The sequence below is a fragment of the Thermoflavimicrobium dichotomicum genome, from assembly GCF_900114055.1.
GTDB lineage: Bacteria > Bacillota > Bacilli > Thermoactinomycetales > Thermoactinomycetaceae > Thermoflavimicrobium > Thermoflavimicrobium dichotomicum.
In genome coordinates this window covers 115118-157875 of sequence record NZ_FORR01000007.1, presented here as the reverse complement: position 1 = coordinate 157875, position 42758 = coordinate 115118, and the positions used below count along the sequence as shown (strand labels likewise).

34 protein-coding genes, 2 pseudogenes and 1 riboswitch (1 of these 37 cut by a window edge) are annotated in these 42758 nt (G+C 43.1%); of the genes and pseudogenes, 25 read left to right on the top strand and 11 right to left on the bottom strand.

What is annotated here, in order from left to right; all coding sequences use genetic code 11:
- Positions 1-273: 273 nt before the first annotated feature.
- The 4 genes from BMZ78_RS09285 (at position 274) to BMZ78_RS09270 (ending at position 6032) form a co-directional block, all read left to right on the top strand.
- Positions 274-2628 carry a right-handed parallel beta-helix repeat-containing protein gene (locus BMZ78_RS09285; protein ID WP_175482382.1) on the top strand — a complete coding sequence of 785 codons (2355 nt, stop codon included), beginning with the start codon at positions 274-276 and terminating at the stop codon, positions 2626-2628.
- Positions 2629-2690: 62 nt separating this feature from the next.
- Positions 2691-3848, top strand: coding sequence for a homogentisate 1,2-dioxygenase (locus tag BMZ78_RS09280; protein ID WP_093229770.1), 1158 nt, complete (start codon positions 2691-2693; stop codon positions 3846-3848).
- A gap of 19 nt (positions 3849-3867) precedes the next feature.
- Positions 3868-4503: a flavin reductase family protein gene (locus BMZ78_RS09275; protein ID WP_093229769.1), complete on the top strand. Its 636-nt coding sequence runs from the start codon at positions 3868-3870 to the stop codon at positions 4501-4503.
- Between the two features lie 332 nt (positions 4504-4835).
- Positions 4836-6032, top strand: a complete 1197-nt coding sequence (locus BMZ78_RS09270) for an ATP-grasp domain-containing protein (RefSeq protein WP_093229767.1) — start codon at positions 4836-4838, stop codon at positions 6030-6032.
- 36 nt (positions 6033-6068) lie between these two features.
- On the opposite strand, the gene typA is transcribed toward BMZ78_RS09270, so the two are convergent.
- Entirely contained in the window at positions 6069-7904 is a 1836-nt protein-coding gene (gene typA, locus BMZ78_RS09265) for a translational GTPase TypA (protein WP_093229765.1), read from the bottom strand.
- A gap of 237 nt (positions 7905-8141) precedes the next feature.
- A complete protein-coding gene (locus tag BMZ78_RS09260; RefSeq protein ID WP_093229764.1) occupies positions 8142-9398 on the bottom strand; it encodes an amino acid permease in 1257 nt (418 codons plus the stop codon).
- Between the two features lie 287 nt (positions 9399-9685).
- Between BMZ78_RS09260 and BMZ78_RS09255 the strand changes: the two genes are divergently transcribed.
- From BMZ78_RS09255 to BMZ78_RS09205, 11 genes are all read left to right on the top strand, one after another.
- Entirely contained in the window at positions 9686-10591 is a 906-nt protein-coding gene (locus BMZ78_RS09255; RefSeq protein WP_093229762.1) for a LysR family transcriptional regulator, read from the top strand.
- A 341-nt stretch (positions 10592-10932) separates the two neighbouring features.
- Positions 10933-12159 carry a Tm-1-like ATP-binding domain-containing protein gene (locus tag BMZ78_RS09250; protein ID WP_093229761.1) on the top strand — a complete coding sequence of 409 codons (1227 nt, stop codon included), beginning with the start codon at positions 10933-10935 and terminating at the stop codon, positions 12157-12159.
- Between the two features lie 239 nt (positions 12160-12398).
- Positions 12399-13616, top strand: coding sequence for a Tm-1-like ATP-binding domain-containing protein (locus BMZ78_RS09245; RefSeq protein ID WP_093229759.1), 1218 nt, complete (start codon positions 12399-12401; stop codon positions 13614-13616).
- An 18-nt stretch (positions 13617-13634) separates the two neighbouring features.
- Positions 13635-14468: a phosphoenolpyruvate hydrolase family protein gene (locus BMZ78_RS09240; RefSeq protein ID WP_093229758.1), complete on the top strand. Its 834-nt coding sequence runs from the start codon at positions 13635-13637 to the stop codon at positions 14466-14468.
- A gap of 76 nt (positions 14469-14544) precedes the next feature.
- Positions 14545-15114 carry a hypothetical protein gene (locus BMZ78_RS09235; protein ID WP_093229756.1) on the top strand — a complete coding sequence of 190 codons (570 nt, stop codon included), beginning with the start codon at positions 14545-14547 and terminating at the stop codon, positions 15112-15114.
- 843 nt (positions 15115-15957) lie between these two features.
- Positions 15958-17709, top strand: a complete 1752-nt coding sequence (locus BMZ78_RS09230; protein WP_093229792.1) for an ABC transporter ATP-binding protein — start codon at positions 15958-15960, stop codon at positions 17707-17709.
- Positions 17710-17729: 20 nt separating this feature from the next.
- The gene (locus tag BMZ78_RS09225; RefSeq protein ID WP_245739803.1) at positions 17730-19523 is read left to right on the top strand and encodes an ABC transporter ATP-binding protein; all 1794 of its coding nucleotides are present in this window, start codon (positions 17730-17732) and stop codon (positions 19521-19523) included.
- 54 nt (positions 19524-19577) lie between these two features.
- Entirely contained in the window at positions 19578-20897 is a 1320-nt protein-coding gene (locus BMZ78_RS09220) for an anti-phage deoxyguanosine triphosphatase (protein ID WP_093229753.1), read from the top strand.
- A gap of 274 nt (positions 20898-21171) precedes the next feature.
- Complete coding sequence (locus BMZ78_RS09215) at positions 21172-21969, top strand: transporter substrate-binding domain-containing protein (RefSeq protein WP_093229751.1); 798 nt, start codon at positions 21172-21174, stop codon at positions 21967-21969.
- 183 nt (positions 21970-22152) lie between these two features.
- Positions 22153-22866: an amino acid ABC transporter permease gene (locus BMZ78_RS09210; protein ID WP_093229790.1), complete on the top strand. Its 714-nt coding sequence runs from the start codon at positions 22153-22155 to the stop codon at positions 22864-22866.
- Positions 22867-22877: 11 nt separating this feature from the next.
- Positions 22878-23621 (top strand): amino acid ABC transporter ATP-binding protein, encoded by a 744-nt coding sequence (locus tag BMZ78_RS09205; RefSeq protein ID WP_093229749.1) that lies wholly within the window; start codon positions 22878-22880, stop codon positions 23619-23621.
- 62 nt (positions 23622-23683) lie between these two features.
- On the opposite strand, the gene BMZ78_RS09200 is transcribed toward BMZ78_RS09205, so the two are convergent.
- Positions 23684-24529, bottom strand: coding sequence for a YtnP family quorum-quenching lactonase (locus BMZ78_RS09200; RefSeq protein ID WP_093229747.1), 846 nt, complete (start codon positions 24527-24529; stop codon positions 23684-23686).
- Positions 24530-24653: 124 nt separating this feature from the next.
- On the opposite strand from BMZ78_RS09200, the gene BMZ78_RS09195 reads away from it, so the two are divergent.
- Positions 24654-25115: a GNAT family N-acetyltransferase gene (locus tag BMZ78_RS09195; RefSeq protein ID WP_093229745.1), complete on the top strand. Its 462-nt coding sequence runs from the start codon at positions 24654-24656 to the stop codon at positions 25113-25115.
- A gap of 117 nt (positions 25116-25232) precedes the next feature.
- On the opposite strand, the gene BMZ78_RS09190 is transcribed toward BMZ78_RS09195, so the two are convergent.
- Entirely contained in the window at positions 25233-26081 is an 849-nt protein-coding gene (locus BMZ78_RS09190) for a YqhG family protein (RefSeq protein WP_093229744.1), read from the bottom strand.
- On the bottom strand, positions 26062-27783 hold the full coding sequence (locus BMZ78_RS09185; protein WP_093229742.1) for a DEAD/DEAH box helicase: 1722 nt from the start codon (positions 27781-27783) through the stop codon (positions 26062-26064). The genes BMZ78_RS09190 and BMZ78_RS09185 overlap by 20 nt, the downstream gene beginning before the upstream one ends.
- 109 nt (positions 27784-27892) lie before the next feature.
- Positions 27893-27985, top strand: a riboswitch (glycine riboswitch).
- 153 nt (positions 27986-28138) lie between these two features.
- Here BMZ78_RS09185 and gcvT point away from each other — a divergent pair.
- The 6 genes from gcvT (at position 28139) to BMZ78_RS09155 (ending at position 34785) form a co-directional block, all read left to right on the top strand.
- Complete coding sequence (gene gcvT / locus BMZ78_RS09180; protein WP_093229741.1) at positions 28139-29236, top strand: glycine cleavage system aminomethyltransferase GcvT; 1098 nt, start codon at positions 28139-28141, stop codon at positions 29234-29236.
- A 22-nt stretch (positions 29237-29258) separates the two neighbouring features.
- Positions 29259-30605: an aminomethyl-transferring glycine dehydrogenase subunit GcvPA gene (gene gcvPA, locus BMZ78_RS09175; protein ID WP_093229739.1), complete on the top strand. Its 1347-nt coding sequence runs from the start codon at positions 29259-29261 to the stop codon at positions 30603-30605.
- Entirely contained in the window at positions 30602-32053 is a 1452-nt protein-coding gene (gene gcvPB, locus BMZ78_RS09170) for an aminomethyl-transferring glycine dehydrogenase subunit GcvPB (RefSeq protein WP_093229737.1), read from the top strand. The genes gcvPA and gcvPB overlap by 4 nt, the downstream gene beginning before the upstream one ends.
- Before the next feature lie 88 nt (positions 32054-32141).
- Positions 32142-32621: an NUDIX hydrolase gene (locus BMZ78_RS09165; protein WP_093229735.1), complete on the top strand. Its 480-nt coding sequence runs from the start codon at positions 32142-32144 to the stop codon at positions 32619-32621.
- 469 nt (positions 32622-33090) lie between these two features.
- A complete protein-coding gene (gene fadH / locus BMZ78_RS09160; RefSeq protein ID WP_093229733.1) occupies positions 33091-33858 on the top strand; it encodes a 2,4-dienoyl-CoA reductase in 768 nt (255 codons plus the stop codon).
- 114 nt (positions 33859-33972) lie between these two features.
- Complete coding sequence (locus BMZ78_RS09155; RefSeq protein WP_175482384.1) at positions 33973-34785, top strand: lipoate--protein ligase family protein; 813 nt, start codon at positions 33973-33975, stop codon at positions 34783-34785.
- Positions 34786-34807: 22 nt separating this feature from the next.
- Here the strand turns inward: BMZ78_RS09155 and BMZ78_RS09150 are convergent, their stop codons facing one another.
- On the bottom strand, positions 34808-35269 hold the full coding sequence (locus tag BMZ78_RS09150; protein WP_093229731.1) for a hypothetical protein: 462 nt from the start codon (positions 35267-35269) through the stop codon (positions 34808-34810).
- Positions 35270-35616: 347 nt separating this feature from the next.
- Between BMZ78_RS09150 and tnpA the strand changes: the two are divergent.
- A pseudogene (gene tnpA / locus BMZ78_RS09145) lies at positions 35617-36011 on the top strand (IS200/IS605 family transposase); the annotation flags it as partial.
- Between the two features lie 6 nt (positions 36012-36017).
- A pseudogene (locus BMZ78_RS09140) lies at positions 36018-37072 on the top strand (RNA-guided endonuclease TnpB family protein).
- Between the two features lie 166 nt (positions 37073-37238).
- Here the strand turns inward: BMZ78_RS09140 and dat are convergent.
- From dat to BMZ78_RS09110, 5 genes are all read right to left on the bottom strand, one after another.
- Entirely contained in the window at positions 37239-38072 is an 834-nt protein-coding gene (gene dat / locus BMZ78_RS09135; RefSeq protein WP_245739800.1) for a D-amino-acid transaminase, read from the bottom strand.
- Positions 38073-38496: 424 nt separating this feature from the next.
- Positions 38497-39354: a metal ABC transporter permease gene (locus tag BMZ78_RS09125; RefSeq protein WP_093229728.1), complete on the bottom strand. Its 858-nt coding sequence runs from the start codon at positions 39352-39354 to the stop codon at positions 38497-38499.
- A complete protein-coding gene (locus tag BMZ78_RS09120; RefSeq protein WP_093229727.1) occupies positions 39351-40631 on the bottom strand; it encodes a metal ABC transporter permease in 1281 nt (426 codons plus the stop codon). The genes BMZ78_RS09125 and BMZ78_RS09120 overlap by 4 nt, the downstream gene beginning before the upstream one ends.
- A gap of 6 nt (positions 40632-40637) precedes the next feature.
- Positions 40638-41390: a metal ABC transporter ATP-binding protein gene (locus tag BMZ78_RS09115; protein ID WP_093229725.1), complete on the bottom strand. Its 753-nt coding sequence runs from the start codon at positions 41388-41390 to the stop codon at positions 40638-40640.
- Between the two features lie 15 nt (positions 41391-41405).
- The gene (locus BMZ78_RS09110; protein WP_425263924.1) at positions 41406-42332 is read right to left on the bottom strand and encodes a metal ABC transporter solute-binding protein, Zn/Mn family; all 927 of its coding nucleotides are present in this window, start codon (positions 42330-42332) and stop codon (positions 41406-41408) included.
- A gap of 239 nt (positions 42333-42571) precedes the next feature.
- Here BMZ78_RS09110 and BMZ78_RS09105 point away from each other — a divergent pair, with 239 nt between their 5' ends.
- Positions 42572-42758 carry the 5' portion of a metallophosphoesterase gene (locus BMZ78_RS09105; protein WP_175482381.1) on the top strand. 554 nt of this gene lie beyond the right edge of the window, so the window shows 187 of its 741 coding nt (coding positions 1-187); it begins with the start codon at positions 42572-42574; the stop codon falls past the right edge of the window.

The window sequence follows — 42758 nt, the reverse complement described above, 5'->3', positions numbered from 1 at the left end:
ATGAGGGAGAACCTCATGTCCGGTTTGATGAGGGGGAGCTGAAATGAGTAGGCGACCCAAAGGGGTCGCTGCAAAATTTCAGTTCTCTACTCTACAAAAATCAGATTTATGATTACTTTAGAAAAGAATAGAAGAATAAAAACGAATATTAGTATTTTTATAACAAAGCCGAATGTGAAAGTATGTTATATAATATATTAGAACAGGCAAGTTAAGAGTTAACACTCCTACAAAGGTTGAACAATACAACCAGAAAAGTTTAGGGTGATGGAATTGAGTAGCGATAAAACTTCATTTAAGGTTTCAAGAAAGCTTTTTTCTAAGAATAGAAGCATACAAAAAGCGATTGATGAAGCACCTGTTGGCAGTACGATTGAGATTGAACCAGGAGTGTATCGAGAAGATCTGGTGATTGATAAATATATTGAGCTCGTGGGTGTGGGTGATCGGGAACAGATTGTCATTCAAGGAATAAAAAGCAGTTCGATCACCATGAAAAATGGGTATGCTGTGATCCGAAATGTGACCATTAAGCAACCAAAAGAATTAGGATTTGATAAAGGAATGGATACAGTATACATAGAAAATGGCACCCTTTTGCTTGAATCCTGTAAAGTCATTTCAGATAAAGGACCCGCTATATCGATTGATGGAGAAACAGCCGAACCCATTATTCGTTACTGTGAAATTATAAGCACAAAAAATTCTGCTGTATTAAACAAAGGAACAGGCAACATTATTTTTGAGCGTTGCCACTTTGCTTCTCAATCCAAGGAGAATCCGGTCATTCACATTTTGGATGGCAATCCCCAATTTAAAAAATGCAAGATTGTGGGGACAGAAAGCAAAAGTTGCGGTATTTATGTGGAAGGAAAAGGAAAAGGGCGCTTTGAAGAATGTAATATTTATGGATTTGACCATGAAGCGGCCATTTATATCAAACAGGCCAGCCCTTCTTTTTATCGCTGCAAAATTCATGATGGCAAGCATTGTGGCATTGTCATTCGAAAAGGAAAAGGTGTTTTCAAGAAGTGTTCCATTTTCAGCTTTGAAAAAGATGCGCCTGCTATTCGCATCTCTGATGGTTCTTCTCCGTTTTTTCAAGAGAGTAGCATTCGCAACTGCAAAGGCGGAGGGATCATCTTTGAAGAGGATAGTGGTGGACTTATCGATAAATGTGATTTGTTTGGTTTTATTTATCAGCCTGCCATTCGGATTTTTGAAGGGGCTAACCCCATGATTCTTCACACGAAAATTCATGATGGGAATGTGGAAGGGGTTGTCTCCACCTCTAATGGAAAAGGAGCATTACGAGACTGTGAACTGTTCAGTTTTAACTCCAACATTATATCTGTTACCAATGGCGGACAGCTGGATGTCTTGAATTGCAAAGTGTATAAAGGAAACAAACACGGCATCTATTATTCGCAAAAAACGAAAGGAATTGTTCAGGATACCCAAATCTCCCAGTTTTCGCAAGCGGCTGCCATTCATGTATCCAAAGCAGCTGACCCATCTTTTATCCAATGCCAGGTATTCGATAGTGAAAAAGGCGTTCAGGTTCACGAACATGGTCGTGGCAAGTTTGAGCGGTGCGTATTTTGGGATATTGAAGCAGAAGTATGGGAAGTACAGGATAGTGATCCGGCCATTTATCTGTGCAAGGAAATGAATAAAGAAAATGGAAGTTACCAGATGAGTGATTCCGAATATAGTGATCCGCTGCTGATTTCAAATCCACGTGTCAATGAGTTGTTTGAGCAAGTGGAAAAACAAATCGGACAGTGGAAAGTAAAAGCGAAAATGAAAGAAGTGATTCACTACCTGGATTATCTACAGGATCGTAAACGCCTGGGAATCAAAACCATGGAAGAACTAACGATTCATGGACTGTTTTTAGGGCCATCCGATACAGGAAAGGAGAAAATGGCGGATTTATATGCACAAATGCTCAAAGAAATCGGATTGGTTTCAGAAGGCCATCTGGTCACAGTGACGCCTGATCAATTAGCCAATCCCGATCCATTCATCATGCAGCAAGTACTGCAACAACGGATCGAAGAAGCATTGGGTGGAGTCCTGTATCTGGATCAAATTCACCTCTTTACCCAGGAGTTGACATCCCAGACATTGCTGCCGGGATTACAACAGATTTTTAATCATTTGGTTCCTGAAACAGCCGTCATCATTTCTGGTCCGGAAGAGCAAGTACGTGCATGGCTTGAAACATGGCCTGACCTTAAAAAGTTCTTTACCCATGAATATTTCTTTGAAGAATATTCACCGGAAGATATGGTATCGATCTTTTTGCAAATAGCCAAAGAAGAAGACTATCAAGTACACGAAACCTGCATGTCTCTCCTGTTAAAAGAGATGCATCAATTATGGAGTCAGGATGATCAGAAAAGCTGTGTCGAGCGGGTCAGAGAATATTTTAAAATGGTCCAAGTGGTACAGAGTCGCCGATGTGCCAAGTTACCCAAATCCCAAAGAACCAAAGAAGCTCTCACCACCATTATGCCCGAAGACTTGACCTGGAAAGGCGAAAAGGATATTCAGCCAGGCGATAAGGAATGGATGCAGGAATTGGAAAAATATTATATCAAGAAGGATGAATCGGGGGAATAAAACACAAATTCTGATAAAATAGAAATGGATACTTTTTTATCGAAACGACAGGAGGAGAGAGTATGCCATTCTATTATCGTCTCGGTCAAATTCCACCGAAACGGCATATCCAATTCAGACAGCCGGATGGAAGTTTGTACAGAGAGCAGGTAATGGGGACCAAGGGTTTTTCGGGGATTCAATCGATCCTGTATCACATTCATCCTCCTACTCAAATCAGTGAGGCGAAAAAAATCCGGGATTGGAGTATTCCTGCTGAAGAAGAAGGGGCCAATCGTCATCGCCACTTTTTGACGTTTGAGGCCGAAGAGGGCGGCGATCCGATTGATGGACGACTGCATTTGCTGGCCAATGAAGATGTTGTGATTGCTACAGTAAAACCGACCGAACCGATGAACTATTTCTTTCGCAATGGCGATGGAGACGAGATTATTTTTGTCCATGAAGGGGAAGGTGTTCTTGAAACGGTCTTCGGTGAATTGCCATATCGACCTGGAGATTATTTAGTCATTCCTGTTGGGACTACGTATCGCCTGGAAATGAAAACGAAAGAGCAGCGTTTTTTGGTGATCGAATCATTTGGCGAGATTACAACCCCAAAAAGATACCGGAATGAGCATGGGCAGTTGATGGAACACAGCCCATTTTGTGAACGGGATATTCGGGTTCCTGAGAAGCTCCAGACTTACCAGGAGACGGGAAAGTTTGAAGTGCGGGTCAAAGTGAGAAATCAACTACATGCCTATGTTTATGACTTCCACCCATTTGATGTCGTGGGATGGGATGGATATTTGTATCCATGGGCCTTTAATATTGACGATTTTGAACCCATTACGGGTTCCATTCACCAACCGCCTCCTGTTCACCAAACCTTTGCCGGGCCCAATTTTGTTGTCTGCTCCTTTGTACCACGTATGTATGATTATCACCCGGAAGCCATTCCAGCTCCTTACTATCATAGCAATGTCAATAGCGATGAAGTGTTATATTATGTCAAAGGCAACTTTATGAGCAGGAAAGGGATTAATGAAGGATCGCTGACCTTGCATCCCAGTGGCTTGCCTCATGGTCCACATCCTGGAAAAGTTGAAGCCAGCATTGGCAAGGATCGGACTGAAGAGTTGGCCGTGATGATCGATACTTTCCGACCTCTTAAAGTAACGAAGCAGGCTTTGGCATTGGAAGATCCGAATTATATGTATAGCTGGCTGCCGGAATGAGTATGAGAGGATGAGTTGGATGCAGATTGATCCCAGGAAGCAACCCAGACAAGCAAATTATAAATTGCTTATTGGTAGTGTTCTGCCACGCCCGATTGCGTTTGTTTCCTCGTTAAATGAAGCCGGAAAAGTAAATGCAGCGCCATTTAGCTTTTTCACTGTCGTTTCGACTGAACCTCCCCTGATCAGTGTGACCTGCATGCGAAAGCCGGATGGACAAATGAAAGATACAGCACGCAATATTTCTCAGCAAAAAGAGTTTGTTGTGCATGTCGTTGATAGTGAAAATGTCAAGTTGGTCAATGATACAGCTACCGATTTTCCTCCTGAAATCAGCGAAGTGGATGAAGTAGGTTTTGAGCTGTTGCCAAGTGTAGAGATCAAAACACCACGCATTGCACAATCCAAAGTGCAGATGGAGTGTGTTTTGCACCAAATGATTCCGATGGGAGGAAACCAGTTTCCCAATGCGGATCTGATCATAGGAGAAGTAGTCCAATTCCACATTGCCGATGAGTTGTATCATGATGGAAAAATTGATACTTTAAAGCTGGATCCTGTTGGGAGATTGGCTGGCACCATGTATGGGACAGTAGGAGAAACATTTTCGATGCCCCGTTTAACCTGGAATGAATGGCAAGAGAAAGAAAGATGAAATAAAAAGCAGTGAAAACCTGGCCCCTCGAAGTGGAGGCCAGGTTTTTGGTGTGAGAGGAGTTTATGAGGTGAACATAAAAGGTGAACTGAAGCCAAGATGATGTTTGCTACTGATCATTTTATAACAGAATGGCCTTCTGGTTTCGTTCCAATTTTTGTTAATAGAAACAGTGTAAAAACTATAAATTTATCAAGAAGGAAATTCTTAATGGTGAAACATATGAAAAGTATTGTAATGATATTGTATAATATTTTAAAAGAGATTGATATTTAATACTTGTTGAAATATAATTTTATTGAACGCTACTGCATCATATTGGAGGTCAATGGATGAAAATTCTGATTCTTAACAACTCTCCTCATGAAAATAACCCTTATGAGGAGTGGCTCTCTGATATTTCGGATGAGTTGATTATACTAACCTCTGACCAATACGAGAAAGATTTTGATCATTATCTGTACAAAGAATCATTTCCTCACTATGAAACAAACAGTCTGGTTGAGTTAAGGGCGATTGAACTATATGAAAAATACCAATATGAACAAGTCATTGCTCTAAATGAATGGGATGTATTGCGTGCAGGGCAATTAAGGGAACGATTAGGGTTAAAAGGGCAACGATATGAAAGTGCTGTTGTTTTTAGAAATAAGGAAATAATGAAAAAATACGCACGAAAAAGTGGCGTGTTCATTCCGAAATATAAAGTGATAAATCATGCATTTGACGTATTGGATTTTCTGGATGAAGCAGGTTATCCGATTGTAGTTAAACCGATTGCTGGAGCAGGTTCAAGAAATACAGTCAAAATTGATAATCATGATGATTTGGAACGCTTTTTAAATGAGAGCCTCTATTTTCCATTATTGGCTGAAGAGTTTATCGATGGAGATATGTATCATATTGATGGTTTGGTATTAAATGGTGAGATTGTTTTTGTTTGGCCTTCCAAATATATCAATGGATGTTTGGCATACCAGGACAGCAAATATTTGGGGAGTTATTTGTTGGACCCTGACAATCCGATGACAGCACGGTTACAAGAAGCTGTTCGTGAATTAATCAGGCAGTTTCCAACACCAGAACATACCACGTTTCATGCTGAACTGTTTCATACCGCTGATGACCAGCTTTATTTTTGTGAAGTAGCAAGTCGGACAGGCGGTGTAAAAGTCAACGATTCCATCCAACATGCATTTGGTATCAATATTTCCAAAATATGGGCCCGATCCCTTTGTGGACGATTACCTGATCTCCAGGATTTTCGTCAACTGTCTAAAAAAAGAACGTCTGGGTTTGTGCTGATTCCTCCCAAGAAAGGTACCTTGGTGCAAATGAATACATCCGCTCCTTTTGATTGGGTGATCAAACAGGAGTATCATGCACAAGTGGGTGAAACGTTTAGCGGTGCAAAGCGGAGTGTCGATTGTGTTGCTCTTTTTGTGGTGGATGGCAAGTCTGAGCACGAAGTTGTTCAGCGCATCAATGAGGTGGCACGCTGGTTTGAAAGCCAAACGGTCTATAAATAAATATCTGAGAAAAGCGGTCCGAATACTCGGACCGCTTTATTCTGTTTTTTGGTATTTCTTTTGCTTGGCTTGGCGCGCACGCTCATTTTTGGATAAATATTTTTTTCGGAGTCGGAACGTTTTCGGTGTTACTTCTAATAGTTCGTCTTCTTTGAGCAATTCAATGGCATCATCCAAAGTTAATTGTCGAGGTGTATCCAGGCGAAGTGCTTCTTCGGCTGTGGCGCGACGAATACTGGTCAGATGTTTTTTCTTGCATACGTTTACTTCCAGGTCGTTTTCACGTATATGCTGGCCAACGACCATTCCTTCGTAAACTTCTGTGCCTGATGTGATAAATAATTGCCCGCGTTCTTGAGCGGAATGTAAAGCATATGTAGTGGCTGTTCCAGATTCCCAGGCGATCAGAGAACCATGGTCATGGGTTTCGATTTCGCCAAAATACGGTTCATATCCGGCGAACAGGGTGTTCATAATTGCTTCGCCACGTGTAGCAGTCAGAAGTTGTTGGCGAAAACCGAGCAAGCCGCGGGAAGGAACCAAATATATGAAACGAACCGTTCCGTTTTCCTGAATCTGCATGTCTTGCAATTGACCCTTCCGTTTGCCTAACAGTTCGACGACAACCCCTTGATAGTCGTTGCTTACTTCGATTTCGACAGTTTCAACAGGTTCGGATTTTTGTCCATCGATTTCTTTGAAAATAACTTCAGGCTTACTTACTTGAAATTCATATCCTTCTCGGCGCATATTTTCAATCAAAATGCTCAGATGGAGCTCACCACGACCGGAAACCAGGAAATTATCGGCTGAATCCGTATCTTCTACCCGTAGAGCTACATCGCGCTCAGCTTCACGATAGAGTCGTTCACGGATTTTTCGTGAGGTAAGATAAGTCCCGTCTTGTCCGGCAAAAGGACTGGTATTCACGCCGATGGTCATGCGCAAAGTGGGTTCTTCCACTTTGATGGGTGGAAGCGCTTCGGGATGTTCGGGATCTGTAATTGTATCTCCAATGCGAACATTGCTGATCCCGGTCACAGCGATAATATCTCCAGCGGTCGCTTCGTCAATTTCCTGGCGGTTTAATCCTTGATGGGTAAAAACCTGTCCGATTTTTACCGGACGACTGTTTCCATCCGATGAAAGAAGTAACAGAGTTTGATTGCGCCGGATTTTTCCCCGTTGTAAGCGTCCAATCACGATTTGTCCCTTGTAATCATCATATCCCAGTAGCGTTGCCTGCATTTGTGTTGGACCTGCCACATCGACTTGGGGATGAGGAATGTAGTGGATGATTTCCTCAAAAAGCGGTTCCAGTGAAGGGGTAAGCTGGTCTGGAGAATGGCCGGAAGAGCCAGTTAATCCGCTGGCATAAATAACAGGAAATTCGCACTGCTCATCAGTTGCCCCCAAATCTACAAAAAGATCAAAAGTCGTATTGACCACATGTTCGGGTTGGGCATTGGGACGGTCTATTTTATTGACTACAACAATGATTTTGTGTCCTCTTTCAATGGCTTGGCGTAAAACGAACTTCGTTTGTGGCATGGGTCCTTCGACAGCATCAACCAATAGGAGAACTCCATCCACCATATTCATGACCCGTTCCACTTCACCCCCAAAGTCGGCATGACCAGGGGTATCCACTATATTGATTTTCATCCCTTTATATTGGATCGCTGTGTTTTTGGACAGAATGGTAATTCCCCGTTCTCTTTCCAGATCATTTGAATCCAGGATCCGTTCACTGACTTGCTGGTTTTCGCGAAAAATCCGACTTTGTTTGAGCATGGCGTCGACAAGGGTGGTTTTTCCATGGTCTACGTGAGCGATAATAGCGATGTTGCGAATGTTTTCCGGTTTTAGCATAGATTGGACAGGGCCTCAGGCCCTCTCCCTCCCTTTCTCATTCTTGTTGTTTATTCACATTCGCAATCGTACCATACAAATCTTTGTCATGCTAGAGAAAGGAACCGCTTGCTGACAAAGTTTCCGTTATATGCCGGTTTTCCTTTTCCGTTTCACTCCCGCTCAATCCAAACGGGCAGGAAGTTGTTCAACTGGAAAAGGAAAACCAGGTTTGTCAACAATCTCGAACTCTCTGTGTTAATTCGTATTGTTTTGGGATAATATCTGGCCCATCCAAATGATCAGCGAAATGAAAACCGGATAGATGATTCCCCATCCTGCAAAAGGAAGAGCGAGTGCCGTTAGGATCAAAGAGAGCCAGCTCATTTGTCGTCCCCACTTGAAATGTTGAAGCAAACGAATGCCAGCGGCGCATCCAGCCAAATAGGTCAGGATAAATGTCGCGTTAGGAAATAAAATGAGTGTCGATAAAGAAATATTTCCAAAAGCATAAAGGAAAAGAATGAGTGTAAAACAGCCAGCCAAAAAACATAAACCTCCAACAGGTGTCTGATGTTTGCGCGATAGGCGTGCCATTGGCCGAGGAGCATGTCCTTCACGGGCCAAGGCAAAAGCAAGTCGGGAAGCAGCGCCCACATAGGTAATGACCGTGGCGGTACATATTAAAAAGGAGGTTCCTCCAATCACTACACTCCCGCTCGGGCCAAAGTTTTGTTTCATGATCCAGATTAATGCTGTATCAGCTTGGGATCCCAGGTAGCTTCGGGTACCAACGGTAGTGAAAGCAGTCAAAAAATATAATAAGCCGACAATCAATGCTGCAATACTGACGGCTTTTACGGTATCTCGTTTGGGATCGACAAATTCCTCAGAGAGATGAGAGACAGCCTCCCAACCGATAAAGCACCAAAATAAGATAGAGATTGTTTGACCAATACTCATCCAACCATGTGGCATCCAGGGAGTGAAATTTTCTTTTTTTACAAAAGGGAAAGAGTAGGAAATGGATAAGATCAGCACGGTAATAATTCCGATCACGATCATGACCTGGATTTGCCCACTCAGTTTCATACCCCGATAATTAATGGTTAATGCGATTAACAGAATGGATACAGCTATCCAGACGGTTGCGGTTCGGTTCAAACCCAAGGCAGCAGCCAGATAGCCTGCGCCAGTAAGCGAGGCGATCGGAGCACCCATGACAACGGACATGAGAAAGTACCAACCTATATGCATACTGGCTGTTTTTCCAAATGCTTTTGAAACAAAATAAGCGACTCCACCCGCATGGGGATAGGATGAAGATAACCATCCCATTACGAGAGCCATGGGTAATACCAGGAGAACCATTACACCCCAGGCAATCAGAGAAGCAGGACCTGAGATCTGTGCAGCCAAACCAGGGGTAAGTAAAATTCCTGATCCAAGTACAGCGCCAATATAAAGGGCAATGGCTTGCGGAAGACGAATGGTTTGTTTCAATGTTTGTTCCATAAAAGTCTCTCCTTTTTCATTTAGAGTAACAGGAAGCAATATGGATATGAGCCCGTTGACAAACCTGCATATTACAGGGAATTTATCTATAAGTTGAATATTTTTGTATTATCTGATATAAAGATGCCTAAAGTTCGCAGGAAGTTAGCTCACCTCTTTTATAATGGACGTTGTTCATGACAGACAAATAACAAACTCTATGTTTAGCTTACATGACGATAACAAATCAGTAAAATAGATAAATAAGTTTATTTCTATCATTTTTTTCGATGAAAGGGGAGTGTACCATGGAATTGCGACAGCTTCACACCTTTAAGGTCGTAGCAGAACTTGGTGGTTTTACAAGAGCTGCTGAAAAATTGGGTTATGCTCAGTCGAGTGTAACCGCACAAATTCAAGCATTGGAAGAAGAATTGGGAGCGCCTTTGTTTGATCGGTTAGGGAAAAAGATTGTGTTGACCGAGGCAGGAAAACGATTATTACCCTATGCCATTGCCTTGTTACAGACCCATGATGAAGCCAAAAAAGCAGTGCAAGGTGGGCAGGAACCCAGTGGGATGTTAGTGATTGGTGCACCAGAATCACTGGCATCATTTCGGTTGCCAGAAGTCATTCAAAAATATAAGCGATTGTTTCCACAAGTAAAGATCATTTTAAAGCCAGGCGTATGTTGGGAAATGAGAAACATGCTGCGGCGGGGTGAACTGGATGTGGCCTTCTTGCTAGAACCTGAAATGAAGGATGAAGACTTGAAGATTGAACCACTCGTCGTTGAAAAAATGGCTTTGATTGTTTCTGCTGACCATCCGCTTGCCTCATTGGACCATGTAGAAGCAGAGGATTTAAGAGGAGAAACTTTTTTACATACAGAAGCAGGCTGCAGTTATCGAGCTATTTTTGAGCAATATTTACGCAAACATGCGATCGAAACCGATCCTGATCTGGAATTTTGGAGTATTGAAGCGATCAAGAGCTGTATTTATGCAGGATTAGGTATTGGATATCTTCCCTTGATTACCTGTCGAAAGGAAGTGGAAGAAGGGCGGCTTGCGATTTTAAATTGGGAAGATCCAAATCCATCTGTCGTAACCCAATTGGCCTATCATAAGAAAAAGTGGCTAACACCCGCTTTGAGAGAGTGGATCCATTTGGTCAGGGAATATGCCAAAGAGTGGCGTGAAAATCAAGGATAGTTGTCTCATATGGATATGACTTGCTTTTTAGATAATTTTTATTAAAAATGTTTTTATACATACAATATATAAAAACAATTGTAAATCATATTAGTCCATGAATATTATAATATTAGATCCAAATGAAGGGGGGATTCATACATATAAGAGTAGTAATAGGAAGATTTACCATGTATATATGATTTTTTTGGTGTATAAAGTATAATACTCTATCTATAAGTATGGAATTTTGATTGGTTTAGTAGTGGATAAGGGGGATATACGGATAGAGGGAAGGAAGTGAACCCTATGAGTCATGATTTATTCAATCTTTCTAAAAAAAGGAAGAAAAGGTGAGAGTGATGCCAAAATCAAGAAGGACGATTGCAGTTATTGGCGCATTGGATACGAAAGGGAATGATTTTTTATATATAAAAAAGGAAATTGAAAAGTCGGGACATCAGCCCTTGTTAATCGATGTAGGTGTCTTGGGTGAACCCCTGATCCAACCGGATATCTCATCGGACAAAGTGGCTCTTGCAGGCGGTTCCACTTTATTGGAATTAAGGCAAAAAAGGGATAAATCCTTTGCCATGGAAGTGATGACCCGGGGCATTTCCATTGTGATGCGAGATTTGTATCAGATGGGGCTAATTGATGCCGGTATTTCCATGGGAGGATCAAATGGTACGATGATTGGTACCTCTGGGTTACGGGCTCTTCCTTTAGGCATTCCCAAAGTCATGGTAAGTACGGTTGCTTCTGGAGATACACAACCATATGTAGGAATTAGCGATGTGGTGATGATCCCTTCCATTCTGGACGTATCAGGCGTCAATCGGATCAGTGCGCAAATATACGCCAAAGCTGTAGGAGCATTGGTGGGAATGTTAGAGGCGGAAGTGACTCAGCCGCAAAACAAGCCAGTGATTGCAGCATCGATGTTTGGCAATACAACGAGATTGATCAACCGCTGTAAGGAAGTCATTGAACAGAATAATTATGAAGTCCTTGTCTTCCATGCCACAGGTACAGGTGGACAGACGATGGAAGCTTTGATCGAAAGAGGAGATATTGTTGGTGTGCTTGACGTAACTACAACAGAGCTCGCCGATGAATTGGCTGGTGGTGTACTTTCTGCAGGCCCCTCACGTTTGGATGCCGCAGCAAAATGGGGAGTTCCCCAAGTGGTAGCCCCAGGCTGTCTGGATATGGTGAATTTCTGGGGAATGAATACCGTACCTGAAAAATACAAAGATCGTTTGCTTTATGCCTGGAACCCGAATGTGACTTTAATGCGGACAACCCCAGAGGAAAATGAGATACTGGGGCGGACTCTGGCTGAGAAACTGAATCAGGCAACGGGCCCAGTTGCTGTTTTTCTTCCATTGAAGGGAATATCTGAACTGGATTCGCCCGGGAATTTATTTTGGTGGCCGGAAGCCAATCAAGCCTTGTTTGATGCAATTAAATATCATCTTCGCAAGGATATCGAAGTGGTTGAACTGGATTGTAACATTAATGACGAGGAGTTTGCGCAAGCGATTACCAACAAATTGCTAGAATTTATAAATGAAAATAGCCAGTGAACTTTCGTGAACCAAGATGATTGTTTACAAAGAAACTGGCTCTATCGTGTATTTTTAATAGAATGGATAAAACGTTTCTTTTCGCACTCGAGATAAAATAGACAAGGAACAGGGAATATTTTGAGGAAAATCTATCGAATAAAAAAATTGAATGTTATCATATACCTGTCGATTTATTTTTATTTAAGTATGGAATATTTTTGGCACTTCTCAGATTGAACAAGAAAAAAGGTGAGAGCATGCCGAAAACGATCGCAGTTATAGGGGCGTTGGATACGAAGGGGAACGATTTTATTTTTGTCAAAACAGAGTTTGAGAAAAGAGGACATCAAACCCTGTTGATTGATGTAGGAGTACTGGGGGATCCATTGATCCAGCCAGATGTGAGTGCGGATCAAGTTGCACGGGCTGGTGGCTCTTCCCTGGATGAACTTAGGAAAACAAAAGATAAATCTTTAGCAATGGCTGTTATGACCAAAGGGATTACTTCTGTGGTAAAAGAGTTGTATGAACAAGGGAGAATCCAGGCTGCTTTTTCGATGGGGGGTTCCAACGGGACTGTCATCGGAACGGCCGGACTAAGAGCATTACCGATCGGCGTTCCGAAAGTCATGGTAAGTACTGTCGCTTCTGGAGATACACAGCCTTATGTGGGAACAAGTGATATCGTCATGTTTCCTTCCATTCTGGACGTATCCGGCGTGAATCAAATTAGTGCCCAAATTTATGCCAATGCCGTTGGAGCCATTGTGGGTATGGCAGAAACGGCGGTTCCTCAAGTAGAAAGCAAGCCACTCATAGCCGCATCCATGTTTGGAAACACGACCAAACTGGTAAATCGATGCAAAGAAATCATCGAACGGGATCATTATGAAGTTCTTGTTTTCCATGCTACAGGGACGGGCGGCCAAATGATGGAGTCGCTCATTGCTAAAGGATACATATCAGGAGTGCTTGAAGTGACAACCACAGAACTGGCAGATGAATTGGCAGGAGGCGTGATGTCAGCTGGCCCTTCCCGCCTGGAAGCTGCTGGAAAACTGGGGATTCCTCAAGTCATTGCTCCTGGCTGTCTGGATATGGTGAATTTTTGGGGGATGGACACCGTTCCAGAAAAGTATAAAGATCGCTTGCTATATGCCTGGAACCCGAATGTGACTTTAATGCGGACAACCCCAGAGGAAAATGAGGTTTTAGGACGCATGCTGGCTGAAAAAGCAAATCGCTCTCTAGGACCTGTAGCTTTCTTTTTACCGCTAAAAGGATTGTCAGAACTGGATGCACCTGGAGAAGAGTTTTGGTGGCCAGAAGCCAATCAGGCCTTGTTCAAGGCGATTAAGGAAAACGTACGCAAAGATATCGAAGTGGTTGAACTGGATTGCAATATTAACGATGAAGTTTTTGCGCAAGCGGTAACACAAAAACTGCTCACTTTTGTAAAAGAATATCAAAAATAAAGAAAGGGGATCTTTGGTATGCCATTCATTTCTCGCAGTGAATCACTACGTCGGTTAAAAGAAACAGTAAGCCAGGGATTACCGATTATTGGATGTGGTGCCGGAACTGGAATTTCAGCGAAGTTCGCTGAAGAGGGAGGCGCTGATCTCATTATTATCTACAATTCAGGACGGTATCGGATGGCAGGGCGTGGCTCATTGGCCGGATTAATGCCTTATGGGGATGCGAACGGCATTGTGGTGGAGATGGCAGCAGAGGTTTTACCTGTAGTGAAAGATACCCCTGTACTCGCAGGGGTTTGTGGAACCGATCCTTTCCGTCTCATGCCTGTGTTCCTCAAACAGTTAAAAGAAATGGGTTTTGATGGAGTGCAAAACTTCCCAACCGTTGGTCTGATCGATGGAGTGTTCCGCCAGAATCTTGAAGAAACAGGAATGGGATTTGATTTGGAAGTGGAAATGGTTCGTCAGGCTCATGAGTTGGACATGCTTACATGTCCTTATGTATTTAATGAAAAAGAAGCCAGAGCGATGGCGGAAGTGGGTGCAGATGTCATCGTGGCCCATGTTGGATTGACTACAAAAGGTTCCATTGGTGCAACGACTGCTTTAACGATCGAAAAAGCGGCTGAAAGAGTACAGGCGATTCATGATGCGGCGAAAGAAGTAAACCCGGAAGTACTCGTACTCTGTCATGGTGGACCGATTGCAGAACCTGAAGATGTTCAGCAAGTGCTGGAGATGACCCAGGGAATCGATGGCTTCTTTGGAGCTTCCAGTATGGAGCGCTTGCCCACAGAAGTTGCCATTCGCTCGCAAGTGGAGAAATTCAAATCTGTGAAAAATAGGTAAAAAAGAAATCAGAGCTCTACCCCAAAATTTGGGTAGAGCTCTTGTTATAATGTAGAGTGAGAAAACGATAAGGAGGATGAGAGAAAAGTTGGAAAAGATGGAATCGTCTCTTGCTACGAAGGATTGGAATAAACAGGAAAAATTAGGCCATCCATTTCATGAAGTGTTTCATCATGTAGAAGTAGCCGAGTGGGCTTTTGAATGTATGAAAGATTTGTCTGATAAGTTGCAGGTGTACTCGGAAGAAGATGAACGTATAGCGATTACCTATCGGAAAGACAAAAAAGGAATTCATTATCAATTTGGAAATTGGCTATTGCTCGGTTTTTATGGTGGAAAAGATCAGCCTGTGGCCAGAATACCCATAATGGTCGAAAAACTGAAGTCACTTGATTCAGAAGTAGAATACAAAGTGGAATACGAGTTTAAGACAGATCCCAAAGTTGTCAGTGTTTCGTTTTCCTTAGCCACATTGGAACAGGTTGGGGATGAAATTTTAAGCTTGTATGACCAAACGATCGATGCAATCAGTCAAATGCTATCAAACTGTAAGAAGTCAACTCATCGCCATAAACATAATGAATCGTTAGGAAAAGCTGTTTTTGACCCGACATACCGGAAGCAACTATTTTATTTGGGATTGTAAACAACCTCTTATGGATACTACCTGTGTCGAGAATGCTTAGACAGAAATATCAGTACCAAAAAGGATCCATCTAAATTGCAGATCATAAAGAAGTCTGTGAACCTCCCGGATTTTTGCAAGATCGGAGGTTTACGGACTTTTTTTGTTTTTGCCACAATAAAAACAGTTGATATTTCAAAATTCGCACACGGGTTTTAGTTGTATCCAGAATGGAATAGCTTCGAACCGACAATTATGCAACGTTTGAAATTACAGATTTGCAAAACTCCCTGGGAGATAAATATCCTCAAGCAGAATGGGGTCTGTAATAAAACAAGCCACAGATTTATTTTTTAATGAGAACAGATCATTCGAATGAAAGAAAAAGCCATTATTCGAGTGTAGGGAATGGCTGTTTTTTTGTATGATTCCGGAAACTATTTTAATAATGGATTGTATATGAATAAAAATAATTGATCGCAATATTATATAAAAGTAAATTTTCAAATTTATTCTTTACAAATTTGTATAAATTGTGTAGTATGTAGATATCCAAATCGATCGCAGAAGGGAGTGCTATGTCATGAGAAAGTTGGTAAAATTAGATGGATTTTTGCCTCAATTTCCTGTCATGGGTGGAATGATTCAAAACTGCCAACTTCATATCGACATAGGGCGACCTTCTAGGTGTTTTTACATATGACAGACTCATCATAAAATTTTTTCTGTCATATATATTTCTCTTGTTATAAAAGACTAACCTAAGGTTGCTTGGCATCCCTATGGTTAGTTTTTATTTTCTTATGCAGGAAGGAAGCCATAGGATTTGCTATGTGCTTCCTTTTTTATGGAGGAGTGGTTATTTTGAGTATTTTTAGGGATTTATGGTGGTTTTTCAAAAAAGAGAAAAAAAGTTATATAACAGGAATTGCTGCCTTGTTGCTATTGGCACTACTGGGATTGTTACCCCCCTATGCTATACGCCATGTGGTGGATCAAATTGCAGCAGGCAGTTTAACAGTCAAAGACCTGCTTTTCTGGTCTGTGCTGTGTATCGGAGTGGGAGCCGCTTCCTATGGATTGGGTTATTTTTGGCGGATCCAATTGTTTGGGGCAGCCCATCGTTTGGGACAATTGCTAAGGAATCAACTGTATGAGCATTTTACGAAAATGTCTCCATCGTTTTTCCATCGGCATCGTACAGGAGATTTGATGGCGCATGCGACCAATGACATTCAGGCAATTGCCACCACAGCGGGTGAGGGAGTACTTACACTGGCTGATTCGATCAGTATCGGGAGTGTTGTCATATTTACCATGGCCGTATTTATTGATTGGAAACTGACGCTGATCGCTTTGATTCCGATGCCGATCATGGCTTGGCTGACCAACTACTATGGGAATTTGTTGCATCAACGTTTTCATGTGGCGCAAGAAGCTTTTTCAGATACCAATGATAAAGTGCAGGAAAATATTTCGGGTATGCGCGTGATTAAGGCATTTGGTCAAGAAGAGGCTGAAAAGAAAGTATTTAAAGAATTGTTGGATGATGTAGTGGAGAAAAATATTGCTGTCGCCAAGATTGATGCCTTATATGACCCAACGATTATTTTGTGTGTAGGAGTGTCTTTCTTTTTAACAGTAGCTTTTGGCTCAGTAGCGGTCGTTGATGGAACGATGACCATCGGGGAGTTAACCCAATTTACCATCTACCTCGGACATCTGATTTGGCCGATGCTGGCTTTTGGATGGTTGTTTAATATTGTTGAACGTGGCCGGGCTTCTTATGATCGGGTACAGAAACTGCTGAGCATGAAACCGGATATCCAGGATCAAGTGAATGCAATTGACAAGCTGCCAACAGGAGATATTCAATATCAAATCCGGTCATTTACATATCCAGGTAGCCCGACTCCAGCATTGGAGGATATTGGAGTCAGCATTCGAAAAGGGGAAACATTGGGGATTGTTGGGAAAACGGGCAGTGGGAAAACGACTTTTTTGCGGTTGCTGTTACGGGAGTTTGATATCCAAGATGGAGTCATTCGCATTGGCGGATGTTCGATTACGGATTATAAACTTCATCGCTTACGTGAAGCGATCGGCTATGTTCCACAGGAATATGTCCTCTTCTCAATGACGATCAAAGAAAATATCGCATTTGGAAGACCTGATGCGACACAGGAAGAGGTAGAAGAAGTCGCGCGCATCGCTTGCATTCATGAAGACATTTTGGAGTTTGAACATGGGTATCAAACGGTTGTTGGAGAAAAAGGGGTTACATTATCAGGTGGGCAAAAGCAGAGGATTTCGATTGCCAGGGCCTTGTTGTTAGATCCTGAAATCTTGATCCTGGATGACTCGCTCTCAGCAGTTGATGCGAAAACAGAAGCATCCATTTTAAAAGCATTGCGTGAAAACCGTGCGAACAAGACGACTCTGATTGCTGCCCATCGGTTAAGTGCCGTAGAACTGGCAGACCAGATCATTGTCATGGATGAAGGACGGATTGTTGAATATGGAACCCACCAGGAGTTGATGGAAAATGACGGATGGTATCGGGACATGTACGAAAGACAGCAACTGGAGTCATTAGTTTTGGAAGGGGGCGCTTGATTTTGGCATTTCGAAGGTTGATGGGCTATTTGAAACCTTATCAGGGAAAGTTTTGGATTGCTTTTGTGGCGTTGCTGATTGCAACCGGAACCGATGTCATGATTCCTGTTATTGTGAGTAAATTTATTGACAATGCACTCATTCCGCGTCAACTGGATCCGGCAACATTGTGGTTTTATGGAGGCATTTTTCTCCTTTTGCAGGTCATTTCACCCAGTTTGCATTATTATCAGTTAATTTCTTTTCAGGTCATTGCCCAGTGGGTGATTCGTCAATTGCGGATGGATGTATTTAGCAAAGTCCAGCATTTGGGTTTGTCATTCTTTGACCGAACTCCTACAGGTTCGTTAGTATCACGGATTACCAATGATACGGAAGCGATTAAGGAATTGTACATTAGTGTCCTTTCCTCTTTTTTGCAAAATATCATTTTGATCATCGGTGTTTTTATAGCGATGTTTGCACTTGATGTCACGCTTGCTGCTTACTGTTTGATTTTGTTGCCTGTTTTTTACATGTTGATGCAAACCTATCGACGCTTGAGTTCGAAGGTATATCATGTGGTTCGTTCAAAATTGAGCCAGATGAATGCCAAGTTAAACGAATCCATTCAAGGGATGAACATCATTCAGGCATTACGTCAGGAATCCCGTTTGCGAACGGAATTTGGAAAACTGAATCAGGAACACTATGTAGCTGTGGTAAAAAATCTGAAGATTTTCGGTTTATTGTTGCGACCGGCCACCTATCTGATATCGCTGACGACCATTGTATTGGTTTTCAATTATTTTGGCATTCAGTCGATTGCCGGTGGAGCCGTGAGAATAGGGGTGTTGTATGGGATCCTGAACTTGTTGGATCGTATTTTTGAGCCGGTCAACCAGATGATGATGCGCTTGTCCCAGATGCAGCAAGCGGTCGTGTCGGCTGAGCGGGTTTTTGAATTATTGGATCAAACGGAGTATGCACCACAAAAAGAAGGAGATGGAAATCCGGTCATCCGGCATGGACGGATCGAATTTGAAAATGTGAGTTTTTCATATGATGGGAAAAATGATGTGTTGAAAAACATTTCCTTTGTGGCGGAGCCAGGCCAGACTGTCGCATTGGTTGGACATACCGGCAGCGGTAAAAGTTCGATCATCAATCTGTTGATGCGATTCTATCCAGTCAAACGGGGCACCATTAAAATTGACGGTGTTCCCCTGCAATGTTATTCAGATGAAGAACTGCGATCCAAGATGGGACTTGTGCTTCAGGATCCGTTCCTTTTTGTTGGAGATGTAAGAAGCAATATTCGTTTGCACAACCATGATATATCCGATAAGAAGATCAAAGAAGCAGCACGATTTGTGCAAGCAGATACATTTATTGAAAAACTTCCCCAGGGTTATGATGAACCGGTAGGGGAACGGGGGGCTACCTTTTCCAGTGGCCAACGCCAACTGCTGGCTTTTGCTCGGACGATGGCCATTGACCCGAAGATTTTGGTCCTGGATGAAGCGACGGCCAGTGTAGATACAGAAACAGAAGAAGCCATTCAAACAGCGCTGGAAAAGATGAGAAAGGGACGAACAACGATTGCGATCGCTCATCGATTGTCAACGATCCAAGATGCCGATCTCATTTTGGTATTGCACCGGGGAGAAATCGTCGAGCGGGGTAATCATCAAGAGCTGTTGGCGAAAAAAGGCTTGTATTACAAGATGTATCTCTTGCAATCAGGTGCAGTTTTACTGGAAACAAACGAACAAACAACAGCCAGAAGTCTTATTTTAAATAGCCCAAATTCAATTTTTGGTAGAAAACTTTAAGAAAACAGGAGATAATATTATCAATAATAACGAAGAGCGGGGGAGGATGATGAGATGATTATCCAGCGTGTAACACAAAATCGTCTATATGATGCCAGTGATATGCAGCGCAGGTTTTCTCCGACTGTATCCAGTCCTCCTGATGCTCGTGATGCCTTTGAAAAAGATTATGGCCGCATTATACACTCTGCGGCTTTTCGGCGTTTGCAGGCAAAAACGCAAGTACTGGGTCAGAATGCAGGAGATGTTCATCGAACCCGTTTGACCCACTCGATGGAAGTAGCACAAATTGCTCGCGGGATTGCCATCTATCTGAATACCAACCATCCGCTGTTTCGAGAGGATTTTGCTTTGGACGGTTCCTTGCTGGAAGCAGCTGGACTTGCTCACGATATTGGTCATCCGCCATTTGGCCATCGGGGCGAACAAGCGTTTCATGAGTGTATGCAACATTTTGGCGGTTTTGAAGCCAATGCACAAACGTTTCGCATTTTAACGCGTTTGGAAGGTGAGAATGAGCAAGGGTTGGATTTAACCCGAGGATTGTTGCTTTCAGTGATGAAATATCCGATTTTATTGGATCAGGCTATTAACCCGCGCCAATATGAATTGGAGATGATCCCTCCCAAATCCAGCATTTATACATGTGATGAAGAAGTATTCCAGTGGGTATTGGCTCCGTTTACGGATAGAGAAAAAGCCTTTTTAACGGATGTGAAGCTACATCCGCGCAAGCATGCGCAAACGATTAACAAAACTCTGGAGTGTTCGATCATTGAATTGGCTGATGATATTGCTTATGGTACGCATGATGTGGAAGATGCGATCAATTTGGGGTTTATTCGAATCAGCCAGCTGAAAGAATTGCTGAATGATTTTGCTGATGTATCACTTTATCCCAAGTTGGCGAAAGCAAGAGATGATTTGGATCACCTTCAGGAGCATGATTTGGATAAGTATCGTTTGAAGAAGATCATCTCTGCATTGATTTCGACGTTTATTTATGGACTGACTGTGGTGGAAAATGAAGGTTCGCTACAGTCGCCCCGCTGTAAATATCGGGTCGTATTGGTTCCGGAGTTACGCAAATTGCTGAACCAGTTAAGAGAAATTGTGGCAGAATATGTGATCAATTCGCATAAAGTCCAAACCGTCAACTGGCGGGGAAGTTTTATCCTGAAGCGATTGTTTGAGGCGATTATGAATGAAACACGATTGCTTCCTGAAAAAGACCGTTTGAAAATGACCCCAGAGATTCATGATGAACAGCGGGCTCGTATTATTTGTGACTATCTGTCTGGTATGACCGATTCATTTGCCTTGCGAATGTATGAACGGCTTTTTGGGCACAGCCGAAACTTTTTTGATTATTAGGGTGAAAAGGAAAACCGACCTCAGAACGGGTACTGTCTATGGCTATAGGTCTTTGCTATAGCTTTTTTTGTTTCATGGAATGGCGGTTTCTGTTGGGGGAAATGCTACCCATACAGCCATTTTTAAATGAATGCGAATGAGATAGAGGGTTGTTATTTTTTTCCTTGAAATAAAAATAATTGACAGAAACATGAAATTCTAATAACATGGGAATACGAAATCAGTTAAAAACCGATGAATTAACTATGAATTAAAGATGAAGAGAGTGAAGCAAATGAGTTGGAAACGTTGGGTGATTGTTGGTATCTCATTCCTCTTGTTATTAACTGGATGTACGATCCAAAAGCCGGCAACGGAAGAAAAGAAGGGCGATTTACTTTCACAGATTAAAAAGCGGGGCTCGATTCGTATTGGAACAGAAGGGACTTATAAGCCTTTTAGTTTTCATGATGAAAAGACCAATCAATTGACCGGATTTGATGTAGAAGTGGCCCAAGAGATAGCGAAAAGGATCGGTGTGAAAGCAGAGTTTGTGGAGATCCCATGGGATGGGATGTTAACCAGTTTACAGAACAAAAAAATCGATATGGTTGCGAACCAGGTGGGAATCAAGCCGGAACGGAAAGAAAAATTCGATTTCTCCCAACCCTATACGGTTTCTTATGCGCAAATGGTAGTTCATAAAGACAACCAGGAAATTAAAAGCTTGAAGCAAGTGAAAGGGAAAAAAGCCGGTCAAACACCAACCAGTAACTATGGAGATATGGCTAGAAAAGCAGGCGCTACCATTGTGGCGTATGAAGATATGATGAGTGCGATGAAAGATGTGGCAGCGAAACGGGTCGACTTCAGCTTGAATGACCGGCTGGCGATTGCAGAAATGATGAAAACGGCCAAGTTGCCTGTTAAAGTCGTTGGCGAACAAATCGAAAGATCCGAGTCAGCATTTCCGATTCCCAAAAATAACCCTGAACTGTTAAAGGCCATTGATCAGGCATTGGAAAGCATGAAGAAAGATGGTACATTGGCGAAAATCTCGCAAAAATGGTTTGGCATTGACGTATCCAAATAAGAATGCTGGCGGAACTGATTGATCGACGAGGGGTTCCTTTTCCTGTTGGGCATGAATAGGCAGAAACGAAATGGAAAAGGAACCCCAACGTTAAAATGGAGTCCTTGTCCATCATCTGAGGCAAGAGAGTATGTCGTCTTATCATCCTTTTCGGTGTCCTGGTGTGGACACTTTTTCTTTGTTATGAGCGGAAACGGAGTGATCAGAGTGGATGCATGGCAATATATCCAGTGGGAAAATTTATTCGACCTGGACCTGGCCATTCGATCTTTGCCTTATGTACTGAAAGGGTTTAACTATACCATTGGCATCAGTTTTTTAACCATGGCGATCGGTTTGGGATTGGGACTGATTACGGCGATGGGCCGGATGTCCAAATTCTGGTTTTTTCGTTTGCCGGCCCGTTTTTACATTTCGATCATTCGTGGAACGCCTTTGCTTGTCCAGCTGTTTATCCTTTATTTCGGGTTGCCTGTCATCGGAATCAATCTGACGCCTCTTGCGGCAGCGATAATCGGTTTATCACTGAATGTTGGCGGTTATTCGGCGGAGACCATTCGCGGGGCCATTCTTTCGATTCCCAGAGGGCAGTGGGAGGCAGCCACAGCTTTAAACATGAGTCATTGGCAAACGATGAGACGGATTATTATTCCACAGGCGACAAGGGTCGCATTGCCCAGTCTGGCCAATACCTTTTTAAGCCTGGTGAAAGATACTTCCCTGTTGTCTGTCATTACGGTTCCAGAAATGCTTTATCAAGCCAAAATTATTGGTGGACGAGAATTTGATTATATGACGATGTACATTTTGGTGGCATTGATTTATTGGGTAATCTGTACGGTTCTCGGTATTTTGCAAGAGTATTTGGAAAAAAGGTTTAGCCGGCATGTGGCTTAAGGGGTGACAACATGATTCAGGTGCGTCAGTTGCGAAAGGTCTTCGGAGAAAATGAAGTGCTTAAAGGGATTGATTTACATGTGAAAAAAGGGCAAGTGATTTGCATTATAGGTCCAAGTGGCTCAGGGAAATCAACCCTATTGCGTTGTCTAAATTTACTGGAGACACCAACCGAAGGACAGATTCAAATTGGTGATGTAACCCTGCACTTCGATGGGCGTAAAGTGAGTGAAGGAGAAAAGAGAAAGCTACGTGCCAAAACCGGAATGGTTTTTCAGGGATTTCATCTTTTTCCGCATAAAACAGCCCTTGAGAATGTCATGGAAGGGCCACTTGTGGTGAAAAAGGAAAAGAAACAGGAGTCAAAGGAAAAAGCGGAGCAACTGTTGAAAAAAGTAGGTTTGTGGGAACGGAAAGATGCGTACCCCAGTCAATTGTCTGGTGGACAACAACAGCGTGTGGCAATTGCCCGGGCTTTGGCGATGGAACCGGAAGTGGTCCTTTTTGATGAACCTACCTCTGCCTTAGACCCGGAATTGGTGGAAGAAGTATTGAAGACGATCAAAGAATTGGCTCAGGAAGAGCAAACCATGATCATTGTGACCCATGAGATGTCTTTTGCCCGTGATGTAGCAGATCAAATCATTTTCATGGATCAGGGCCAAATTGTGGAACAGGGTTCACCAGAGGAAATCTTTGTACAACCCAGGGAAGAACGGACGAAACAATTTTTGGCCAAATTTTTGTCGAGATAACTTTTCCAGTGGAATGATCAAAATGCCCAGTCTGTACAACGCAGACTGGGCTTTTTGATCATTTAAAGGCGTTCCCGGTGCAAAGCGTTCACGATATTTCCTTCTTCGTCCCATTGCAGTACACGGTAAAAGGCATCATGATAAAAACTGAACCAGGTATTTAATTTAATTCCCTCTTCGACCCAAATTTGCTTTTGTTTGATGGAAGTCATGGGATAATCATCATAGGCCAAAACCCACAGTACATTGCGATGGGCATGGGTTGGCATCAGATCAGCCATATGCAAGAGCTGCTGATCGCCGCTTTTGATTTGGACGATCGCATGTCCTGCACTGTGACCACCGGTGTGAATCAGTTTGAGTCCAGGAACGATTTCTTTTTCTTCCTGAAATGTTTCGACTTGTGTTTGGATGGGTTCCCAGTTTTCTTTCCAATACGTATTCCGTGAGCGGATATTGGGATTACGCATCTCTTCCCATTCGATCTCAGAAGTGTAAATGACTGCATTTTCAAAAGTAGGGACGAGTTGATCCCCTTTCCATTTGGTTAGGCCACAGGCATGATCAAAGTGTAAATGAGTCATGAGTACAGCATCAATATCTTTTGTCTTTAAACCCAGTTCGGCTAAACTTTGTTCGATCTCAGATTCTTCTGTGACTCCGAAATTCCGTTTCTGTTTCGAATCCAGCTTGTTCACCCCAATCCCAGATTCGATCAGGAAGTTTTTTCCTCCGTATTGAATGAGAATGGGATCCGTTCGGAGCTCGATTTGATTTTTTTCATTGACGGGATATTTTTTGCTCCAAAGCGGTTTTGGTACCACACCGAACATGGCCCCGCCATCCAGGTGGGTAACACCTCCCTTGAGCCAAGTGAGTGTGAATTCGCCAAGTTTAAACTGTTCCATCTCTCACATCTCCAAATCTGTCTTTTTTCTCTCTTTTATCATAAAGGAAAATTTATTATAAAGGTAAATGATTTTATTTTCCTATAAGTAAAAAAGAGTTGTTGATGGGGAATGGAGGGTTTTTATGGAACCGGAACCCAAGATAGAAATGATTCGTATGAATAAAGATTTAATTCCAGAAGCCAGTAATTTATTGGCTGGCTATTTACACGCATACGATCGACAACAAATGGAATGTGCACAGATTCTTGAACGTTTATTGGATGATCAGATCGCGCAATGTTGGCTAGCACGATTTGAAAAAGGATATGGGGGATTGATGATTCTTGCCTGGAGTTTTTCGGTTTCGATGGGATTACCTGTTTTACGGGTGGAAGCACTGTATACATTACCGGCATATCGAAAAAAAGGACTTGCAGAAAAGCTTTTGCAGCATGCTATTCATATAGCGAAGGAACATGGAGCGGCACGTTTACAGCTTGAAACTGATGATAACAATGTCCCGGCTAGAACTTTGTATGCGAAATATGGGTTTAAATGTTTGCCGAATAAGAAAGTGTATATGTTATTGCTGTCCAAAAAATAGGGATACGTATCTCCCGCGCTTCGGGATGGGTTCCTTTCTCCGTGACGACTTCTGTATCATCAGAGTCACTCCGTAAGAAGCCCATCCCTCCGCTTTATGGAAAACAAAACATCTTTTTCATCCCTCTGCATCATACACCTTCAGCGATAGCTGTTTGGCTGGTTGTTCCATATAAAATAATCCGCCATTGATCAACTGTACCTCGATGCGTGGATGGTATTGCCAAATAAGTTCACGTTGTCGTTGGACCCGTTCTTTTTCCTGCTCTTCCGTCCGTTGTTCCTGCTCGGGGTAATAATGCGCCAAGGTATCCAACTCCATCTCTAACCGTTTTTTTGCTTCGACGGCCCAGGTTGGGTCCTCACCTTCGATTTGTTCCTGCAGAAAGTATTCAAGCTCGCCTACCGCTTCCGCAAAGCTCAGCCTCGGTGCAGTAACATGGCGCTTGGGAGGGAGCTTGGAAGTCCAACCGAGGGATCGGATCGTCGGATAAAAAGGTTCAACAATTTCACCTGTACACAAGTTGATTCCCAGATAAGTTATTCGATCTTTTTTTTGATCACAGATATAGGAAACTTGAAAGTTCATACCCAGCCATGGCGTATATGCTTTAGATACTCGACTCAAGCTCTCCCGGCTGGATGGTTGCTGATAAAGACGAGTGAAACGGCCATGTTTCTGGGCTGATTGGAGCATTTGGGCAAAACGTGGAGAACCAAAAAACAGATACTCTCCTCGTAGATCTTCAGGGCAATTTTCAGGATCGAAAATAAAGCAAAACCGGGCTGGTTGAGGAGGGAGATTCATACGTTCCACATACATCCAGTAAAAAGGACGATTCAACAAATCTTTATCGGCTTCAATCGATAATTGGGTTTGGAGATAAGTCGGCGCTGATTCGATGATATGGCATTCGTAGGATTTGAGGTAACGTTCGGTAAATGATCTAACCTTTTGCTGATCCATACAACAGCCCTTCCTGTTCCTGCTTTTTTTCGATGACCACTTGTTTTTTCTGTGTAAATTTATCTCCCCATTCGCTTAGACGTTCTCTTATTTGTTCATGATCATTTGCCTCTAGTACAATCCGCATCATGCTTTGTTCAATGGATTCTTCTTTTTCCAGGTCGTCCAATATGGTTTCCAGTTCACCGATCACGGTTTCAAATAAGTTAATTTTTTCCTGTAAAAGCCAGATAATATGTTCTTCGATGGTGTTTTTGGTTGCAAAGTTATAGATGTGTACATCGTTTTTTTGTCCCAACCGGTGTACACGACCAATGCGCTGTTCTACACGCATGGGATTCCAAGGCATATCATAGTTAATAATATGATGACAAAATTGCAGGTTAATACCTTCTCCACCTGCTTCAGTTGCAACCATGACCTGGGCGCGTTTTTGGAAGAGTTCCATCATCCAATCTTTCTTGTTGCGATTGAATCCACCACGATAGGGAATGGCGTGGATTTTTTCCTTGGCCAATGCACGGATGAGCATTTCTTGGGTTGCACGGTATTCGGTAAAAATGATGACCTTGTCCGGGATGGTTTTGATGAGTTCGACTGCTTTTTGCACTTTGGAAGAAATCGTTACTTGGCGTAAAAGATCGACGAGATGGGCTACTTCTGGAGAGAGGCTCTCTTTTCCCTGTTCGCCACGTTGAAATAATTTGAATAAGGTATGAAAGACGGCATCACGGCTGCTACAAACCTCTTTTTGCAATACGAGAAGTGAAAGCATGCTTTTTAGATCAGTCGCCTGACTATAGCGATTGCGAACAAACTCCGTCACTGCTTCATATAATGCCCGTTCTTCAGGAGAGAGTTCGATCGGGATTGTTTGGACAACGCGTTTTGTCAGATGCAGGTTTTGGTCACGGCGTCGGTTACGGATAAGTACACGTTGAATCTCTTCACGTAGCTGTTCTTCGTTTTTGGCTTTTCGTTTTCCGGCTACATATTCATTTTGAAAATGGGATTGCCGACCAAGCTGTCCCGGCTTCAGCAAAGTCACGAGGTTATATAATTCTTCCAGTTCGTTTTGGATCGGTGTAGCTGTCAGTAACAGACAATATTTCTTCTTGATCTCATTGATGAATTGCCAGTTTTTGGTGCGTCTGTTTTTTAGTTTATGGGCTTCGTCGATGATTAAGATATCGTAATTTTTATTTAGAATATGGTTTCGATGAGGTTCACGTTTGGCCGTATCCATTGAAGCGACCAGAATGGGATATCGATCCCACATCCATTCTTTTTTCTGGGCCACTGCGGGTATTTGGAATTTTTGATTCAATTCACGGGTCCATTGCAAGACGAGTGAAGAAGGTACCAAAATCAGTGCGTTTTTGACCAGGCCACGAATGAGGTATTCTTTTAAGATCAAGCCCGCTTCGATGGTTTTTCCCAATCCTACCTCGTCTGCGAGAATGGCTCTGCCACGCATCTCACCCATAACACGATGAACCACTTCAATTTGATGTGGGAGTGGAACAAAACCATGTATTTGTTGTAAACTAAGAAGGGTATCAAAATTAGGAACAACTAGAGCTTCAGCAGCCTCAATGGCTAGTTGGAAACGTTCCCAGGTAGACCAATGCATGTCTTGCTCTAGCAGTGTTTGAAATGTATCGAACCAAGTCCGATCCCAATGGATTGGGAAGTGTTGCATGAAATCTCCCCTTTCTACGAGCCAAATGCTCCTTTACTAGTATGCATGAACATAGAATCAAACATGCACAGTCAGGAGCATGTTGGTACAAAAATACATAAAATAGCGAATGAAGGTGGAAGGAGAGACCACGAGTATGTGGCGCCGAAGGAGCAAGCCCGATCAGGGTGAATCTCTCAGGCAAAAGGATGTCCACTGGACGCGTCTCTGGAGAGTGCTCGAGTCAGCGAGCCACCCAAGGGGAAACCCAACTGCTCTGTTGGGAAAACTCTCAGGTATCAAGGACAGAGTTGTACCTAATGCTATTAGGGAAACTCTGTCTTTTTTATATCTAATTTTGGAGGTGTGAAATGGGATGGCTGAATTAAAAAGAACCCCACTATATCCGGTATATAAAGATATAGCGAAGCTTGTCCCTTTTGCGGGCTGGGAAATGCCTGTACAGTTCTCAGGAATTAAAGCTGAACATGAAGCGGTACGTACACGTGTAGGTATTTTTGATGTTTCACACATGGGAGAAGTGGAAGTAAGCGGTCCTGATGCCCTCGCATTGGTGCAAAAGCTTACGACGAATGATGCATCGAAATTAAATATAGGCGATGCCCAGTATTCCATTATGTGTTATCCCGATGGCGGAACGGTCGATGACCTTTTGGTCTATCGGACAGGTGAACAGACTTATTTATTGGTCATTAATGCATCCAATATTGACAAAGATGTGGAGTGGATTGAAAAACACAAAACGGGAGATGTCACTGTTCGAAACATTTCCGATGAAACAGCGCAAATAGCCATTCAGGGACCTTTGGCCGAACAGGTATTGCAAAAACTGGCGGATGTCGACTTATCGCAAATCAAATTTTTTAAATTTCAACAGAATGTGAACCTGGATGGCATCAAAGCGTTGGTTTCCCGGACAGGATATACAGGTGAAGACGGTTTTGAGATCTACTTCAGTGCATCAGATGCCCCGCAATTATGGAATAAACTGTTGGAAGCAGGAAAAGAAGAAGGAATTCTTCCTTGTGGATTGGGAGCCAGAGACACTTTACGTTTTGAAGCGCGTCTGCCATTATATGGGCAAGAACTGTCAGAACACATTTCTCCGATCGAAGCAGGAGTGGGCTTTGCTGTTAAATTGGATAAGGGCGATTTTATTGGACGTGAAGTACTGGCCAAGCAAAAAACAGAAGGAGCACCACGTAAATTGGTCGGTATCGAAATGATCGATCGTGGCATTCCGCGTACGCATTACCCAGTTTTCGTTGGCGGAGAACAAGTGGGTGAGGTTACGACAGGAACCCAATCTCCCACACTGAAGAAAAATGTAGGTTTAGCGCTCGTAAAAAGTGAGGTTGCTCAAATCGGGCAGGAAGTGGAAGTGGAAATTCGTTCCAAACGTTTAAGAGCAGTGATTGTCAAAGTTCCTTTTTATAAGAGAGGATCGAAATAAAAGCTGAAAGGATGGGACCAGGATGAAGTTTCGCTATTTACCCATGACCCATAAAGATCACCATGAAATGTTGCAAGCGATTGGGATCAATTCCGTGGAAGATCTGTTTTCAGATATCCCCAAAAGTGTTCGTTTTCAGGGAAGATTAAATATCCCGGAACCGATGGATGAATATTCCCTGGTTCGCCATATGAGCCGCTTGGCTGGAAAAAATGCATCTTATGACCAATACGTATCCTTCCTCGGAGCAGGTGTGTATGAACACTACATCCCAAGTGTAGTGAACCATGTCATTTCCCGTTCGGAATTTTACACAGCCTATACACCCTACCAACCGGAGATCAGCCAAGGTGAATTACAGGCCATTTTCGAATTCCAAACCATGATTTGCGAATTGACAGGAATGGATGTCGCCAATTCCTCGATGTATGATGGACCAACAGCTTTGGCAGAAGCGGCGAGTATGGCTGTAGCTGTCAGCAAAAAGAAGAAAATCGTGGTTTCCCGTGCTGTTCATCCGGAAGCAAGAGAGATTCTCTTAACCAATGCCAAAGGATTGGGATATGAGATTGTAGAAGTTCCTTTTGTCGATGGCGTGACAGATCTGGAGAAGCTGAAAGAGGTTGCCGATGAAGAAACAGCGGCGGTCATCGTTCAATATCCTAACTTCTTCGGTCATATCGAGAATTTGGCTGAAATTGAGAAAATCGCCCATCAGCATAAAGGATTGTTTATCGTAAGTGCGAACCCTCTCGCTCTTGGTTTGCTCAAGCCACCTGGCCAATATGGTGCCGATATTGTGGTCGGAGATGCCCAACCACTTGGAATTCCAGCTTCATTTGGTGGTCCCCATTGCGGCTATTTTGCTACGACCAAAACTTATATGCGTCGGATTCCAGGGCGAATTGTGGGGCAAACCGTTGATGAAGAGGGTGTCAGAGGTTTTGTATTGACCTTGCAGGCACGTGAACAGCATATCCGTCGGGATAAAGCGACTTCCAATATTTGTTCAAACCAGGCCCTGAATGCACTGGCTGCTTCTGTTTATATGTCTGCTTTAGGTAAACAGGGAATGCAAGAAGTGGCCCGACTCAATGTGAATAAGGCGCATTATGCGAAAAAGCGATTGGTAGAAGTGAATGGAGTGGAAGATGTATTCCATCAGCCATTCTTCAACGAATTTGTTGTGAAATTGAGTCGTCCGGTGAAAGAAGTCAATGCCAAGCTGTTAGAGCAGGGAATCATTGGTGGTTATGATCTGGGACGTGATTATCCAGAGTTAAAAGATCATATGTTGATTGCTGTAACAGAAGTCAGAACCAAAGAAGAAATTGAACAGCTAGCAAAAGGTTTGGAGGGTCTACTGTGAGCAAAGAAAAAGCACTCATTTTTGAACTGAGCCAACCGGGACGGATTGCTTATAGCTTGCCAGCATCAGACGTTCCAGAAACAAGTGACCTGCCACAGGAATTCCTGAGAGAGACGCCAGCAGAACTGCCCGAAGTGTCCGAACTGGATTTGATGCGTCATTACACGGAACTGTCGAGGAGAAATCACGGAGTCGATAATGGATTTTATCCACTTGGCTCCTGTACGATGAAATACAACCCCAAAGTGCATGAAGATGTGGCACGTCTGGCTGGCTTTGCCAAAATCCATCCGTATCAACCTGAGGATACAGTACAAGGGGCACTGCAACTCCTTTATGAGCTCCAACAGGATTTGGCGGAAATTACCGGCATGGATCGTGTTACCTTGCAACCGGCTGCAGGAGCGCAAGGGGAATGGACCGGTCTGATGATGATCCGTGCCTATCATGAAAGTCGTGGCGAAACAGGCCGCAATAAGGTGATTGTGCCTGATTCGGCCCATGGTACCAATCCTGCAAGTGCTTCTGTTGCCGGATTCCAAACCATTACGGTGAAGTCCAATGAAAAAGGATTGGTAGATGTAGAAGAATTGAAAAAGGTGCTGGGTCCCGATGTGGCTGCTCTGATGTTGACCAACCCAAATACACTGGGATTGTTTGAAGAAGAGATTCAAGTCATTGCGGATCTGGTTCATGAAGCTGGTGGACTGCTGTACTATGACGGAGCGAACGCCAATGCGATCTTGGGAATTGCCCGCCCAGGAGATATGGGCTTTGACGTGGTGCACCTGAATTTGCATAAAACCTTTACTACACCACATGGCGGTGGTGGCCCAGGAGCCGGACCGGTTGGAGTGAAAAAAGAATTGATTCCATTCTTGCCAAAACCGATGGTTGAAAAAGATCAGGATGGAAAGTATTATCTTGACTATGATATTCCAAATTCGATTGGTCGGGTAAAAGGGTTTTATGGGAATTTTGGCATTCTTGTCCGGGCATATGCGTATATCCGTACGATGGGACCGGATGGATTGCGCCAAGTGTCTGAAAATGCTGTCCTCAATGCCAATTATATGATGCGCCGTCTGGAGCCTTATTTTGATTTGCCATATAAGCAACACTGCAAACATGAGTTTGTTCTTTCAGGTAATCGTCAGAAAAAGCTGGGAGTACGCACACTGGATATCGCCAAGCGTTTGCTGGACTTCGGTTTTCACCCACCGACCATTTACTTCCCGCTCATCGTGGATGAGTGCCTGATGATTGAGCCAACAGAAACAGAAAGCAAAGAAACTTTGGATCGATTTATCGAGACGATGATTCAAATCGCCAAAGAGGTTGAAGAAAATCCAGAAGTCGTACAAGAAGCACCACACAATACGGTTGTCAAACGCCTGGATGAAGTTACGGCGGCGCGGAAACCGGTATTACGTTGGGAGAAAAAATGAAGAGCTTAGCCCTCCAGCTCATTTGAGAGTGGAGGGCTTTCCCGTTCGTAATTAAAAGGGTTTATGGATCAAGGGGAGGAGCCATGAAATGATTAGCTTGAAACAAGGGCCATACAAATTTAATTATCGGATTGCGGGCATTTTGATCCATGATGGAAAGGTATTATTACATCGCGAGAAAGACCAAGAGATTTGGGCATTACCTGGTGGGCGAGCTGAAATGATGGAACCATCAGCCGAAACAATTGTACGGGAGATCAAAGAGGAAATTGGCTTGGATGTTCGAGTTGAGCGATTGATATGGGTCGCCGAGCAATTTTTTACTTACAAGGGAGTTCGTACACATGAATTGGGCTTTTTTTATTTGTTAAGCTGTGATCAGGATACAGACCTGTTTCACACCCCTCGTTTTCATGGCGTGACTGGAGATGCAGTTGATTTGGTTTTCGAGTGGTTCTCGTTGGATCGATTGCCAGAACATTTATATCCATCATTTTTGCCTAACGGACTGAAAAATTTGCCTGAAACATTGCAGCATGAAGTATACATACAGGAGGAGAGTGAGTAGAGCTATTCCAAAACTTATATTCATACGAAACTACGAATAAAAATAAGCCGGTTTGTTGACAAAGTTCTCGATATATGCCGGTTTTCCTTTTCCGTTTCACTCCCGTTGCTTAAATACGAGCAAGAAGTCGTTCAACTGGAAAAGGAAAACCGGGTTTGTCAACGGCCTCAATAAAAATAAGCGGAGTTTTTCCAAGCAAGTGACTTACGAGCCCAACCCAGCGAAGCGGCCCTGAGATACTGATTAAATCTCCCTCCTGAACTTACCCCCAATGCCGGGCATGTACAATGTCCGATTAAGGTTAGCTATAAATAAGGGAGCACAAGAACAATAATAGCTGAATTATACAGCAACTTTTCATTGAATAAAATTGACAGAATAAAAAGGGAAGGATATGCTGAAAATAGATTATTATTTTTTAGTCCATATGAATATTGAATGTTCAGACATATTAAAAAGGAGTGGAAACATGAAAGGAAAAACCATTATCGTTACAGGCGGCAGCAGCGGAATGGGAAAAGCGATTGCGGCTCTCTTTTGCCAAGAAGGAGCAAATGTTGTGATTTCAGGGCGCAATGAAGAGCGTTTACAAGCCGCCAAACAGGAAATGGAAACCTTTGCTGGTCAAGTATTGACAGTAGCCATGGATGTTAGAGAACCGGATCAAGTGGAAGATATGGTACGTCAAGCGAAAGAAAAGTTTGGACGGATCGATTATCTGGTCAATAATGCAGCTGGAAATTTTATCGTACCAGCAGAAGAACTATCCCTCAATGGCTGGCACGCGGTTATCAATATTGTTCTGAATGGAACCTGGTATTGTACACAGGCAGTGGCCAAGGATTGGATTGCCAATAAGCAAAAAGGATCCATTTTAAACATTGTGGCAACATATGCTTGGACAGGTGCTGCAGGAGTCGTCCATTCTGCTTCAGCCAAGGCAGGAGTTTTGGCCATGACCCAAACATTGGCTGTAGAATGGGGAAGCAAGTATGGAATCCGGGTCAATGCGATTGCACCTGGTGCGATTGAAAATACGGGTGGAGCGGAAAAACTGATTGCCAACGAGAAAGTAGCAAACTTCTTGAAAAATCAAATTCCGTTGAAGCGATTTGGACGTCCTGAGGAAATTGCGGGCTTGGCACGGTTCTTATTATCGGATGAGGCTGAGTATATTAATGGTGAATGTGTAACCATGGATGGAGGATTCTGGTTGGCTCACTCGCGATTTTTGTAAGCGAATCCAATGATACCGGAGGCTGTTTACCCGATGGGGGTGAGCAGCTTCTCTTGTTTTACTGGAAAAAGAAAAGATACAATGAGTGATAGATGGGAGGGAAAAAGATTGCAGCTGCAGGAGTGGAGATACATACCTTATAAAAAATACAGTCCCGCTTGGAATATGGCGATTGATGAAGCGATCATGATTGCCCACCGTGAAGGAAAAGTTCCGCCTACGTTACGTTTTTATGGATGGAATCCAGCGTCTTTGACGATTGGGTATTTCCAAAAAGTGGAGAAAGAAGTAGATCGAGAGGAACTCTACAAGCGAGGATTGGGTTTTGTCCGGCGAATGACGGGTGGGCGAGCCGTTTTACATGATCAAGAGCTTACCTATAGTGTGGTGGTTTCAGAAGGCCATCCCATGATCCCATCAACCGTTTCTGAATCATACCGTGTGATCAGCCAGGGGCTGGTTGCAGGCTTTCAAGAGCTGGGGATGGATGCCTATATGTCCTTGCCCAAAAAACGGCCAACAATGACATCAGCGGCTTGCTTTGATTCACCTTCCGATTATGAGTTAGTCCTGGAAGGAAAAAAAGTGGCTGGCAGTGCACAAGTACGTAAGCATGGCATCGTGTTGCAACACGGTTCCATTTTACTGGATCTGGATATCGATTTATTATTTTCCGTTCTTCGTTTTCCGTCTGAGAGAGTGAGAGAACGATTGAAAGCGTCTTTTACGGAAAAAGCGGTAGCCATCAACGATTTGCGCTCAGAAAAAGTCACCATCAAAGAGGTGATTGCGGCTTTTGAAAAGGGTTTTGCCAAAGGAATGGGAATTCGATTAAAAAAAGAAGCACTTACGCCGTATGAAGAAGAATTGGCCCATCAGCTGGTAGAAGAAAAATATGGTCATGATCGTTGGAACTTGCAGAGATAGACAAAAGCTTTTAGGCATCCAACTAGCGGATGCCTTTTATGTTTTTGATCGTTTGTTCAGAGTTAAGCAGCTCAATCGACTGATAGGCGTTTTCGAGTGTGGCAGCTGTTTGGCAGAAGCCTTCTGTCATGGATTCGGAGAGAGCTTTCAGATCGTCCTTGGTTATCATATTTTCTTCCACATTTGATACCTGGACTTTTAGATCGGCAACATCCTGTTTGAGTACGTTAACATCGTCTTTGAGCCCGGTAACATCCTGTTTGAGTATGTTGACATCGTCTTTGAGCCCGGCAACATCCTGTTTGAGTATGTTGACATCGTCTTTGAGCCCGGCAACATCCTGTTTGAGTATGCTGACATCTTCTTTTAGTTGAGTGACTTCTCCTGTTAACCGATCGATCTTATGATCCATACCATCCATACGGGCAGTAAGATAGCGTTGACCTTCAAGAAGGGCTGTTAACATCGACTTCATTTCATCCATGATCGTTCACTCCGGAATCATTAATATGACTGAACAGTTAATATTTTACTATTTTTCATGATGTTAGTAAATTGCTTTTGCTAGAATGAATGATCAAACAAAAACGCTAATGACAACTTATGTGAAAGAAAAATGGCTTCATTTCCGTTGGTTCTTGATTTCATGCCAAGAAGGGGATACACGGAAATGAAGCTTTTTCTATTACAGAAATGCCGCCTGAAAGCCCACTGGCTTTAGCCGTGGGATGAAAGGTGGCGTTGCTCGGTATCCCCTTCATGGGGATGCTTAGAGTAACCGTTTTTTAATTTTTTATTGTAGTTTGAATATTGAATTGATACAGTTGTAGTATGAATCAAGAGTATAGACGAACAAAATCGACTGTTCTTCGATTCACTATCATTTTGTTTTTTGTCCCAGATATCGCCGTAAGGTACTGGTAAACAAAGTAGAAGAACGATTGAAGGAAATTGTAGAGAAAATCTGCAAGGTAAATCAGTGGAATATCATGGCAATGGAAGTAATGCCCGACTACTGCCATTTGTTCCTGAATTGTCTTCCGGTCGATTCTCCATCAGATATGATGGCGAAATTAAAAGGGGTGACTTCCAGAAAACTTCGCTAGGAATTCTCGCATCTGAACCATTTGCGAAGCCTTTAGACTCGTTCCTTCTTTGTCAGTACCGCTGGAAATGTGTCCAGTGAAACGGTAAAGCAGTACGTGGAATCTCAAAAGAAAAGGGGTGAATGGATGCCAACGATCAAACTAAGGTTAGAACTGCATAAGCCAACGCAAGCCAAACAGGAAATGTATCAGCAAATGACGGAAATAAACACAGCATTTGCTAACTGGCTACTTGTTCACCCAGAGTGAACAAGGCAACCAGTAAGATTTTCAAAGAGTTTTCTCATGAGAAATTTCCGTCTGCAGTAGTGAACCAGACGATTCGGGAAGTCAAATCAAAAAAGAAAAACCAAAACACGAAATCATTCAAAAAGCTATGGTGTTGCTTCAACAATCAGAACCTCAAGGTGGAAAAGGCCGGAGACTTCTATACGGTTTCTTTTCCCACCCTGGAAAAACGGACCGGTGTACCTGTTGTAGCCCGTCCTTATCAGCAGGAATGGTTAGAGAGGATCCTGAACGGAACCGTCAAACAGGGTGCCAGCGAGCTATACAGGAAAAAAGGAAAATGGTATATCGCCATTTCAATCACTTTTGAAGTGGAACAACGAAAAGAACCAAAAGTGATGGGGATTGATTTGGGATTAAAATACATAGCTGTCGCCAGTGTTGGCACAAAATCATGGTTTTTCAAAGGAAATCAGGTTGCTTTTGTACGTAGACGTTTTGCAGCTAAAAGAAAAAAGCTGGGGAAATCGAAAAAGCTTTCAGCAATCAAAAAATCTAAAAATAAAGAGTCTCGCTGGATGAAAGACCAAAATCATAAAATAAGCCGTCAAATTATCGACCATGCACTCGCCAACGGTGTTGGCATCATTCGTATGGAAGATTTGACGGATATTCGAAATAGAGCAAAGTCTAAAAAAGAAGCTGGTAGAAACCTTCATTCATGGAGTTTCCACCAGCTAAAAAAAATGATTAAATACAAGGCTGAAATGGCTGGGATTCGCTTTGAATTGGTTAAACCAGACTACACCAGCCAAACCTGTAAATGTGGCCATCGTGAAAAAGCGAATCGAAATGGCATCCAATTCAGATGCAAAAAGTGTGGTTATACCTGCCATGCTGATCTGAATGGAGCAATCAATATAGCCAAAGCCATTTCTGGGTTAGCAGCCTAGCGTACTGGTAACAGGTACACCGCCCATGTGGGTACATGCGGTCCAGTGCCGTAGAACTGCATGGGACGGGGTGATGCACCCCCCTGAACTTGGGCGTGGTCCAAAACGGAAACGGACTGCGGACGCTAACGACCCAAGAATCCCACGGCTTCAGCCGTGTGGAGTGTCAAAATTGTTCAATTAGTTTTTCAAATTCCTGCTGTAATTGTCGGGTGATGGGACCTGGTTTTCCGTTGCCAATCCATTGGCCATTGATTCGAACAATCGGGCAGATCTCCATGGTGGTGCTGGTCATGAAACATTCATCGGCTTCAAATATTTTTTCTTCTCTGATCGCTTCCAATTGGACAGGAATCTGTAATTTTTCAGCAAGCGATAGCGCAATTTGCCTTGTGATGCCATGTAAAATCAAGTGGTTAGCTGGATGTGTCCATATCTTCCCTTCGCGTACAAAAAAGATGTTCGTGGAACTTCCTTCAGTTACCCAACCATCACGAATAAAAATCGCTTCCTTGCAACCTTGTTCCACGGCTTCCTGTTTGGCCAAGGCGGCACCCAACAGGTTCAGGCTTTTGATATCACAACGTAACCAACGGATATCTTTGGTTGTAATGGTGCTAACGCCTTGTTGCAATTCCTGAATGGGGCGTTGGCTGGGTTGGGGATAAGCGATGACGAGTGGGCGAGCTTCTTTTGGAAAAGCATGGTTACGTGGAGCAGTTCCACGGCTGATCTGCAAATAGATATTTCCTTCTGTAAGTCCGGTTTGTTGAATCAATTCAACTAGCAAGGCATTCAGTTTTTCCAGTGAATAAGGAATCTGCAAGCGAATTTCGCGTGCACTTCGTTCGAGCCGTTTCAAGTGTTCATTCATATAGAAAGGACGCCCATGATAGACACGAATCACTTCATATATGCCATCACCGAATTGATACGCACGATCTTCAATATCTATATGCGCTTGTGATCGTTCAATCAGTTGCTCATCATATAAAATCATATGAATCCCTCCAATTTTCTCCTCTTTCATTCTAGTTTGCAGGAAGTACGTAGAAAAAACAAGAGAATTGGCTAACAAAAAAAGACAGCAAACCTCATGAGGATGGGAAGAGGTTTGCTGGTGATTGAAGGGAAACGAAGAAGTTATCCGTTTGTTGACAAAGTTTCTGTTATATGCCGGGTTTGTCAACAGACCCTCGCCGAGCAACACCATCAGAAAAAGATGTTCAGTTTTTATAAAATGAAGGGATGGGTTCCTTACGGAGTGACTGTGATGGTACAGAAGTCGTCACGAAGGAAGGAACCCATCCCGAAACACGGGAGAAACGTATCCATAATTTCGGTAGCATCAGTTATCAGGAAGATGTCGTATTCCCTGATGATGAAACGTCAGGTTCCTCATGGGATAGTTGGGACCTGAGCTGTTAGCGAATCCACCAACGGGTGATAACACCGTGCTTTGGTGAGAAAAGAAAGGCAAGCAGGAAGAGAACACCCGCAGTGACGCTCATGCATCCAGCAATGGAAGCATCCAATAGCTTGGCGATCCAATAGCCCACCAAGGAGCTGGTCGTACCCATACCAATACTTAGACCTAACATGACACTCAAACGATCGGTGAGTAAGTACGCTGTTGCGGCTGGAACAATGAGCATGGCAACAACAAGAATGGCCCCTACGCTTTCAAAAGAGGCAACCGTTGTAAGGGAAACCAACCCCATCAGGAGATAGTGGAAGAAGGTAACTGGAATCCCGATGGCAGCTGCAAGTGCAGGATCAAAAGCACACAGTTTAAATTGTTTGTAGAACAGTGTGATCACCACCAGGCTAATGAAAAATGCAGCACCGATCAGCCAGACAGCGCGTGGTCCGAGATCCATTCCGCCCAGTTTCAGTGGATCCCAAGGAACATAGGCGATTTCTCCATACAAGACACAGTCCAGGTCAAGGTCAACTTGTCTGGTAAAGAGAGAAACAAGAATAATCCCAATGGAAAATAAGGCAGTGAAGGTAACACTCATAGCGGCATCGGATTGTACGCCTTGACCACGTAGCGTTTGGATGATTATGGTCGTGAGTAGTCCAAAAATAGCGGCACCTATTAACATCGGAACGGCGTCGCGGCTACCACTGAACAAAAAGGCGAGAACAATTCCAGGTAGAACCGCATGGCTGATGGCATCGCCCAGCATGGCCATTTTCCGTAAAATCAAAAAGCAACCTAAAAAACCACAAGCTGACGCAACAAGGGCACCCGTTAAAATAATCCAATAATCAGTCACGGGGAAACCACCCTTTCTTTCATCCGTTGGTTCGAATCATATGGATTCCATTTGGGTTCACATTGGTGTTGAATCATGAGCTTTTGTAACTCGGGAACAAGATGCTCAGGAATGGAATCTTTGGAAACGATCTCGCCATTTGGCAATTTGGAAGCGAGATCAGCTTCATGCATAAGCCACATTTCCAGCATTCGATTGGTCAAGACAGTGTCATAAGCTGCTTTCCATCCTGTTTCTGTAAAACCAATCCATATGTCTTGATGATCTTCTTCCATGTGGATCAGACCTTCTTCTTTTAATTGTGATAAGACATGGGTGGAGATCGGATATTGAGTTTGGAGATCAAGAAGCGAAACTTTCAGAACTTGTTCTTTTTCCATATACGTATAGATGCTATTTATGTGTTGCTCTCGGGCTAATTCACGTCTTGTTTTCATCAGGCGAACCAAACGGGAGAGTAAACCACGCTGTGGCGCAACCATCATGGAGATGATGAACATCATCGTGGCAGCAAGCACAATCAGCGGACCTGTTGAGAGGTTATAGCCGAATGAGCTGATCCATGTACCAATCACGCCTGAGCAGGCACCCATCACCGCAGAAATCCAGACCATGGTGGAAAGCTGTTCGGTCCAGTACCTGGCCGCAGCGGCTGGAGTTACAATCAGAGCAGCCATTAACACGACGCCTGCTACTTGCAGACCGATGACAACGACGATGACTAAAAAGGTCATAAATAAAAGATTGAGTCCACGCATAGAAAAACCAAGACTTTGACCATAGCTGGCATCAAAGCACAGTAATTTCAGTTCTTTGAATAAGAGAAAACTCATCAGAAGAAGCAAACCAGCCATGATAGCCATCCATTGTACATCACTGGCGACCATGGAGGCAGATTGTCCAAACAAAAATTTATCTAACCCACTTTGATTTCCGTTATTGCTATGTTGAATTTGTGTGAGCAACACAATCCCTAATCCAAAAAAGACAGAGAGAATCAAACCTAACGCTGTATCTTCCTTAATTCGTGAATAACGTGTAATCCAGTTGATACACAAAGAACCGAGGATCCCTGTAATAGCAGCACCGATCAAAAAAAGAAAAGAGTTTTTGGCTCCAGTAATCATAAAGGCGAGGCAAATACCTGGGAGTGCAGCATGTGCCAACACATCACCCATCAGTCCCTGTTTACGAAGAAAGGCAAAGCAACCCAAAACGCCACTCGAAAGACCGAGCAAGGCAGTTCCGATTAATACCCACCATGTATTTGCATCCATGTTGCTTCACCTCGTCACGATCATGTTGGATGTCTCAGGCAGTACAGTCAGACGACCGCCATATGTTTTTTGCAGATGATCTGCATGAAAGACTTCCCTGGTAGGTCCAGCGGCAATTTTACACATATTGATCAAAAGAATGGAATCGAAATATTCTGTCACTGTTTGCAAGTCATGGTGAACAACCAAAACGGTTTTTTTCTGTTGTTTCAATTCGTTGAGAATCTGAATGATGGCTTTTTCCGTAGCTGCATCCACACCAACAAAAGGCTCATCCATTAGGTAAATTTGGGCATCTTGGGCAAGGGCTCTGGCAAGGAAAACGCGTTGCTGTTGTCCGCCTGACAGTTGGCTGATTTGTCTTTTGGCAAAGGATTCCATCCCGACTTTTTGCAAACATTCCAGCGCAAATTCACGATCTTCCGCTTTTGGCCGACGAAACCAACCCAGCTTTCCATATCGTCCCATTAAGACGACATCGAGTGCATGGGTGGGAAAATCCCAATCAACTGACTCGCGCTGAGGCACATAGCCAACCAGGTGGCGTTGTTCTTTATAGGGCTTACCATAAATCTTGACTTCTCCACTAGCTAATGGCAACAAACCGAGGATGGCTTTAATGAGTGTAGACTTTCCCGCTCCATTGGGCCCAATGATCCCGATCAATTCTCCTTCAGGTGCGTCATAATCGATATCACGAAGAACAGGCTTGCGATGATAGGCCACAGATAAGTTACGAATGGATACAGGAGCAAACATTTAAATTCCCCCTTTCTATTTCAATGCCTTCACGATCGTGTCCACGTTATGATGTACCATACCGATATAGGTTCCTTCTGGTGTTCCTTTTTCTCCCATCGCATCAGAAAACAATTCGCCACCAATCGATACTTGATGATTTTTACTTTTGGCACCCGCAATCACCGCTTCGATTGAACGTTTTGGTACGCTGGACTCAACGAATACCGCCTTAATTTTTCGCTCTGTCAGTAAGTTGACCATGCGTTGTACGTCTTTGAGTCCATATTCGGAAGAAGTGTTAATTCCTTGTAATCCGACCACTTCCAAATCATAGGCACGACCGAAGTAACTGAACGCATCATGGGCGGTGACAAGGACTCTTTGTTCTTTAGGAATGGAAGAAAGTTGTGTTCGAGCATATTGATCCAATTCTTCCAACTGTTTGATATAGGCAGTTGCTTGAGCCTCATAATCGTTTTTGTGTTGGGGATCCACTTCGATCAGTCCCTTTTTGACCTGTCCAGCGGCTTGTATCCAGAGTTTGACATCAAACCAAATATGAGGATCATATTGTCCATCCTTTGTTTCGATGATTTTCTTTTTATCAATACCATCAGCAACGGGGATGACGGGTTTGGAACGAGCCATCTTGGTAAAGATATCTGTCATTTTTCCTTCCAAATGTAATCCGTTATAAAAAGCGACGTGCGCTTGATCTAATTTTTCAATATCACCTTGTGATGCCTTATATAAATGGGGATCCACTCCCGGTCCCATCAAAGCAGTCACTTGTACATGTTTTCCTCCAACATGTTGAACGAGATCCGCTATCATTCCAGTTGTAGCAGTTACTTTAAGCGTTCCAGATGATTTACTGTTTGTCGTCGAGGAGCTACAGCCACTAATAACAATAAGTGAGACGATTAGAATAGCTCGGATGGATGTCCATAACCATTTCAAGAAAAAACCTCCTTGGCAAATTTTTTTAGTACATATTACATGGTATAAGTTAAATTTTTGTTATCTAACCATATAATTTGGATTAGTACAACTTTCTAACCTTATTCTAGGCAATGTTTTTCGTATTGTCAATGTTTTATTTATATATAATAAATATAAAATTCAGATATATACAGAAGTCGAGATCCATGTCCAAATAATGATATAATACAAAAAGTGGTATGGAAAGGAAAAAGGGGATGTGGAAGACATTGGCCATTTTTGCAATTGGAGATTTACACCTATCTTTTAATAAATTTGTGAAACTGGATGAAATCAATCCGGAAACCGATATAGAAAAACCGATGGATATTTTTGGCTGGTTGAACCATTATGACTTGATTCGCGATCACTGGCTAAAGCAAGTAAGGTCTAATGATACGGTAC

Bases quoted from the DNA above. Each gene is read 5' to 3' on its own strand.
- BMZ78_RS09200 (WP_093229747.1), bottom strand. From the start codon at position 24,529: ATGGAACAGTTTAAACTTGGCGAATTCACACTCACTTGGCTCAAGGGA.
- BMZ78_RS09220 (WP_093229753.1), top strand. From the start codon at position 19,578: ATGATTATCCAGCGTGTAACACAAAATCGTCTATATGATGCCAGTGAT.
- BMZ78_RS09275 (WP_093229769.1), top strand. From the start codon at position 3,868: ATGCAGATTGATCCCAGGAAGCAACCCAGACAAGCAAATTATAAATTG.
- BMZ78_RS09150 (WP_093229731.1), bottom strand. From the start codon at position 35,269: ATGGATGAAATGAAGTCGATGTTAACAGCCCTTCTTGAAGGTCAACGC.
- BMZ78_RS09225 (WP_245739803.1), top strand. From the start codon at position 17,730: ATGGGCTATTTGAAACCTTATCAGGGAAAGTTTTGGATTGCTTTTGTG.
- BMZ78_RS09205 (WP_093229749.1), top strand. From the start codon at position 22,878: ATGATTCAGGTGCGTCAGTTGCGAAAGGTCTTCGGAGAAAATGAAGTG.
- BMZ78_RS09165 (WP_093229735.1), top strand. From the start codon at position 32,142: ATGATTAGCTTGAAACAAGGGCCATACAAATTTAATTATCGGATTGCG.
- BMZ78_RS09260 (WP_093229764.1), bottom strand. From the start codon at position 9,398: ATGGAACAAACATTGAAACAAACCATTCGTCTTCCGCAAGCCATTGCC.
- BMZ78_RS09210 (WP_093229790.1), top strand. From the start codon at position 22,153: ATGAGCGGAAACGGAGTGATCAGAGTGGATGCATGGCAATATATCCAG.
- BMZ78_RS09240 (WP_093229758.1), top strand. From the start codon at position 13,635: ATGCCATTCATTTCTCGCAGTGAATCACTACGTCGGTTAAAAGAAACA.
- typA (WP_093229765.1), bottom strand. From the start codon at position 7,904: ATGCTAAAACCGGAAAACATTCGCAACATCGCTATTATCGCTCACGTA.
- BMZ78_RS09185 (WP_093229742.1), bottom strand. From the start codon at position 27,783: ATGCAACACTTCCCAATCCATTGGGATCGGACTTGGTTCGATACATTT.
- BMZ78_RS09245 (WP_093229759.1), top strand. From the start codon at position 12,399: ATGCCGAAAACGATCGCAGTTATAGGGGCGTTGGATACGAAGGGGAAC.
- fadH (WP_093229733.1), top strand. From the start codon at position 33,091: ATGAAAGGAAAAACCATTATCGTTACAGGCGGCAGCAGCGGAATGGGA.
- dat (WP_245739800.1), bottom strand. From the start codon at position 38,072: ATGATTTTATATGATGAGCAACTGATTGAACGATCACAAGCGCATATA.
- BMZ78_RS09280 (WP_093229770.1), top strand. From the start codon at position 2,691: ATGCCATTCTATTATCGTCTCGGTCAAATTCCACCGAAACGGCATATC.
- BMZ78_RS09195 (WP_093229745.1), top strand. From the start codon at position 24,654: ATGGAACCGGAACCCAAGATAGAAATGATTCGTATGAATAAAGATTTA.
- BMZ78_RS09235 (WP_093229756.1), top strand. From the start codon at position 14,545: ATGAGAGAAAAGTTGGAAAAGATGGAATCGTCTCTTGCTACGAAGGAT.
- gcvPA (WP_093229739.1), top strand. From the start codon at position 29,259: ATGAAGTTTCGCTATTTACCCATGACCCATAAAGATCACCATGAAATG.
- gcvT (WP_093229741.1), top strand. From the start codon at position 28,139: ATGGCTGAATTAAAAAGAACCCCACTATATCCGGTATATAAAGATATA.
- BMZ78_RS09215 (WP_093229751.1), top strand. From the start codon at position 21,172: ATGAGTTGGAAACGTTGGGTGATTGTTGGTATCTCATTCCTCTTGTTA.
- BMZ78_RS09270 (WP_093229767.1), top strand. From the start codon at position 4,836: ATGAAAATTCTGATTCTTAACAACTCTCCTCATGAAAATAACCCTTAT.
- BMZ78_RS09250 (WP_093229761.1), top strand. From the start codon at position 10,933: ATGCCAAAATCAAGAAGGACGATTGCAGTTATTGGCGCATTGGATACG.
- BMZ78_RS09190 (WP_093229744.1), bottom strand. From the start codon at position 26,081: ATGGATCAGCAAAAGGTTAGATCATTTACCGAACGTTACCTCAAATCC.
- BMZ78_RS09255 (WP_093229762.1), top strand. From the start codon at position 9,686: ATGGAATTGCGACAGCTTCACACCTTTAAGGTCGTAGCAGAACTTGGT.
- BMZ78_RS09115 (WP_093229725.1), bottom strand. From the start codon at position 41,390: ATGTTTGCTCCTGTATCCATTCGTAACTTATCTGTGGCCTATCATCGC.
- BMZ78_RS09120 (WP_093229727.1), bottom strand. From the start codon at position 40,631: ATGGATGCAAATACATGGTGGGTATTAATCGGAACTGCCTTGCTCGGT.